Source organism: Gammaproteobacteria bacterium (genome assembly GCA_013696315.1).
Taxonomy (GTDB): Bacteria; Pseudomonadota; Gammaproteobacteria; order JACCYU01; family JACCYU01; genus JACCYU01.
Genome location: JACCYU010000160.1, coordinates 1 through 40,649 on the forward strand (window position 1 = coordinate 1; position 40,649 = coordinate 40,649).

At 62.9% G+C, this 40,649-nt stretch carries 34 protein-coding genes and 1 pseudogene; 15 read left to right on the forward strand and 20 right to left on the reverse strand.

Translation table 11 applies throughout. From position 1 onward, the window contains the following. Both H0V34_09620 and H0V34_09625 read left to right on the forward strand, forming a co-directional pair. Positions 1-978: folate-binding protein YgfZ (locus tag H0V34_09620; protein MBA2491939.1), on the forward strand; the 978-nt coding region annotated here is incomplete at its 5' end. A 57-nt stretch (positions 979-1,035) separates the two neighbouring features. After that, positions 1,036-1,191: a hypothetical protein gene (locus H0V34_09625; GenBank protein MBA2491940.1), complete on the forward strand. Its 156-nt coding sequence runs from the start codon at positions 1,036-1,038 to the stop codon at positions 1,189-1,191. Positions 1,192-1,225: 34 nt separating this feature from the next. Here H0V34_09625 and lysS read toward each other — a convergent pair whose 3' ends face one another. From lysS to H0V34_09645, 4 genes are all read right to left on the reverse strand, one after another. Beyond that, positions 1,226-2,728 (reverse strand): lysine--tRNA ligase, encoded by a 1,503-nt coding sequence (gene lysS, locus H0V34_09630; GenBank protein MBA2491941.1) that lies wholly within the window; start codon positions 2,726-2,728, stop codon positions 1,226-1,228. Positions 2,729-2,733: 5 nt separating this feature from the next. Then, a protein-coding gene (gene prfB, locus H0V34_09635; GenBank protein MBA2491942.1) for a peptide chain release factor 2 occupies positions 2,734-3,832 on the reverse strand; the annotation gives its coding sequence in 2 pieces (ribosomal slippage) (positions 2,734-3,756 and positions 3,758-3,832; 1,098 coding nt in all). Between the two features lie 68 nt (positions 3,833-3,900). Next, positions 3,901-5,634 carry a single-stranded-DNA-specific exonuclease RecJ gene (gene recJ, locus H0V34_09640; protein ID MBA2491943.1) on the reverse strand — a complete coding sequence of 578 codons (1,734 nt, stop codon included), beginning with the start codon at positions 5,632-5,634 and terminating at the stop codon, positions 3,901-3,903. Beyond that, entirely contained in the window at positions 5,635-6,678 is a 1,044-nt protein-coding gene (locus H0V34_09645) for a hypothetical protein (protein ID MBA2491944.1), read from the reverse strand. 235 nt (positions 6,679-6,913) lie between these two features. On the opposite strand from H0V34_09645, the gene H0V34_09650 reads away from it, so the two are divergent. The 4 genes from H0V34_09650 (at position 6,914) to H0V34_09665 (ending at position 11,741) form a co-directional block, all read left to right on the forward strand. Then, complete coding sequence (locus H0V34_09650) at positions 6,914-8,875, forward strand: sigma-54-dependent Fis family transcriptional regulator (protein MBA2491945.1); 1,962 nt, start codon at positions 6,914-6,916, stop codon at positions 8,873-8,875. Between the two features lie 99 nt (positions 8,876-8,974). Then, complete coding sequence (locus tag H0V34_09655; GenBank protein MBA2491946.1) at positions 8,975-10,417, forward strand: dihydropteroate synthase; 1,443 nt, start codon at positions 8,975-8,977, stop codon at positions 10,415-10,417. Beyond that, positions 10,414-11,004, forward strand: a complete 591-nt coding sequence (locus H0V34_09660; protein ID MBA2491947.1) for a DUF447 family protein — start codon at positions 10,414-10,416, stop codon at positions 11,002-11,004. Before H0V34_09655 ends, H0V34_09660 begins: the two co-directional genes overlap by 4 nt. Further along, the gene (locus tag H0V34_09665; GenBank protein MBA2491948.1) at positions 11,001-11,741 is read left to right on the forward strand and encodes a (5-formylfuran-3-yl)methyl phosphate synthase; all 741 of its coding nucleotides are present in this window, start codon (positions 11,001-11,003) and stop codon (positions 11,739-11,741) included. The genes H0V34_09660 and H0V34_09665 overlap by 4 nt, the downstream gene beginning before the upstream one ends. An 84-nt stretch (positions 11,742-11,825) precedes the next feature. Here the strand turns inward: H0V34_09665 and H0V34_09670 are convergent, their stop codons facing one another. The 12 genes from H0V34_09670 to H0V34_09725 all read right to left on the reverse strand — a co-directional run bounded on the left by H0V34_09670 (position 11,826) and on the right by H0V34_09725 (position 27,104). Next, positions 11,826-12,908: an aromatic ring-hydroxylating dioxygenase subunit alpha gene (locus H0V34_09670; protein ID MBA2491949.1), complete on the reverse strand. Its 1,083-nt coding sequence runs from the start codon at positions 12,906-12,908 to the stop codon at positions 11,826-11,828. A gap of 114 nt (positions 12,909-13,022) precedes the next feature. Further along, entirely contained in the window at positions 13,023-13,628 is a 606-nt protein-coding gene (locus H0V34_09675; GenBank protein MBA2491950.1) for a CDP-alcohol phosphatidyltransferase family protein, read from the reverse strand. 2 nt (positions 13,629-13,630) lie between these two features. Further along, positions 13,631-14,701, reverse strand: a complete 1,071-nt coding sequence (locus H0V34_09680) for a 2-aminoethylphosphonate--pyruvate transaminase (protein MBA2491951.1) — start codon at positions 14,699-14,701, stop codon at positions 13,631-13,633. After that, a complete protein-coding gene (aepY, locus tag H0V34_09685; GenBank protein ID MBA2491952.1) occupies positions 14,698-15,873 on the reverse strand; it encodes a phosphonopyruvate decarboxylase in 1,176 nt (391 codons plus the stop codon). Before aepY ends, H0V34_09680 begins: the two co-directional genes overlap by 4 nt. Then, positions 15,870-17,528, reverse strand: coding sequence for a phosphoenolpyruvate mutase (aepX, locus tag H0V34_09690; protein ID MBA2491953.1), 1,659 nt, complete (start codon positions 17,526-17,528; stop codon positions 15,870-15,872). The genes aepY and aepX overlap by 4 nt, the downstream gene beginning before the upstream one ends. Before the next feature lie 129 nt (positions 17,529-17,657). Next, the gene (locus H0V34_09695) at positions 17,658-18,389 is read right to left on the reverse strand and encodes a phosphocholine cytidylyltransferase family protein (GenBank protein MBA2491954.1); all 732 of its coding nucleotides are present in this window, start codon (positions 18,387-18,389) and stop codon (positions 17,658-17,660) included. A 43-nt stretch (positions 18,390-18,432) separates the two neighbouring features. Continuing rightward, complete coding sequence (locus H0V34_09700; protein ID MBA2491955.1) at positions 18,433-19,422, reverse strand: flippase-like domain-containing protein; 990 nt, start codon at positions 19,420-19,422, stop codon at positions 18,433-18,435. After that, positions 19,419-20,414, reverse strand: coding sequence for an NAD-dependent epimerase/dehydratase family protein (locus H0V34_09705; GenBank protein MBA2491956.1), 996 nt, complete (start codon positions 20,412-20,414; stop codon positions 19,419-19,421). Before H0V34_09705 ends, H0V34_09700 begins: the two co-directional genes overlap by 4 nt. 85 nt (positions 20,415-20,499) lie before the next feature. After that, the gene (locus H0V34_09710; GenBank protein MBA2491957.1) at positions 20,500-23,175 is read right to left on the reverse strand and encodes an MMPL family transporter; all 2,676 of its coding nucleotides are present in this window, start codon (positions 23,173-23,175) and stop codon (positions 20,500-20,502) included. 154 nt (positions 23,176-23,329) lie between these two features. Then, positions 23,330-24,046, reverse strand: coding sequence for a hypothetical protein (locus H0V34_09715; GenBank protein MBA2491958.1), 717 nt, complete (start codon positions 24,044-24,046; stop codon positions 23,330-23,332). Next, positions 24,043-26,001 carry a squalene--hopene cyclase gene (shc, locus tag H0V34_09720; protein MBA2491959.1) on the reverse strand — a complete coding sequence of 653 codons (1,959 nt, stop codon included), beginning with the start codon at positions 25,999-26,001 and terminating at the stop codon, positions 24,043-24,045. Before shc ends, H0V34_09715 begins: the two co-directional genes overlap by 4 nt. Beyond that, positions 26,001-27,104, reverse strand: a complete 1,104-nt coding sequence (locus H0V34_09725) for a squalene/phytoene synthase family protein (protein ID MBA2491960.1) — start codon at positions 27,102-27,104, stop codon at positions 26,001-26,003. The genes shc and H0V34_09725 overlap by 1 nt, the downstream gene beginning before the upstream one ends. Before the next feature lie 321 nt (positions 27,105-27,425). Here H0V34_09725 and hpnH point away from each other — a divergent pair, with 321 nt between their 5' ends. The 9 genes and pseudogenes from hpnH to H0V34_09770 all read left to right on the forward strand — a co-directional run bounded on the left by hpnH (position 27,426) and on the right by H0V34_09770 (position 36,058). Further along, the gene (gene hpnH, locus H0V34_09730; protein ID MBA2491961.1) at positions 27,426-28,544 is read left to right on the forward strand and encodes an adenosyl-hopene transferase HpnH; all 1,119 of its coding nucleotides are present in this window, start codon (positions 27,426-27,428) and stop codon (positions 28,542-28,544) included. Between the two features lie 153 nt (positions 28,545-28,697). Continuing rightward, positions 28,698-29,771, forward strand: a complete 1,074-nt coding sequence (locus tag H0V34_09735; protein ID MBA2491962.1) for a glycosyltransferase — start codon at positions 28,698-28,700, stop codon at positions 29,769-29,771. A gap of 14 nt (positions 29,772-29,785) precedes the next feature. Beyond that, on the forward strand, positions 29,786-30,421 hold the full coding sequence (locus tag H0V34_09740; protein ID MBA2491963.1) for an ABC transporter substrate-binding protein: 636 nt from the start codon (positions 29,786-29,788) through the stop codon (positions 30,419-30,421). A 560-nt stretch (positions 30,422-30,981) separates the two neighbouring features. Continuing rightward, positions 30,982-31,215: a hypothetical protein gene (locus H0V34_09745; protein ID MBA2491964.1), complete on the forward strand. Its 234-nt coding sequence runs from the start codon at positions 30,982-30,984 to the stop codon at positions 31,213-31,215. Between the two features lie 40 nt (positions 31,216-31,255). Then, positions 31,256-31,759, forward strand: a pseudogene (locus H0V34_09750) (hypothetical protein). Next, complete coding sequence (locus H0V34_09755) at positions 31,756-32,856, forward strand: nitrate- and nitrite sensing domain-containing protein (protein MBA2491965.1); 1,101 nt, start codon at positions 31,756-31,758, stop codon at positions 32,854-32,856. The pseudogene H0V34_09750 and the gene H0V34_09755 overlap by 4 nt, the downstream one beginning before the upstream one ends. A gap of 6 nt (positions 32,857-32,862) precedes the next feature. Continuing rightward, entirely contained in the window at positions 32,863-33,987 is a 1,125-nt protein-coding gene (locus H0V34_09760; protein ID MBA2491966.1) for a PAS domain S-box protein, read from the forward strand. 71 nt (positions 33,988-34,058) lie between these two features. Further along, on the forward strand, positions 34,059-34,949 hold the full coding sequence (locus H0V34_09765; protein ID MBA2491967.1) for a response regulator: 891 nt from the start codon (positions 34,059-34,061) through the stop codon (positions 34,947-34,949). A gap of 488 nt (positions 34,950-35,437) precedes the next feature. After that, entirely contained in the window at positions 35,438-36,058 is a 621-nt protein-coding gene (locus H0V34_09770; GenBank protein MBA2491968.1) for an EAL domain-containing protein, read from the forward strand. A gap of 215 nt (positions 36,059-36,273) precedes the next feature. Here H0V34_09770 and H0V34_09775 read toward each other — a convergent pair whose 3' ends face one another. From H0V34_09775 to H0V34_09790, 4 genes are all read right to left on the reverse strand, one after another. Continuing rightward, the gene (locus H0V34_09775) at positions 36,274-36,936 is read right to left on the reverse strand and encodes an amino acid kinase (GenBank protein MBA2491969.1); all 663 of its coding nucleotides are present in this window, start codon (positions 36,934-36,936) and stop codon (positions 36,274-36,276) included. Between the two features lie 4 nt (positions 36,937-36,940). Then, on the reverse strand, positions 36,941-38,332 hold the full coding sequence (gene pabB / locus H0V34_09780; GenBank protein ID MBA2491970.1) for an aminodeoxychorismate synthase component I: 1,392 nt from the start codon (positions 38,330-38,332) through the stop codon (positions 36,941-36,943). Positions 38,333-38,403: 71 nt separating this feature from the next. Then, on the reverse strand, positions 38,404-39,516 hold the full coding sequence (locus tag H0V34_09785; protein MBA2491971.1) for a hypothetical protein: 1,113 nt from the start codon (positions 39,514-39,516) through the stop codon (positions 38,404-38,406). After that, positions 39,506-40,567: an ATP-grasp domain-containing protein gene (locus tag H0V34_09790; protein ID MBA2491972.1), complete on the reverse strand. Its 1,062-nt coding sequence runs from the start codon at positions 40,565-40,567 to the stop codon at positions 39,506-39,508. The genes H0V34_09785 and H0V34_09790 overlap by 11 nt, the downstream gene beginning before the upstream one ends. Positions 40,568-40,649: the final 82 nt, after the last annotated feature.

Genomic DNA, 40,649 nt, shown 5'->3' on the forward strand with positions numbered 1-40,649 from the left:
GTGAGTTTCGGCAACCCCGAGCGAGAACGCTCGATAGTAATCACCGGCAGCATGTTCTGCGATCTCTCGCATCGTAGCCTGATCGCCGTCACCGGCGAAGATGCGCTCGAATTTCTCCAGAACCAGCTCAGCAGCGATGTGCGTGAAGTGTCCGGGACGCGCACCCAGCTCAGCAGCTATTGCAGCCCGCGCGGCCGTATGCTGGCCAGTTTGCGCGTGTTCTGGCGCGACGACACGTTCTATCTTAACCTGCCCACGGAGATTCTCGCACCGACCCTGGAGCGGTTGCGCATGTTCGTGCTCCGCGCCAGGGTATCGCTGGAAGACCACAGCCTTGAACTGGTTCGGTGCGGCTACGCGGGGCCCGATGCGGGACAGGAACTTAAGCAGGCGCTGGGCGACTGTCCCGCCGCCGTGGACGATGCGTTGCAGGTTGGAGAACTGACCGTACTGCGCATACCGGGACCGCGTCCGCGTTTCGAGATCCACGGACCGACGGGCGCGGTGATGAAGCTGTGGGAGCGGCTCAATGTTCGCGGCGCGCCCGTAGGCGCCGCGCCCTGGGCGTTGCTGGATATCCTCTCCGGCATACCGAACATCTACCCCGCCACGGCGGATCGCTTCGTTCCGCAGATGGCAAATCTGCAAATGATCGGCGGCGTCAGCTTTAAAAAAGGCTGTTATCCGGGCCAGGAAGTGGTCGCCCGCATGCACTATCTGGGCAACCTGAAACGCCGCATGTACCGGCTTAGCGCGGCGACCGACACCATCCCTAAGCCCGGTGACAGCATCGTCGCGGCTGGCAAGGATACGAACGAGCCCAGCGGCACGATCGTAGAGGCGCAACTGAACCCGGATAGTAGCGGCGTCGCTGCGCTGGCGGTGCTGCGGATCGCCGATGCCGAACAGCAGCAACTGCGTCTGTGGGATGCTGAAGGCGCGAAAGTCACGCTCGACACATTGCCTTATGACGGCTGACACCAGCCCCGCGACGCTCGCCAAGTGCCGAGTGCGCGAGCGCGGCACGGCTTCTCCATGCGCGGTATAACGCTGCTGGTCGTGATTGTGGTGCTGATCGCGCTGGCCGGTTACATCGTGCGTCCGAGCAGCAAGGTCGCGTCAAACAGCTTATATATCTTAAGCGGCATCTTCACCGCGCTGCTGGTGCTCGGCATGGCGCGCATGGGCTGATACGTAACGCGCCCGCAACCGGCGCGCAATACTTTCAGCGGGCTTCGGGCCGCATGTGCGGAAATAACAGCACGTCGCGGATCGACGGCGAGTCGGTCAACAGCATCACCAGCCGGTCGATGCCGATGCCCTCGCCGGCCGTCGGGGGCAGACCGTACTCCAGCGCGCGGATGTAGTCTAGGTCGAAGTGCATGGCTTCCGCGTCGCCGGCGTCCTTGGCCATGGCCTGCGCGCGAAAGCGCTCCACCTGGTCTTCCGCGTCGTTCAGCTCCGAGAAACCATTGGCCAGTTCACGGCCCGCGACAAAGAACTCAAAACGGTCCGCAATGGAGTCATCGGCGTCATTCCTGCGCGCCAGTGGCGAAACTGCGGTCGGGTAAGCCGTAATGAAAGTCGGCTCCTGTAACCGCGGCTCCACCGTTTTCTCGAAGATTTCGATCTGCATCCTGCCGGCGACGTCGTCCGGCTTGACTGGCACGCCCAGCCGCTCGGCGAGCGTCTTCAGTGACGCGGTATCGTCAAGCTCGGCCAGGCTTACGCCGTCGTTAAACTGGACGATCGCCTCTTTCACGGTCACGCGCGCGAAAGGTTTTTCCAGATCATATACCTGGCCCTGATAGTTCAGCCGGGTGCCGCCGGTAACCGCGATCGCCAGCCCGCGCAACAGGTCTTCGGTCAGGCTCATCAGGTCGCAGTAATCCGCATACGCCTGATAAAACTCCAGCATGGTGAACTCGGGATTGTGCTGCGCGGAGAGGCCTTCATTGCGGAAATTGCGATTGATCTCGTAAACCCGCTCAAAACCGCCGACCACCAGACGCTTCAGATATAGCTCCGGCGCGATGCGCAGGTAAAGCTTCATGTCCAGCGCGTTGTGATGAGTGACAAAAGGCCGCGCGGCAGCTCCCCCCGGGATGGGCTGCATCATCGGCGTCTCGACTTCGAGGTAGCCGCGCGCATCCAGATATTGGCGGATGAAGCGAATAACCTGGCTGCGCACCCGAAACGCCGCGCGCACCGGGTCATTCATAATCAGATCGACGTAGCGCTGCCGGTAGCGCTGCTCCGGGTTGGTGAGACCGTGGAATTTTTCCGGCAGCGGACGCAGCGATTTCGACAGCAGCCGAAAGTCTTCGACCTTGATGCTGAGCTCGCCGGTTTTCGTCTTGAACAACGCGCCGCGCGCACCGACGATGTCCCCCACGTCCCAGGTCTTGAAATCCGCGTACACGCCGTCGGCCAGCGCGTCGCGCTGTATGAAAAGCTGGATGCGGCCGGACATGTCCCGCACCTGCGCGAAACTGGCCTTGCCCATCACGCGCTTGGCCATCATCCGCCCCGCCACGCTTACGCGCACATTACGGTCCTTGAACTGCTCGTCATCCAGCGCGTCATATTGGCCGTGCAGATCACTCGCTAACGCATCGCGCCGAAAATCATTTGGAAACGCGTAGCCCTTCGCGCGCAGGCTGGCGAGCTTCTCGCGGCGTTGCGCGATCAGCTTGTTTTCGTCGTGCGCGCCGGTGTCGTCATTCATGGTCTTTACAATCCGCTTTTCAGGCTGGCCTCGATAAAACGGTCCAGATCGCCGTCCAGCACCGCTTGCGTGTTGCCAACCTCCACGCCGGTGCGCAGATCCTTGATGCGCGACTGGTCCAGCACGTACGAGCGTATCTGGCTGCCCCAGCCGATGTCCGACTTGCTGTCCTCCAGGGTCTGTTGCTCGCTGCGGCGCTTCTGCATCTCCAGTTCATAAAGCTTGGCCTTGAGCTGTTTTATGGCGACATCCTTGTTCTTGTGCTGGGACCGATCGTTCTGACACTGCGTCACCGCGCCGGTCGGCAGATGCGTGATACGCACGGCCGATTCGGTGCGGTTGACGTGCTGTCCGCCGGCGCCGCTGGCGCGATACACATCGATGCGCAGATCGGCTGGGTTAATCTCGATGTCGATTTCGTCATCGACTTCCGGCGACACGAACACGGACGCGAACGACGTGTGACGACGCGCGCCCGAATCGAACGGCGATTTGCGCACAAGCCGGTGCACGCCGGTCTCGGTACGCAGCCAGCCGTACGCGTAATCGCCCTCGAATTTCACGGTGGCGCTCTTGATGCCGGCGACTTCGCCAGGCGAAACTTCGATCAATTCCGTATCGAATCCGCGCGCCTCGCCCCAGCGCAGATACATGCGCAACAGCATGTTCGCCCAGTCCTGCGCCTCGGTGCCGCCGGAGCCGGCCTGAACATCCAGAAACGCGTTATTGGCGTCCAGTTCGCCGGCAAACATGCGGCGGAATTCGAGCTGTTCGATGGCCTGCTCGAAACGCGCCAGCTCACCGTCAAGCTCGGCGAGCATCGCTTCGTCGTCGTCTGCCGCCGCCAGTTCGACCAGGGCTGCGCTATCGCTTAAGCCCTTGCTCAAGTCGCGCAGGACGTGGACGATGTCCTCCAGTCGCGCACGTTCCTTGTTGAGGCCCTGCGCGCGCGGCTGGTCGTTCCAGATATCCGGCTGCTCCAGTTCGCGCGCGACCTCTTCCAGCCGCTCGGCCCTGGCATCGTAGTCAAAGATACCCCCTGAGCGCGGTGGCGCGCTGTTTGAGGTCATCCAGTCGTGCGTATATCGCGTTGAGTTCCTGCATGGCGTGTTAACGGCAAAAAGAGCGTAATACTACAACAAGCGCCGCAATGAATTCGCGCCGGCAGCGGATTACGGCTGTAACGGTCGCAGATGCGTCACGTTGAGTTGCGGAGACACGCGCCCCTGGTACTCGTTCTCGTCGAAGCGATACAAAAGGTACACCGCGCGAACGTCTTTGGTCCATTCGAGGGCGTCGATGTTGAATACGATCGCATCGAGCAGACACGCGCCGCCGCGCGGCCTTATCTTAAGCTTCAGGTGCCGTTCGCCGACCGGCCGCTGTGTCACGATTTCGAATTCGCCTTCGAACAACGGCTCCGGAAACCCCTGACCCCAGGGCCCACCCGCGCGCAGCAGCCGCGCCACTTCGAGCGTGAAATCCGCATCACTCAATTCGCCATCGGTATACTGCACGCCGTCGAGTTGCTCCGGCGTGATCGCGGCGCGCACCGCAAGCTCGAAGGCGGTGCGGAAAGCGTCGAAGTGCGCGGCCGGCATGGTCAGGCCCGCCGCCATCGCGTGGCCACCGTACCGCGTGATCAGTCCCGGGTTGTGCGTGGCCACGGCTTCCAGCACATCCCGGATGTGCAATCCCGCAACCGATCGCGCGGAACCCTTGAGCGTGTGTTCACCCGCATCGGCGAACACGATAGCCGGCCGCTGGAAACGCTCCTTGATACGCGACGCCAGAATGCCGATCACGCCCTGATGCCAGCCAGCATCGAACAAACAAAGGCCGTGCGGCAGTGCGTCGTCCCGCAGTGCATCGAGCGTCCGCAACGCGACCAGCGCCTGCGCATGCATGTCGCTTTCGATCACGCGCCGCTGGCGGTTCAGTTCATCGAGCTCGCCGGCCAGTGCCCCCGCACGTTCCTCGTCATCGCACAGCAGACACTCGATGCCGATGGACATGTCCTGCAAACGGCCGGCGGCGTTGAGCCGTGGACCGGCAGCGAAGCCTAGATCTGAGGCCACTGCGCGCTCATGCGAGCGACCGGCGCAACGCAGCAGCGCGGGAATGGCGGGGATGCAATGCCCGGCGCGGATGCGTCGCAAACCCTGCTCGACCAGAATGCGATTGTTGTGATCCAGCGGCACCACGTCGGCGACCGTCCCCAGCGCAACCAGGTCCAGGTACCGCGCCATGTTCGGCTCGGCAAGCCCGTGCCTGGCAAACCAGTCCACCGCCCGCAACCGCGTGCGCAACGCCAGCATCAGGTAAAACACCACACCGACGCCAGCCAGCGTCTTGCTGGGAAAAAAGTCGCCTGGCAGATTGGGGTTGACGATCGCATCGGCGGCGGGTAACTGCGCAGCGGGCAGATGATGATCGGTAATCAGTACGCGCATGCCGCGCGCTTTCGCCGCCGCCACGCCCTCGACGCTGGAGACACCGTTATCGACCGTAATCAGCAGCTCGGGCGAGAGCCCGGCGCCGACCGCGACGATTTCCGGGGTGAGTCCATAGCCGTATTCGAAACGATTGGGTACAAGGTAATGCACGTCTTGTGCGCCGAATGCCCGCAGCGCGCGCACGGCCAGCGCGGTGCTGGTGGCGCCGTCTGCGTCGAAGTCGCCAATGATCAGAATCCGGCTGCCGTGTTTCAGCGCGTGCATCAGCAAGTCGGTAGCGGCCGCCATGCCGGACAAGCCCTCGCAGGCATGCAGCCGGCTCAAGCCGCATTCCAGTTGCCACGCCTCGGTGATACCGCGGTGGGCATATAGGCGCTGAAGCAGCGGGTGCAGACCATCGATATGCAGGGGCATGGCGCTGCGGGCAAGGATTCTGGGCGCGCGGATCATTCAAACGCCGGCAAAGGTATCCAGACTGCGCGACCTTCGCCAGATGCGCCATTGCCGCGCACGGTCGATGCGATAGCGCCCGCCAAGGCAGTCGTAAAGATCGCATCCGGCCACATGCCCGTTTCTGATTGCCCGCGTCAGCGGCTGGAACCATGCCTGTTCCAGCGCGGTCATTTCGCTGCACCAGGCGGAGAAATCGTCATATCGTGCGGGCGGCAACAGGTTTTCCAGGCTCACCAGATGGGCGCCCCGGGCCGCGCCCGACAGCATGTCGTCAAGCGAAGCCGCCGCTGGCTTGGTATCGATATCCGCCAGCCGCGCCAGGCCGCGCGCAAGCGGATCGTCCGACCAGACCGCGTCCACGCTCACGCTCAAACGTTCGCGCTCCGGCAGCGGGCCGGGGCCGGCCAGCCACAGGCCATTGATGATCGGCTTACCACGATTCTCCCGCAAGCGATTGAGGTCACACCCGTAAAACAGCATTTGAGTCTCGTTGAGGAATGACCGCCAGCGCGCGGCATCCGGACCGGCAGGCAGACAAGCCTGCACTGCCCGCCCCATGACCTGTCGTTGCGCATGGGTGGTGATACGGGCTGTCGAGGGCAATCTTAAATGCCAGTACGCTCGTGACGTGATCTCCAGCGCCAGGCCGCTGCCCGCGAAATGTGTAGCGAAAATCTCGCCCAGCCCGCGCGCTTCCGACTCGGTGATACTGAGCGAGCCGCTATCGCGCAGGTAAACGCTCGCCACATCGGCTTTCAGGTTCACCGGATCGGCACACAGCCAGACTGCGCCGTCACTATCGCGACCAAAGCCGAATCGGCGCAGCGCGCCCAGCGGCAGATCGAGATCGTTAAGCGCAGCGAGACCGAACACCCAGCACAGGCACGCATCCACCCCATTGGCCGGCGCCATGAACTTTTCGGCCTTGGCAAGCAATGCCTCAACGCCTTCGAAGCGGGGCAACGGGCCGAAATCCATCACCCACCGCAGGGCTCTGTCAAGCAGACCCGGTGCCAACAAATGCAGTCTGAGGTCGCTCATGCGCGCGGCCCTCGGCACGGTTAGCATTTTAGGTTCCGGGCACCCGACTGGATATCCCGTGTTACGGGGATTTGATTGTCACAATCCGGAGCTTGCCATAAAATCGCAACGGCATAGCCGATGAACGTTATACTGGCATGGTAGTTGGCCACCTAGAGTCTCACCCGAAATCTACATTTGAAATCAATCATTATCGAGCGGCCGGTTGTGGGGAGGCACTGTCCGGAGGAGCGCGATGCAGCATTCAGAGGTCGATAGCGTCAATCACGTCAGATTCGTGCAGTCGGTTGTCAACGGCACTCACGGTGGCGGCGAGGAAGTCGAAAGCCAGATTGCCCGTTCATGGCAGCGTTGTTTTAAAGAACATCATCTGGACCCGGCTGGCCGGCACGAGCCGGTGCTGCTCGCCCGCACGGAACTCCTGGAACGGCAGGATCGCACCGCCCGCCTGCTCGAGGTCGCCAAACTGGAAATGGCGAATCTTTACCAGCAGGTCGCAGGCTCTGGCTACGCGATTCTGCTGGCGGACGCGGACGGCGTAATCGTCAACTACATCGGCGATCCGCAGTTTACCAGCGCGGCCGCACGGAGCGGACTGCAGAACGGCGCCGTGTGGAGCGAGCTGACGCAGGGGACGAATGGCATGGGCACCTGCCTGATCGAGAAGAAACCTTTGGTCGTGCATCATAAGGATCATTTTTTTGCGCGCAATACCATTTTGACCTGCTCCGCGGCGCCGATCTTCTCGCCCCAAGACGAATTGGTGGCCGTGCTGAACGCGGCTGGCGAGTCCAGCATGGCGCAGCAGCATACTAAAGTCCTGATCAACATGTCTGCCCAGATGATCGAGAACCGCCTCTTTCTCGGTGCCTACAAGGATCGTTTTCTGGTGCGTTTTCACAGCCGTCCAGAGTTCGTAAGCACCTTGGGCGAAGGCGTGATTGCGTTCAATGACCACGGCGTCGCCTGCGCGGTGAATCGCAGCGCGCTGTTCCAGTTGGGCGTGGCGTCGAAAGACTGTCTGATCGGCAAACGGATCGAGAACATCTTCGATCTGAGCATGAACAGCCTACTGGCGCTGGCCGCGCGGCGGCCGTTTCAACCCGCGCCGATCCACGACACCAACAGCGGACGGCGCTTCTTCGCGGCCATTCAGTCGCCCGAACAGAATGCGCCGTCGGCGCCGTTTAAGTCCGAGGAGGCATCAGGCCGCGAGCGCAAGGCGCTTGACGGCAATGCTTTTCAGGGGCTTGAGTTCGGCGATGCGCAGATGATGGAGAATATCCGGCGCGCGGAAAAAATACTGGGCAAGGACATCCCGGCCATCCTGTACGGCGAAACCGGCACCGGCAAAGGACGCTTCGCCAAGGCGCTACATCTCGCCGGCGGCCGTTCCGGAAAGGCATTCGTCGCAGTCAACTGCGCGGCAATTCCAGAAACGCTGATCGAAAGCGAATTGTTCGGCTACAAGCCCGGCGCGTTCACCGGCGCGCGCCGTGACGGCAGCCGCGGCAAGATCGTGCAGGCCAACGGCGGCACTCTGTTTCTGGACGAGATCGGCGACATGCCCCCGCAGCTGCAGGCGCGTCTGCTGCGCGTGCTGGAAGACAAGGAAGTGATGCCGCTGGGCGGCGAATCCCCAATTAAAGTCGACATTCACGTGATCAGCGCCACCCACTGCGACCTGGCGAAACTCATCGAGGAAGGCAGGTTCCGACGGGATCTGTTCTACCGGCTGCACGGCATCAGTCTGTGCATGCCGCCGCTGCGCGAACGCACCGACCGCCGCCGGCTGATCAAGCATCTGCTCAAGACCGAAACCGGCCCCGCCGCCGCGGTCAGGATTCAGCCCGAAGTCATGAAGACGCTGGAGAACCACGAGTGGCCGGGCAACATCCGGCAGTTGCGCAATTGCCTGCGCACCCTGCTGGCGCTGTGCGAAGACAACACCATCGACATGGACGACCTGGACGCCGAACTTCTTCTGGGGCGCAATCCGGCGCAACTACCGTCGTGTCACGCCGAGGACGAAGCCCCGCAACAGGACAATCCACTGGCGTGCGCCGAACGCGATGCCATAGTGCGCGAGCTCGAAGGAATGCGCTGGAATGTCACCAAGGTCGCCGGACGGCTCGAGTTGAGCCGCAATACGCTTTACCGCAAGATGCGGCGTTACGGTATCAAACCCCCGCGCTGACCTCGCCCGCGGCGAACCTGGCCGCGACATGCGGCGGTATTCGGCCACGACACCTGATCCGTTGCGCTATTCCATCGTCAACTCGTTGCGGAGATCGAATTGCCCGAGCACATTCTGTTCTTGACCGGCAAGCTCGCCGAGCGGAGCTTGCAGCAGGTGCTCGAGGGTATGCAGCCGACCGAATTCACTTACCACGTGCATCAGATTGGCATCAGCGTGGCTGCGCTGATGTCTACCGACCTTATCAGTCGCCGTCTCAAGGGAACCTTCGACGTCGATCGTATGGTCCTGCCCGGCCACTGCCGCGGCGACATCGACGCGCTGTCCCATCAATTCGGCGTGACGGTCGAACGGGGACCCAAGGAACTGAAAGACCTGCCGCAGTACTTCGGACGTGAGGCCGCGCAAGTCGATCTGAGCCGGTTCGACGTGCGCATCTTCGCCGAGATCGTGGATGCGCCGGATCTGTCGATCGAAAAAATCCTCGAGCGCGCGCAAGAATATCGTCGCGACGGCGCCGACGTGATCGATCTGGGCTGTCTGCCCGCCACGCCGTTCCCGCACATGGCGGACGCGGTGCAAGCCTTGAAGCAGGCGGGCTTTCAGGTCAGCGTCGATTCGCTGGACGCCGACGATCTGCGGCGCGGCGCAGAGGCGGGCGCGGATTACCTGTTGAGTCTGACCGAACAAAGTCTGGCGCTCGCCGATGAAGTCGACGCCACACCAGTGCTGATTGCCGCCGAAACAAGCGAACTCGATTCGCTGTTTCGCGCGATCGATACCTTGCTTGCGCGCGACCGGCGCTTCATTGCCGACGCGGTGCTGGACCCCATCCACGCGGGATTTACCGATTCGCTTCTGCGCTATCACGCCTTGCGGCAGCGTTATCCAGACATCGAAATCATGATGGGCACCGGCAACCTCACCGAGCTGACACACGCCGACACCGCCGGCAATACCGCGTTGCTAATGGGGATTATTTCAGAGCTGGCCATCGGTCATATTCTTACCACGGAGGTCAGCCCGCACTGTCGCACCGTGATACGCGAGTGCGATCGCGCGCGACGCATCATGTATGCTGCGCGCGCGCAGAGCACACCGCCGCGCCTCATCGACGAGGGGCTGCTGGCACTGCACGAACGCCGCCCATTCCCGTACAATCTCGACGAGGTCAAGGCCACCGCCGCGGCCGTCAAGGACCCCAATTACCGCATCCAGGTCACCGAGGAAGGCGTGCACATTTACAACCGGGACGGGTTTCATTCAGGCCACGATCGCCAGGATCCCCTCATTTTCTATCCGCATCTGGATGTCGCGGACGACGGCGGTCATGCGTTTTATCTCGGCATGGAACTGGCGCGCGCGCAGATCGCTTGGCAGCTTGGCAAGCAGTACAGTCAGGACGAGGAACTTAAATGGGGCTTCGCGGTAGAGCAGCCCGCGGAAGACCTGGAGCAATTCGCGGAAGAAGGGTCCACCCTCAAAGACCGGCGCCAGAAACGCGCCCAGACCAGCAAGAAACGCCGGCAACATAAGGCATGATCCGCGAGTGCATCGTCACCACCCGCTGCGAAGACGGTAACGCACATGTCGCGCCCATGGGCGTGCACGTAAGCGTCGCGCCCGCAGGCGCGCAAGTAAGCGATAATGCGCTGATGATCGCGCCGTTCAAGCCCTCCGCGACCTTGGAAAATCTGCTGCGCGAGGGCAATGCCTGTATCAACTACACAGACGATGTGCGCGTGTTCGCCGGCTGTTTGACCGGGCGACGCGACTGGCCGGTGCGCGCCGCGGATCATATCCAGGGCTTGCGGCTCGCTGATTCTCTCGCGCACGCCGAGGTCGAAATCGCGCGTATCGACGGAGACGAACTGCGGCCGCGGTTCCACTGCCGGGTGGTATTCGAGGCGACGCACGCGTCGTTTCGCGGCTACAACCGCGCGCAGGCCGCCGTACTCGAACTGGCGATTCTGGTGAGCCGTCTCGACCGTCTGCCGTTAGATAAAATTGAAAGCGAGATCGAATACTTGAAAATTGCAATCGAGAAAACCGCCGGGCCGCGCGAGCGCCAGGGGTGGGAGTGGCTGATGGCGAGCATTGACGCGCATGACAAGCGCGCTCCGTCATGACCCGCCTGCTCGCCAGCGTCACGAATATCGAAGAAGCCGAGCTGGTGATCAGCGCCGGCGCGGATATCGTGGACCTCAAGGATCCGGCGCGCGGCGCGCTCGGCGCGCTGCCGTTGTCGAGGATTCGAGCAATCGTAAACGCGGTCGCAGGACGGCGTCCCGTTAGCGCCACAATCGGCGATCTGCCGGCCGACCCCGATGCATTATCGTGGACCGTCAACGACACCGCGGCCACCGGCGTGGATTTCGTCAAGGTCGGCTTGTTCGGCCCGGAATACTTCGACCAATGCCTGCATGCGCTAGCGCACAATGCGGCCGCTGGTGTCCCCCTCGTGGCCGTGTTGTTCGCGGACAGGCAACCTTACTCTAATGTCGTGGCTCGCATAGCGGACACGGGTTTCAAAGGCGTCATGCTCGACACGGCCGATAAAGCCGGCGGCGGCCTGCGCCAGCATCTGTCCCTGGAGGAGTTATCGGCATTTGTGGCCGCGGCCAGGGCACAAGGTCTGCTGACAGGGCTGGCGGGCAGCCTGCGCATGGCGGACATCGGACCGTTGCTTGCCGCCGACGCCGATTACCTTGGCTTTCGCACCGCGTTATGCGGCGGTCATGCGCGCACCGCCGCTGTCGATCCCGCGGCGGTGGTCGCCATACGGGCCTGCCTGCGCCGGGCGGAAACCTACGAACCATCGACATCGACATGGATTCGCGCGACGATCGACGCATCGGATGCATAGATCTGGGTTAAGCACGTCCTGGTCCGAGTTTCGCGCACACAAAATGGTGTTCCGGTGGCGCCGGGACCGAAGGCGGCGAATCAATTAGATATTCAGCGGCACGCCCTGCTCGGTCAGCAATTTCTTGAGTCCGCGCATGACCGGAAAAACTTCTTGGTTCCAGTCGGCGCCCTGCATGTCGAACGCCTTCTGCTCCTCTTCCACGATCCAGCGGTCTTCCGCGAAAATGCTGTTGGTGAACCAGGTGATGAAGGGCCACAACAGAGTGATCAGGCCGGGAATGGCGGGCCGCCTGATCATCATCAGGCCGTAGGTGTGATTGATACGCTGCGCGCGATCCACCGGGATGTATGCATTCCATAGATCGAGCGCGGGTTCCTGGCTACCAGCAGTCCAGAACCTTAAGGTCTGATAGGGGTACTCGGTGCGGATGGTCATCAAATCCTTCGGACGCTGCTCGGTGGGCGCGGGTCGCCTGCCCAGCATGAACTTTTCGCCCAGCGGCTGTCGCCCGCTCGCGCGAGAGAATGTGTAATCGGCCTCTATCCAGTTCTCGCCGCTGCGCAGTTCCCTGAACATCGTCCTGATGCCGCCCATCAGCCTGCGATGCAGAAACTGATGGTTCATGTCCATCAGGTTCTCGTGCATGAACGAATAGTGGCAGTTGACCCGCCGATCGAGGTAGCGCGTTTTGTAACGGGGGTCGTCGGCTGACGGCACGTCCGGAAAAGGGACTTCATGCTGCGTGTTCACATCGCCGGGAAACACGAACACGAGCCCGTACGCCTCCCGGCAAGGGTAGCTGCGCACGCCGTTGGGAAGCGACTTGTCCTTGTTCAGATACGGCACATTGACGCATCTGCCGGTGCGATCGTAAGTCCAGCGATGATAGCCGCACTGCAGGCGCTCACCGACCACTACACCCGCGCGTAGCGGCACCTGCCGGTGCGCGCATCGATCCTCCAGCGCGAACAAATCGTCGCTCGCGGTTCTCACCAGCACGATGGGCTCGCCCGCGAATGAAACGCCCAGCGGCTTGCCCCGCCTTACGTCTTGTGAGCGGCTGACCGGGTACCAGTAGTCCGGATGAATCCCGGTCGCTCTCAGGTCCCGCGCGGTATTCGAATAATCCTGTGAGTCAGGCAAAACATCGGTGACGGCAGACATAGATTTCTCCCTTATATCGAGGCGTGCTCAGGACATGACGGCATGATAACGCGAGCCAAATGCGTCGCCAAACGTCGATGCCTAACGGTGCGACGGATAAGCCTGAAGCGGGAATTAAGGCAGATCAGTTTTCTCGTCCAGCAGTCCCCGCCAGTGCAATTGGTACGCTGCCCACGCGAACAGGGGCGCTCCGACCGTGGCCGCCGCCAGCAGCGGCGCCATCCAGTCGAGCAGCGCGGCCGCGGGAATCACGATCATCGCGTCATCGGGATCGAAGCGCGGTAATGCGCGCAGTTCACCGGCGCGGCGTCCATGCTGCTGCTCGACTCGCGTAACCCACCACAGTATGCAGATGATCGCCGCACCCGCGACGATACCCATGGGTATGGCCGACGCACAAAACAGACCATCGCGCAGGCCGATACCGATGCCGACGAAAGCCAGCGCGTTGCACGAGGTATCGGCAATCAGGTCGTACTGGTGACCCCAAGGGCTGGACTTGCCGCTGGCGCGCGCCAGTTCGCCATCGGCTCGATCCAGCAGCATGGACAGCAGAAACATCGCCGCCGCCCAGTACTGCCAATCCAGCGCGAACATCGCCGCCGCCGCGAGACCCGACACCAGGCGAGCCGTGGTGATGTGATTGGGCGTCACCGGTGTATCGATCAGCGGTCGTACGCTGGCGCGCACGCTGCGGTGTAACCAGGTGTCGTGACTCATGACTATACTTGCAGGACTGTGTGGAATGCGGCTAGCAGGCGATCGATATCGGCCGTCGTGATCGCGCCCATCACGGCCACGCGAAAAATAGTGCTCGCGAACTTGGCCTGTCCCGCGTAAATGATGAAGCCGCGCGTCTTTAAGCCGTCGTGCAAGGTCTCGTAGGTTATGTCCACGGGCAGCCGGTACGCGCTCAGCACCACCGAGGCCTGACTCTTCGCCACCAGCGGTTCGATACCCAGAGCCGCGAGCCCATGCCTGAGCTTGTCCGCGAGCGCGCGATAGTGATCATGCCGCGCGGTCCTGCCGCCCTGCGCTTCGAACTCGACGAGCGCCTGCTTCAGCGCGTAGAAAACATGCACCGGCTGGGTGAACGGCGTGTCACGCCGGTCCTGTTCGCGGCAGTAGTTCGCCAGATCCAGATAAACCGATCGCGCCGTCCCCGCTGACAACTGCTCCCGCCGTGCGATGACAAACGATACGCCGGGCGCGCCGTGCAGACATTTATTCGCGGTAGCAGCGCAGGCGGCGATGCCGGGTTGCTCGAAATCGATTGGTTCCGCGCCGAAGCTGCTCACCGCGTCGACCAGCAGGTGCACACCGCGCGCGCGGCACAACTCACCCAGCGCCGCCAGCTCGTTGAGGCGACCCGTCGTGGTCTCGTGATGCGCTACCCCGATGTGACTAAGTTCCGGCTGCGCGTTCAGTAACTCCTCTATGCCTTTGATCTCAAGTTGACTTTCCCAGGGATGCGCAAGCGCGCGGTGTTCGATGCCATGCGCGTGGGCGATGGCGGTCATGCGCTCTCCGTAGACGCCGTTTTCAATGACCAGCAGCCTGCCGTCGCGTGGCACCAGGCTGGTCAGCATCGCTTCCACCGCGGCGGTGCCGGAACCCGCAAGCAGCACGGCCGCCCACGCATCGTCCGAGAGCCCGTAGACGCGCAACAAGCTGTCGCGGATCGATGCCTGCAAATCGGCGAATTCCGATTCGCGATGGCAGAGATCGGGACCGGACAGCGCCTGACGCACTTCCGGCGAGAGCGTGACGGGTCCGGGATTCAGCAGAATCATGCCGGCCCGGTTGAGGGCGTCGACGGCGCGCCGATGTGCGCCATAAAGCGTGCGCGCACCTCGGCCGGCGACAAGGTCGGGCGCGGCAGAACTTCAAGTGTGCCGGTGCGAATCTTGAGGCAACCGAAGCGCGGTCCAATCCTGCCCGTGCCGCCGAGCAGATGATCCAGAATCGAGAGGTTGTCATCCTCAAGCGCGATTGGATAACCACACGCACGGGCAATGCCGGCAAACGAAACATTGTTGGATACCGTCGCCTGCGCGCCGGTCGAATCGTGCGCCTCGTTGTCGAGCAGAATGTGCACCAGATTGCCGCCGCCGTAGGCGCCCAGGGTCGCGAAATTGCCCATGCGCATCAATGCCGCACCGTCGCCATCGATGACGACCACCCGCAGGTCCGGGCGCGTCATCGCTAGTCCCAGCCCCAGCGATGACGCGCACCCCATGGAACCGACCATATATAAGTGATTCGGCCGATCGGAGAGCGCGTACAACTCGCGGCCCGTGTAACCGGTAGTCGCGATAACAACCGTGTTGGGCTGCGCGGTCATCTCGACCACACGTTGCAGAACCTTCGCGCGCGAGAGGCGCGCCGTGAGCGTATGTGCGCCGCCGATCCTCGCCTTCTGGTCGCGGTCGTAACGCAGCTTGTGCCGCTGCGTCGAGTCGGAGCGCGCCACCGAATCCTTGCGCATGACCAGCGCGTAGGGGCGCATCATGTCGCTCATGTGCGACTCGGCACGCCGCAAGGTCTCTTCGATGCGGCCAGCGTCGGTCGGGAAGTATTCCCAGGGAATACGCATCGCGTCCAGCACACCACCGGTCATCTCGCCCATGAGCTGATGTTGCGGCTCATCGTTAAGCTCCGGATCGCCGCGCAAGGTCACGATCAGCAGCATCGGAATGCGAAACGCATGCGCCAGCGACACCAGCGGGTTGACCGCGTTGCCCAGCCCGGAATTCTGCATCATGGCGATCGGGCGCTGCCCACCCAGAAACGCGCCCGCGCAAATCGCGACCGCGTCGCCTTCGTTGGCGGATGACACGTAAACCAGATTGTCGTCGGCGATCGCGTAATCGATGAACGGCGTCAGAAACGAGCACGGCACTCCGGCATAGCGGTGGTAACCGAAGTCGCGTGCGCGCTCGACGAAGTCCCGCGCCTCGATCATGACTCGCGCTCAGGCCCCGCATGCCGCTGCTGACCATGCGCGAAATCACTGGCGCGGCTCAAATCCTCCATGCGATTCACGTCCAGCCAGTGGCCATGAATGTAGAGCACCTTCACACGTCTACCCGTCTCGATCAGGCGGTTGAGCAAGTCGGTGACACCGAGGCTGTCGAAGTCCGCACGCTCTCGCAGATCGTCCATTTCTTCGAGCAGCCATTCCCGGCCCGGTCCCACCACTCTCAGCATGCCGATCCAGCGTCCGGAAGGCTGATCGTCGTCATGGTTCGCGTGGTACGCGACACGCAAGAGATCGACGTCCTCGTGGAACAGGGCATGGTCGTCGGGGCGCGAGCACCACGCGAGATCACGATAGTCGCGGCTCGCTTCGCGCGGCAGTACGGAGTCGATCACCACCATGATCTCGCCGCGCATGTCCAGCAGGTCGGACAGAATGTAACGGCGAAACAGCAGATCGCCATAGGTGATGACGGTGTCCTCCCTGATGGCCTCGCGCGCGCAGGCCAGCGAAGCAAGCTCGCCGCTGATCATGTAGTCAGGATTGCGTAGCACCTGGACGCCGCTCAGATCGATGGCCTCGGCCTTGTAGCCGGCCACGACCGCCGTGTGATGTACCTGCTGGCTCTTGAATTCGTCCACCAGACGCTGCAGGAGCGGCTTGTCGCCGATGGACAGCATGACCTTGGGACAATTCTCGGTGAGCGCCTCCAGCCCCCGGCCGCGCGTGGCCGCGAGCACCACCGAATGCCGGATCGTGCCGGCGGCGAAATAGCGCTTTTCCGCGCCGGCCAGTTCGTCCGCGCCCTGCAGGCGGAAAATCTCCCTGACCGGCGCGATGTGATCTTCCACGCTGGCGATCGTCTGTGTGGTCTGAATTTCCTCGGCGACTCTCCGCATGGCCGCCACCGCGCCACGGAGCATGTGATTTGCCCATATCACCGTGCTGATGCCCGCCATGAGAAACACTTCGGTGGGCGTGCTGTAATATTTGGTCGGGACGATCACGAGCGGCAGGCGATTTTCCCAGCGCTGCGCGAACGCCAGCACCTCGGTGGCCTGCGACTGCGCGCTGTGTATCAGTATCGCGTCCGCGCCCGCGTCCTGATAGGCGCGCGCGCGGTGCAGCGCCTCATCCAGCCCCCAGCCGGCGACCAGTGCCTCGATCCGCGCCACCACGCAAAAATCCGGATCGAGCTGGCTGTCCTTGCCGGCCTTGATCTTGCCGCTGAATTCATCGACATCGCACAGGGGCTGGCGCACGCCCTCGATGAAGCTGTTGGTCTTGGGAAATAATTTGTCTTCAATGCATACGCCGGCCACGCCGCGCTGCTCGAGCTTTTTCACCAGCCGCCGCGTGTTGTTGAAATTGCCGTAACCCGTATCACCGTCCAGCAGAATGGGAATCGAGGTCGCGTCACACATGAATTCCAGCATGTCCACAACCTGCGTCCAGCTCGCCTCGTTGTTGTCACGCACGCCGAACTGCGCGGAGATCGCCAGACCGCTGGCCCAGATGCCCTTGAATCCCGCTTCCTCGACAATGCGGGCGCTGATACCGTTGTGCGCCTCCATGATGAATTCGAGCTGCGGCGAATTTAACAGCGCGCGGAGCTGAGCGCTTTTCGAGGGAGTCTGCATTAAGAAGCTAAGTGACTAATCGGAAAAAGGGTCGAACCGTAATGTGCGCAAAAGCGCGGCCAAAGGCAAGTCTGCCGGCGAACCGTGGTCTTGTGGCCGAATTGGCAACCAAATAAGCGGTCGCGTTCACTACCGGTGCGCGACCAGCCGCGGCACTATTTCGCTGCGCGCACGCTCGATATCTTCCGGAAAATCGATCTCCAGCCACGGCAGGCCGGTGATATCCTCGAAGCCGAACTGGTCCGGTTTGGCCAGCAGCACGTCTCGCAGGGCCTCCTCAAAAGGCGTATCCAAGGCGCCGGCTTCGACATACCGTGCGGTCACGGCTAGCAGCTTTTGCGTTACGGGATTCGACAGGCGGAAAAAACCAACCGATTCACCAAGGTAATCGCAAACGACATCGACCTGCTTTCTGAATTCGACCAGACGCCCGTCGCGCACGCAGAGCTTGACCGGTTCGTCGCCGGGCTCCATGTCGCGATCCAGTAGAAAGCAGTTGGGATGCGGAGACGACATCAGACGCTCGATCATGCGGTGGTCGTAAAGCACGTCCGCGTCCATCAGCAACACGTTGTCACCAGCGAAGCACTCGCGCAGGCGCCACAGGGTCACGATGCTGCCTTGGCGGTAGTCCGGATTTTCGATCAATCGCACGGCGTGGCCGCCGTCAAGTTCCGCGAGCGCTTGCGCAATGTCGGCAGCCTGATGCCCTACCCCGATAGTCAGGTTATCGATACCGCAGTCCCGCAGGATCTCGAGATGCCGCTGCAACAGCGTTTTCCCGTCGAATTCGAGCAGGCATTTAGGTGTGTCTAACTCTAGGCGCCGCCCCACGCCGGCAGCCAGCATCACAGCTTTCATCGGTAGCGGATCCGTGCGATTTGATCCATCACGCGTCCGCCGATCAGGATTCCATAATCCGGCGTCGCCAGGAGTGCCGGCCTTCGACGAACTGCCAGGCGAGGATGCCCGGCAGCCCCAGCGCCAGTTCGCGCACGCGCTTGGCGAGCGAGAGCGCCAGTGCGACTGTCGGCGGTACGCCCAGCAGGCCGCCGAGCAGGATAAATCCACTTTCCTGCACGCCCAGCGCGCCGGGCACCGCGAACGCCGCCGAACGTATGGCCTGTCCCAGGCTTTCCAGGATCAGCGCCTCGACGAGACCGACCGGATGCCCCAGAAACCATAGCGCGAGCCACACCTCGCCGGCGCCCAGCACCCACCCCGCCAGACGCCAGCCGCAGGCACTCCAGATCGCGTATCGATCGCGGTAAAGCGCTACCACTTCGCGATCCAGCGCCACCACACCGCCGGTTATAGACTGCCACCCGCCGCCCTGAGCCAGGCGTTCCAGCCCGCGCGCGAGTACCAGGAACACGCCGGCGCGTTGCGCGATGACAAACGAACCCGCGATAACGCCGAAGACGGCGATCCCGATCAACAGTTCCGCCGCCGCGTCACTGGACCCGGCGTGCCACAGCAGCAGAACCACACCCATCAATGCGAACGCGATCAACGTCACCATACCGGCGGTGAGATCGACGATTACCGAGGCGCCGGCCGGCACGCCCGACATGCCGCCACGACGCAGTAATCGCACGCGCAGCAGGTCACCGCCCACTTGCGCGACCGGGAACAGGGAGTTGACCGATTCGCCCAGCCAGCGGATCCACACGAGTTCGCTCAATGATTGACCGTGGCCCCGCGGCAACAGCGCGCGCCAGCCGAGCACATCCAGCAGCAGCGGCGCCAGATGAAACACGGTGATCCACGCAAGCCCCCAGCCGGCCTCGCCCAGCACGCGCAGGACATCACCCAGACCCTGATAAACGGTGACGCCGATAAACAGGCTCAGGCCCGCAAGCCAGGCGCCGTACAGTGCGAAGCGCAGTTTCATGGCGCCACCGCCGCTCCGCGCAAAAACCACGCGACAGCGTCGCGCAAGGCCTCAAACGCCGGCCGCGGCGCATACGCCAACTCGCGTTGGGCCTTGTCGCTGCTGTAGTACATGCGTTTTTTCGCCATGCGTACGCTATCCACTGTCAGCGGCAGGTTCTCGGCGCGCAGCAGCCGACCGCAGCCTTCCGCAACATACGCGATCGGCAGCAACACGTTGTGCGGCACTCTGATCCGCGGCGGACGTCGGTCGGACAGCTCCGCGATGGTCGTCAGGATCTGTTTTAGCGATAGATTCTCGCCGCCCAGCACATAGCGTTCGCCGATGACGCCGCGCTCCAGTGCGCGCAGGTGCCCGTCGGCCACGTCGTCCACATGCACGATATTCAGGCCGGTATCTACGTACGCTGGCATGCGGCCTTTGGCCGCGTCCGCCACCATGCGCCCGGTGGGTGTGGGCTTGATGTCGCCAGGGCCGACCGGCGTAGAGGGGTTGACGATCACCGCCGGCAGGTGCGCCTCGGCAATCAGGGCATGCACTTCGGCCTCGGCCAGAAACTTGGAACGTTTGTAATCGCCTATCATGTCGTCAAGCGTGACTGGCGTGTCCTCGTCGGCGGGCGCGCCATCCCGCGTTGTCCCCAGGGTCGCCACACTGCTGGTGTAAACCACGCGCCTGACTTTCGCCGCGAGCGCCGCCCGCATGATGTTACGCGTGCCCTCGACATTGGCCGCGTAAATGGTGTCGGGATCTAGCGCCCACAGCCGGTAATCGGCGGCCACGTGAAACAGCGTATCGCACCCTGTTAACGCCCGCTCCAGCGACACTCGATCGGTGAGATCGCCCACCACGCGCTCGACGCTAAGCCCCTGGAGGTTACGCGGATCGCTGTGCGCCCGCGTGAGCACGCGCACCGCCTGACCCGCGTGTAACAGACGCCGCGCGACCGCCGCGCCCACAAATCCCGTCGCGCCGGTTACCAGGGTCGTCATGACGGTCGATGGCAGGCGCCAGCGCGGCGCCGCAATCGGAAAATTAACCGCGGCGTATTCCGCGGCAGGCAATCAAAATTGTGGGTCATGGGGGATCCTGACGCCAGCTCAGCAGCGCCGGCAAGACTATAAGCGTCACGCCCAGAGTCAAGAGAACGCCGACGGTGAGCAGAAACCCGAGACTTGCAGTGCCCGGATGGGCGGAAAACGCAAGGCTGCCAAAACTGACGATGGTAGTCAACGCACTGTAGAACACCGCCCGCGCCGTGCTGGTGCGCAGCAAGGTGGCGTACGAACCCGGCTGGCTGCGCAGCCGGTGCATCATGTGAATGCCGTTGTCCACGCCGATACCAAGCAGCAGCGGCAAGGCGATGATGTTGGCGAAATTGAACGCGTGACCGCTCAGCGTCACCACCGCGCCGGTCAGCGCGCCGCCCAGCAACAGCGGCGCCAGCACCAGCAGTGCGTCGCGCGGCCCACGCATCAGCAATAACAATAACACCGCGATCACCAGCAACGACGTGACAAACGCCTGCTGAAACGCGGCGACAACCGCCTCGCCTGCTTTCAGACTGATCACCGGCAGGCCGGTCGCGTGCGGTGCAAGTGCACTTACCTGCGCCACGAACTGGCGCAACGCCTCGCTGTCGCCCAAGTCGTCTTTGGGGAAGGCTTCCACGCGGTAGGCGCCACCCGGCGCGCGCCACTGCGCCGCCAGCGGCGGGGGCAGGACTTTAAATCCTACGGGGCCGGCCTTGAGCGCCGTGTCCAGCACATTCAATGTATCCGGCAAGGTAGCCAGCAGACTGCGATCCAGCGCCGCCAGGCTGTGCGCCGCCGCGACCTGCGTGCCATCGCTCAGATCATCGAGCAGCCGTCTTATATCGGCGCGCAAGCGTGCGGTGAGCGCGGGCCAGCGCGGCTCGGCGCCGCTGTGCAGATGCCGCGCGAGCGCCGCCTGAAAATCCTCAAGCGCCGCGCGCTGTTCCGCATAAGACGGCGGGTCTACTTTAGCGCCAGTCATCAGGGTCAGCCCCATGACCAGCCGCATGTCGTCGATGATCGCGAGCTTGCGTACCTGCCGCGCGGGCACGTGGTCGGGCAGGCTGACCGCGCGGCTGACCGAGGGCAGCTCGCGCAGGCGCTCCGCCACCGTTGCGGCCGCGGTCGCGTCGGGCTCAAGGACGGAAATACTCCATGGCGGCGTGTCGTCACTGTCCACGAGGTCCTGAAAAGTCGCGACCGATTCGCTGTCGGGATCGCGCAGGTTGAGCGGATTGTAATCGAAGCTCGCAAACGGAAGGCTCAGCGCCGCTACTGCCGCCAGCGCCAGCGCGGTGCGCCTTATCGCGCGCGCATGCCGGCGCGGAAACGCAGCCACCGCATCGGTGTAACGCCCGAACGACGCGGGCCCGGATGATTCAGGCCCAGACCATGTAGACAATATGTCGCCACTCGCGCGCGATGGGAACAGGGTCAGCAACGCGGGCAGCAGGCTCAAGCTGGTAATGAGGCTGATGAACACGCCGGCGCCGGCGATCAGTCCCAGCTCCGAAACGCCTGCGTATGCAGTCGGCACGAACGCGAAGAAGCCCACCGCCGTGGTCGCCGCCGCGAGCGCCAGCGAGGTGCCGACATGGCTCACGGCCGTGCGCAGAACGGCTGACTGTTCGGCGCCGCGCGTATTCAGTTCACGGCACCGCAGACACAGATGGATCGCGTAGTCGGCGCCAAGACCGATGTTCATGACCGCGAAAGCGACCGAGATCAGGTTCAGATGCCCTATTGCCACCGCCGCGAAGCCCGCGGTGATTATCAGGCTGGCCAGGAGTGTCGCCACCGACGCGGCGACCATGCGCGGCGAACGCATGCCGGCGAGCAGCACCAGTATTACCAGCGCTAAAGAAACCACCGCGCCGGTGCCGGCGCCGCGCGCGACGCTTTGCATCTCGTCGTACTCCAGCGCCGCGGCGCCGGTTATGCGCAAGGTCACGCCCTGGGAACCGTCCAGCGCCATGGCGTGTTTCAGTCCTTCCAGCGCGTTCATGGCGGGGGCGGCCGGCAGCCAGTTGCCGTAATCCAGCCGCGGCTGAGCGAGAATGAACTGCCGTGCGCCCGAGTCCGATGCGGCATTGCCCAGCATCAGGCCCTGCCAGGAAAGACGATGGAAGCGCCCTGCCCCTTGCGCCTCGATGGCGGTCTCCAGCGCTTTCAGCAGTGGCGACAAGTCCAGCTTCTCGCCGTCATCCACTGCGTTCAGCGCCTGTGTCAGCATTTGCTGCAGTCCGCGCAAGGATTGATCCTGCGCGAGCGTGCCCAGAAAGGGCTGCACCTGCGCGAGGTCGTCCGCGAGCTGCCGCAATTCCGGTACATCGAGGTACAGAAACGCATGCCGGTCGAAGAACGCGCCGGCACCGGGGCGCGATACCGTCCTGAACAGCGTGTTGGTGCGCTTTAGTTTATTTGCGACCCGGTCGGCGGCGGCGCGCGCGAGTTCTGGCGTATCACTTTCGATCACCAGCAGCAGGGTGTCCACATACTGCGGAAACGCGCGTTTATAGGTTTCGTAGTCCTGGCGAAACGGCAACTCGGCCGATAGCATGTCCGCGCGATCGGTATCCATGCCGAGATGCTGGGACGCGTAATATACGGAGCCGACGGCTATAACGACGAATGACAGCACCACTGCCCGCGGCGCGCGGGCCACGCGACTGATCCACCATCCTATGGCGACGCTCAAGGCAGTTTCCAGTCGGGACATCGGCAGCGAGTACTCAGGCCGGCGGAGGTGTTACGAACGTGCGGTAATCAGGCGGCGGCCTTGGCTGGCGTGAGGGAATTCAGCAAACGGACAGCGCTCCGGGTGCTATTTTGTGTTAAGCGCCAAGATTGTGCTAAGCGCCAAGGCTCGTACGCTACGTCGCGAAAAAGCGACCGTCAGCCAGCGACGCGACATCGGTCAGGGTGGCGCGCGCGGCGCGAAAGCCCAGCGCCAGACGCGAGACCGCCGCCCAGTCCAGCGGTCGCGCCAGCACCTGCCGGATGACCGCGCCGATGCATACGTGCCCGCCGTTGTCGATCACGCCGCCGAGCCACGTCGGCACGCGGGCGACGGAGGTATCGGAAACCGCGCGGATCGCCACAAACGGCACTTGCGCCTCGCTGGCCAGCGCCGCCAGCGCGGCGCTTTCCATGTCGGCCGCCATTGCGCCTGAACGCAGCATGAGCGCGCGCTTCTGCGCGCGCGTGGCGAGTACCGTCGTGCTTTCGATCAGCGGATCGACGTGGATGACGAAGCGATTTTTAAGCTGCTCGCACAGCCAGCCGTGCCAGGCCGTATCCACCGAGTAGGATCTGAGGTCCGTGTCGAGAATCACGCCGGGCACCAGCAGATTACCCGGCGCCAGCGCGCGGTCTAGTGCTGCCGCCACCCCCCAGCTCATCAACGCGGTGGCGCCTTGAGCCAGCAATTGTTCACCGGCGGCGCGCGCGCGGCTGGCGCCCATGCCGGCCAGCGCCACTCTTACGTCGCAGGCTTGTGCAACGTTCACTTCCATCGGTGGCTTCAGCGGCCTGCGGATCAAGGTGCGCGCCTCACCATCCAGCGCGGCGACGATCCCTATGCGCGTCATCCTAGCGCTGCCACCCGCAGTTTCCGGTAACGCGCCAGCGCCCACAGCGGGAAATACTTCTGATAACCGTGATATTTCAGATAGAACACGCGTGGGAAGCCCGGCGCCGTAAACGTATCGTCGCGCCACAACCCGTCGGCGCATTGCGCATCCAGCAGATAGCGGGCCGCCCGATCCAGTGCCGGCGAGTCTGCCTCGCCCGCGGCCATCAGCGCCAGCATCGCCCACGCCGTCTGAAATGAGGTGCTCTCCACTGCATCGCGAACCGCCGGCCGGTCACCGAGATAGCTGTCGTTGCCCTCTCCCCAGCCGCCGTCGGACTGCTGTGTCTCTTGCAGCCAGATCACGGCCCGCCGTACCGCGGGATCGTCCCGCGCTACGCCCACCTGCTCCAGCGCTGCCAGCACCGACCAGGTGCCGTAAATGTAATTGGTGCCCCAGCGCCCGTACCAGCTCCCGTCGGCTTCCTGTTGCGCGCGCAGGTACGCGATGCAGCGATCCAGGGCCTGCTGACAATGCGGATCGCTGGCGGCGAAACGGTCCAACGCGATCGCGCAGCGTGCGCTCACGTCCGCGGTCGGCGGGTCCAGCAGCGCGCCGTGATCCGCGAACGGTATCGCGTTCAGGTATTCGCGCGTGTTATCGACATCGAAGGCCGCGAATCCGCCATTGCGCGACTGCATGATACGGATCCACTCGGCCGCGCGGCGTGCCGACTCGTGGTTGCGGAGATCGTCTGACTGCATCATCGCCCAGGCCACCGCGCTCGTATCGTCGGTGTCGGGATAATGGCTGTTGCTGAACTGAAACGGCCAGCCACCGCCCGCGGCAAAGGGGCGATCGCGCCGCCAGTCGCCGGGTTCGTCGCGCAACTGGCGGTGGCGCAGCCACGACAGACCACGCTCCGCCGCTTGCGTCTCGCCGGCTTCCTGCATGGCCAGACAGGCGAGCGCCGTATCCCACACGGGCGACATGCAGGGCTGACAGTACGCGCTGTCGCCGTCCACCACCAACAGATCATCAAGCGCCCGACGCGCATCCTGGCGGTAAGGGTGCGTCGCGGAATAGCCGCGCAGGGCCAGCGCTTCGTAAGAGTTGACCATGGCCGGAAAGATTGCGCCCAGGCCCCCGCGACCGTTGCGGCGCTCGATAATCCAGTCTTCGGCGCGCTGTAGCGCACGGTTGCGTATCCAACGGGGCACGAACGGCTCCAGCCAGCGCCCGGTCCGATCCAGCAACAGAAACAGCCGCTTGAGCACTGACGGCGCCGGGAAATAATCGGTGACGTTTTCCGGCGGCACGTCGAACAGCTCGCTCAAACCCACAGCTTGGGGATTCCGGGCCTGCGCGCGCAGGCTGCACAGGATCAGCAACGGCACCATGACGGTGCGCGACCAGTACGATACCTTGTCGATATGAAACGGAAACCAGCGCGGCAGCAGGATGATTTCCACCGGCATGAACGGCACCGCGCGCCACGGCACCTGGCCGAACAGCGCCAGCGCGATGCGCGTGAAAACGTTCGCGCGGGCAGCACCCCCACGCGCCAGAATAGCTCGCCGCGCCGCCGCCATATGTGGCGCTTCGCAGTCGTCGCCGGCAAGCTTCAGCGCGTAATACGCCTTGACCGAACAGCTCAGATCGAAATCCCCACCCTCGTAAAGCGGCCAGCCGTGATGCAACGCCTGATCAAGTCCCGCCTGGTCTTCCATAGACTGGTGCGCACGGATGAATACCGCGAGCTTCGCCTGCAGCGCGGTATCGACTTCGCCCATGAAGTGCATCATGAGAATATATTCGGCGGGAATCGTGCAGTCGGCTTCCAGCTCGTACGACCAGTGCCCCGCGCGCTGTTGCGACACCACCAGCGCGCTGACCGCGCGCTCAACCGCCGAGTTCAGCAGGTCGCTTTCACTCAGCCGCCACCTTGCGCGCGCCACCCGATCCAGCATCATCAACCCCCCGCACTCCGCAGATCGCGCCCCGCGACATTGACCATACCCCGGATCAGCCGGTCGCGCTTAAGACTCATGCGCGCGATGAGGATGGTCGCCTTGACACTGCGCCGCGAGATCTTGACTTCACGCCCGGTACTGAAATCCGGGTGGCGCGCGAGCTTGCGCAAGGTCAGTACGGCAAAACCGATCGCCCACAGACAGAACGAGCGAATGCCTCGTTCGTGCCGGGGAATCAGCAAGGTATAGGTTACCGCGTCGTCCAGATGCGACTGCGCGATGGCGATCAGCCGCTCAAGGCCGGCGCCGAACTCGGCCCGATAAGCGCCGGGAGCGAGCTTGTGCAGGTCGAATCCAGCCTCCTCGAACACACTGCGCGGCAGCCAGCAGGCGCCGCGCTGCTGATCGTCCCAGATGTCTTTGAGGATATTCGTCATTTGCAATCCCTGCCCGAACGATACCGCCAGCGGCATCAGGGTGTGCCGATGGCGCGCGATGTCCGGCGAATATTCGCAGAACAGCTCGGTCAGGCTTTCGCCCACAATGCCGGCGACGTGGTAGCAGTAGCGCGCGAGCTGGTCGAGGTCCTCGAGTCCGCGCGGATTCTTGACGTGCTGGAATTCCACCATCCCGCTCGCCATCACACGCACACACCGGGCCAGGGATCTTAGCTGTGACGGGCTGAAGCTGAACGTAATCGCTATCACCGAAGGCGTGCGCCCTATCAACTCCTGCTCCGCGGGAAGCGTGTGTGCGGAAAGCCGGGCGGCGAGCGTTGCGGAAAACGCCCGCGCGCCGTTGCCGGTTTCCACGACGTCTACGAATTGCGCGCACAAAGCCGCCTGCTCATCCACGCCAAGCGCGGGTTCATCTTCGATGGTGTCGACGATGCGACACAGCAGATAAAGGTTGGATATGACGTCCCGGAGCTGGATAGGCAACTGCGGGATGGTCAGTGCGAACGTGCGCGACACGCCCAGCAGCAAATGGCTCTGCAGGGTTCGTTCGGCATCCGACAGACACCGGACTTCGGCTGCGCGCGGATTCCGCCTGGCGCTAGTGGCCCGCGGACCGGACTCGGCGGCATGCGCGGATTCAGTCATTGTCCGGCCGCCGAGTGTCGCATAAATGCCGCATAAGCGCCGTCATCGCTAGCGTCGGGCACTGGCTTCGGACCGGAAAAGTACACTTGTACATGCCTCGAAATTCAATCTAAGTAATATCCGCAACTTGGGTTTTTTCCAGGGTGCGGGTATCGTAACAACAAGTTTGCGCCGGTTAAACTTCTATGTTACATGTTTACGACAAATGGAATTCCCGTTTTATCGTGTTGCGTCGCCGACGTGGGGCAATACGAGAAATTGACCAGATGTTAACCACGCAATTTTAACTACCAGATTTTTAACCACAATCATCGAATCGTTATGGGTGTGCCCTTAAGACAACAGTATCGAGTCGCCCGCTACCTGCTCGCGCAGCGTTTGCAACGAAAAGAGCGCTACCCGCTGGTGCTCATGCTGGAACCCCTGTTCCGCTGCAATCTGGCCTGTGCGGGCTGTGGCAAGATCGACTATCCCGAAGACATTCTCAACCGGCGTTTGAGTGTAGCCGAATCCTTGAGCGCAGTGGATGAATGCGGCGCGCCCATGGTCTCGATCGCGGGTGGCGAGCCGCTGGTGCACAAGGAAATGCCCGAAATCGTGGCGGGAATCGTCGCGCGCAAGAAATTCGTTTATCTGTGCACCAACGCGCTCCTGCTGGAAAAGCGACTCGACGATTACCGGCCGTCGCCATATCTCACGATGTCGATTCACCTGGACGGCAACCGCGAACGGCACGATGCCTCCGTGTGCCGCGACGGCGTGTTCGACAAGGCCACGCAGGCCATCCGCCTCGCGCTGGAAAAGGGTTTCCGGGTGACGGTGAACTGCACTTTGTTCCAGGGCGAATCCGCACACGAAGTGGCGGAATTTTTCGATTACGCAACCGCGCTTGGCGTGGAAGGCATCACCGTGTCGCCCGGTTTCAGCTACGAGCACGCACCGCAGCAGCAGGTGTTCCTGCAGCGCACCGGCGCCAAGCAACTGTTCCGCGACATTTTCAAGCTCGGCAAAAAACGCCGCTGGGCATTCAACCATTCCAGCCTGTTTCTCGACTTTCTGGCCGGCAATCAGACGTATCACTGCACGCCGTGGGGCAACCCCACGCGCAACGTGTTTGGCTGGCAACGACCGTGCTATCTGCTGGTGGACGAGGGCTACGCGCCGACTTTCAATGCGCTCATGGAAGAGACGGACTGGGATCGTTACGGCACCGGGCGCAATCCCAAATGCGCGAATTGCATGGCGCACTGCGGGTACGAGCCGACCGCGGTGAGCGATACCTTCACGCACCCGTTGCGCGCACTGCAAACATTCATGTTCGGACCCCGCACCGAAGGCGCGATGGCGCCGGAATTGCCGGTGGGCTACGCCGAGAGCAACGTCGCGGACGGCATACGCATTCCGATCGAGGAGATCGGCAGCCGGCACAGCGCCCGCTAGCGGGCTGGCGGATACAGCGCCTCTGTACGGGCGCGGCGTGCGCTCAGCCGCGACCGGCGCCATCGTCGTAAACCGTCGTGAGTTGTGGATAGCCTGATCAATAGCGCCGGATTTTGCCTGACGGTCGGTGCGCTGCTGTTGTGGCTCGCGGTAATGCTCGCGCCCTGGCGTCCGTGGAGCACGCGCGAGCAGCTGACGGCGACTCCCTCGCCACCGGACTCCGACCTGCACGATGTCACGGTCATCATCCACGCCCGCAACGAGGCCTCACATATCGCTGAGACCCTGCGCGCCCTGGCGCGGCAGGGACACGGATTGCAGGTGATAGTCATCGACGATCAATCCACGGACGCCACGGAGTTTGAGGCACGCGCCGTGACTGCGCTGACACCGATGTGTCTGCGCGGCGAGCCATTGCCCACGGGCTGGACCGGCAAGCTGTGGGCACTTGAACAGGGCCGGCGACTTGCCCGCACTCCGCTGACCCTGGCCTTGGACGCCGACATCGTACTGGCGCCGGATATTATCGCTACGGCGCGCGACAAGCTCAGCCGCGAACGTCTCGATATGCTCTCGCTGGTGGCAGCGCCGCGCATGCAAAGTGCGCTGGAAAAACTGGCTATGCCGGCGTTCGTTTACTTTTTCAAACTGCTTTATCCGTTCGGTCTCAGCAATTCCCGACATTCGAGGATCGCCGCCGCGGCCGGCGGATTCGTACTGGTACGGACTTCGATGCTCGATGAGATTGACGCTTTTGCCTCCCTTAAAGGCGAGCTTATCGATGACTGCGCACTGGCGATGAAGGTCAAGCGCGCGGGCGGCAACATCTGGCTGGGACTCAGCCATGCGGTGATAAGTCAGCGGCGCAATCAGCAACTCGCCGACCTGTGGCGCATGGTGTCGCGCACCGCGTTTACCCAGTTGCGGTATTCGGGTGTCGCGCTCTGTGTCTGCACTGTAACGATGTTCATCGCCTTCGTGAGCCCGTTGCTGGCGATGAGCAGCGCGCACGCAGCGACTCGTGTTGTCTCAATCGCGGCGCTGGCCATGATGATGCTCAGTTATCTTCCCACTCTGTTGTACTATCGGCGCTCACCCGCCTGGGTGCTGAGCCTGCCGCTCGCCGCCCTGCTCTATCTTGCCATGACCTGGGGCTCCGCCATCGGCTACTGGCGCGGTCGGCGCGCCAGCTGGAAGGGGCGCGTATACCGCGCAGAAACCTTATGAATGAAAGAAACCCTATGATTAGCGATCGCAACACAGGCGTGTTATGGAATTCGCTGATCGTGACGCTTATTTTTGCGCTGACCGCGCCCTGCGTCACGGCCGAGACCACGGCAGAGAGCGAGTCTACGCCGACGGCAGTCGTGGAGGCCTTTCAGAACGAACTGATAGCGGTAATGAAAGCAGCCCCAGAACTCGGCTACCACGGTCGTTACGCGCGCCTGGCGCCGGCGGTGCGCCGCAGCCACGACATCGCCACGATCTCGCGCATCTCGGTAGGCAGCTACTGGGACGGACTCGATCGCGCACAACAGGCGAGGCTTGTCGAAACCTTCGGCGATCTCAGCATTTCGACGTATGCGGAACGCTTCGATGGATATTCGGGCGAGCGCTTCGATACCCAGTCCAGCGGCGACCTGAGCGCCGAGGTAGCAGGCGTGCGCAGCCTGCTTATGAAGGCGGATGGCGGCGAAATCCAATTTGACTATGTATTGCACAAAGACGATCGCGGCTGGCGTATCGTTAATATCGTGGTCGACGGGGTGAGCGATCTCGCACTCAAACGCGCGGAATACGCGGAAATCCTGAGCCGCGACGGCTTCCACGCACTGATCGCGGCGCTTAAAGAAAAGATTGCCGCCAACGCGCAGTAAAAAAGGGCGCAATGGCTTGAGACCCTCGCATGTTGGGCATTCCTTATAGTTCGCTGACCACCAGCAGCGTCGGTTCGACGATGCTCTTTTCGGCTGGCCGGTCACCCCGCGCTCTATGCGGCTCGGGATAAGAGTCCACGCCTGATTCGTGCCGCGGACGTGCCGGGGAGGCTACTACACTTTTCTCAACATTCCAGCTCGAATTCGTACTCCGGTTTAAGCGCGGCGCAACCGTCATGTGCGCGTTTCAACCGCACACGCCTCCGTCGCGGCCTCCCTTACCGCACCCTCGCCCGCCGCGTTTATCGCCCACCCCCGGTTGTCATTCACCAATGGGCACGCCACGCGGAACGTGCACGCAACAAGCCGCCCGTCGCGCGGTGCGTGCCGCTCGTCTTGGCGCGCTCGCCCGGCCGTGGCTGTTCGTCTACCTTGATTGACCGTTCAGCCCGATTTTGCGCGTTCACATCAGAGATTGGATCGCTCGCCTATGTCGGCTTGTGGATACGCGGGAACGGCGGCACGAACAGAAGTTTGTGAAATCCCGGAGGACACCGACAATGACCGGCTCTTACGACATTTGGCTCGTCATTTTGTCTGTCGTGGTGGCGAGCCTTGCCTCCTACGTCGCGGTCGACCTGGTTTCGCGTGTCGTTGCGTCAACCGCGCGCAAGAGCAAATGGTTCTGGCTGGTCGGCGGCTCGCTCTCAATGGGAATGGGCATTTGGTGCATGCGCTTCATCGGCACGCTGACTTATCGACTGCCGATCCAATGTCGTACGACATCCCCATAACCCTGATTTCGCTGTCAATCGCGGTGGGTTCGCGCTGTTTATGGTCAGGTGGCGCCATGACGTCCCGCAACTCAGTTGGCGCCGGATGTCTGATGGCTCCGGCATCGTAGCGATGCACTACACCGGCATGGCGTGAATGCACATGTTCCCACCGATTCGCTACGCTCCGTTGCTGTTTGCGCTCTCCCTCGTCATCGCGATCGCCGTGGCGGTCGCTGCGTTATGGATCGCGCTGCAACTGCTCGCGGAGTCGCTCTTCACCGCGATCTGGAAGCGTTTTGGCGCGGCGCTGGTGATGGGCGGCGCGATCTGCGGCATGCATTACACAGGCATGGCCGAGACCTGGGCCGATCGTCTCGCACAGTACTTGGAACTAGGCCAGTTGGCCTCGGAGGTCAACGCGCCGGGCAACGATGTCTTCGACTCGCACGACGTGGAGCCGAATCCGCACGCATGCGGGCCGCGATGCGCGCCTTCAACCTGCATCTTGACCAGGTGCGCGCCGAGCATGTCGGATTCCCCATCAAAAGAAGGCAGTAGATGAAACACCTAAAAATTTGGCAGAAGCTGGCCTTGATGGCGATCGTCTTTTTAGTCTGGTTTGCGGCGGTGACCTACAAGATGGTTTCCTCCATCAACACATTGGGAGTTGAATTCGCACGTCAGGAGATGCGCGGTGTGGACTATTACATTCCGCTGCTGGCACTGCTGAAAGACCTGCAGCAGCACCGTAGCATGGCCAATGCCTGGTTGAGCGGCGACGCGGCTTTCAGGGACAACCTCGCCACCAAAGACGCCGACATCGAGAACGACATCGCGAAAGTGGACGCAGTGGACCAGCAGCTGGATAGCGCCCTGCACACGAGTAAGGAATGGACTGCCTTGCGCGCTGCCTGCAGCGAACTTGTGAGCAAGACGCCCGGCCTCTCTGCGGACGACAGTTTCCAGCAGCATACCAGCGTGATTGGCAAAACCATCGCCTTGATCACCCACGTCGGTGACGCCTCTAATCTGACGCTCGATCCCGACATTGACAGCTACTACCTGATGAATGTGCTCATTTTTCAAGGGCCGGAGGTAAGCGAATTATTGGCCCAGGCCAGCGGTCTTGGCATTGGCATGACGGCGGCCAAGGGCGGGACCGCTGAGGAGTTCGAAAGACTGGACCGCCTGTCCGTCCTGGTGGACTTTCTGCAGAACAACGTTAAGGACTCGCTAAGCAGGGCACTGGCGTTTAATGCAGCGCTCAAGCCGCAGTTGGAAGCGCACATAAATGCCACCGAGAGCGCGGTGCGGCAAGCCGCGGGCGATATCAGACGGCTGGCTGCTAGCAAGAAGGTAGATGACTACGCTGTGGACTATTACGGGCCCATTACCCGCAGCGTCCATTCGATCTATGAAATCGAGAATCATGTCACGGGCACCTTGATTGAATTGCTAAACAAACGCATCGAGAAATTCCAGCATGAGGTGCGCTATATCCTGGCGTGGGCGGCTCTTGGCCTGCTGATGGTTTCACTTATTAGTCTTTTCATCATGCGCGATATCACGGTTCCTCTCGGCAAGCTGCTTGCTTTCCGCCAACCAGATCGCGACCGGCGACCTGAACGTGCAAGCCAAGTCCGAGGCGCGCAAGGATGAGACGGAATGCTGAGCCGGGCATTCGCCAATATGGCCGGGAGCTTGTCAACGCTTGCCCAGGACAAGTTGCGCGAGTCGGAAGTTCGCTTCCGCTCCGTCGTGCAGACCGCGTCGGATGCCATCGTGCTGGCCGGCAAAGGCGGCAACATCATCTCGTGGAACCGGGGCGCGCACGAGATTTTCGGCTACGGGGAAGACGAAGTGCTGGGTCAATCCGTCAGTCTAATCATTCCCGAACGTCTCCAGGGGGCGCATACGGCTGGTATGGCCCGCGTCAGCGCCGGCGGCAACGCGCATCTGATCGGCAAGGACTTGGAGCTGGTCGGGCGCCGTCGGGACGGAAGTGAGTTCCCTGTCCAGCTTACGCTCAACATGTGGCGCGTCGGGAGCGAAACGTATTACTCGGGAACCATGCGCGACATCACCATGCGCAAACACGCCGAAGAGCAGATGCGCGCATCGCTGGCGGAGAAAGAGATACTCCTGAAGGAGATTCACCACCGGGTCAAGAACAACATGCAGGTAATCTCATCGATGCTGAACCTGCAGATGGGGCGTATCCAGGAGCCGCGCACGCGCGAGATGTTCCGTGACGCGCAGAACCGCATCAAGAGCATGGCCCTGATTCACGAACGGCTTTATCAGCAGCACACCCTGGCGCGGGTGGAATTCGCCGCTTACCTGCGCCAGTTGGTGGGTCATTTGCTGCGATCCTACCGCACCAGCGCGGTGACGCTGAAGTTCGAGGCTGACGAGGTCTCGCTCGACATCGACACCGCCGTGCCCTGCGGCCTGATCGTCAACGAGCTGGTCGCCAACGCCCTCAAGCACGCGTTCGCCGACGGCCGTACCGGCGTATTAACCGTTATCTTACGCGCGAGTGAGGCAGGCAGCGAAGTCGGTCGCGCGCGGCTGATCGTCGCCGACGACGGTCCCGGCATTGCGGCGGGATTTGATCTGCGCAAGGCCACGTCGCTGGGCCTGCAACTGGTGGCCGATCTCACTGAGCAGATCGGCGGCGTAATTGAATCGAGCAACGATCATGGCGCGCGCTGGACACTCAGCTTTCCCGCCTCACGTCCCCAGCGGGCGCCAGCGGCCAATACGAGCACCCTTCCGGACGCGGCGTAAGGATCAGACACGGAGGGAGACAGCATGACTCAATCAGCGCAAGTCACCAGGCGGCGCAGCCTACGCGCATCTTGGTGGTCGAGGACGAACGCATCGTGGCGCGCGATATTCAGGCCGCGCTGCGGCAACTGGGCTATGAAGTGCCCGCCACCGCGGCCTCCGGCGACGACGCCCTGCGCCTGGTGGAGGAGATTCGTCCGCACCTGATCATGATGGATATCAACATCCAGGGCGATAAGGACGGCGTGCAGACGGCAATGCTGGTGCGCGAGCGGTTCGACGTGCCGGTGGTTTTCTTAACCGCCAATTCCGATGACGCTACCTTGCACCGCGCCAAGCAGGCGCAGCCTTATGGCTTTCTGCTCAAGCCGTTCGAAGAGCGTGAACTGCGCGCAGTGATTGAGACCGCGCTCTACAAACCCCGTGTGGAGGCACGCCTGCGCGAGAGTGAAGCGCGCCTGCACGCGATCTTGCGCTCCATCGGTGACGGCGTGATCGCCGCCGACCGCCAGGGAAAGGTCGTGTTTCTCAACCCCGTGGCCGAGGCCTTGACCGGGTGGACTCAATCCGAGGCGCTGGGCGTGGCGCTCAACGAGGTTTTCTTTTCGTTCAGCGCGACGCAGGGAGCCGCGGAAAATACGCTTGCGCGACTTATGCGCGAGGAAACGTCAGGAGGCTTGCTCAGTCACGCCTGGCTGATGTCGCGCGCGGGTGGCCGCACGCCCATCGAACACACGATCTCTTCCATTACGGGGCGCGCCGGCGGGTGTCGTGGTGGCTTTTCGCAACGTAACCGAACGCAAGGCTTTCGAGGAGCGCCTCACACACCAGGCCTTCCACGATCCACTCACGCGCCTGCCGAATCGCGCCCTGATGCACAACCGGCTGCGGCACGCCCTGGCCAAAGCGCCGCGCAGCCACTCGCAGATCAGCGTGCTGTTTCTGTACATGGACAACTTTAAGCTCGTGAACGACTCGCTGGGTCACGCGGCCGGTGATCAATTACTGCAGCAGGTCGCCGAACGCCTGCGCCGAGCGTTGCGCGAAGGCGATACGGTGGCGCGCTTCGGTGGCGACGAATTCACGATCCTGCTCGACGCGCTTGACAATCCCGCGTACGCACTCAACGTCGCGGCACGGATCATCGCGGCATTGCAGGAGCCCTTTCTAATTGAAGGACAGACGATTTACACCTCGCCCAGCATTGGCATCGCCTTCAGCCGTGAGGGCGAGCAGTTGGCGGACGAGCTGCTGCGCCAAGCGGACGCCGCGATGTTCGAAGCGAAGAAGAAGGGTCGGGCGTGCTTTGAGGTGTTCCGCGAGGGCTTAAGCGATCAGATGCTGCGTTGTCTGCAGCTCGGCAACGATCTGCGCGTGGGGATCGCGCGTGGCGAACTGGTGCTGCATTACCAGCCCAAGATCGAGTTGGACCACCGGACGCATCTACGGTGTGGAGGCGCTGGTGCGGTCGAATCATCCCACCCGCGGGATGATTCAGCCGAACGAGTTCATTCCAATTGCCGAGCAGATGGGGCTGATAAGCCAACTGGGTCGCTGGGTGCTGCGCGTGGCCTGCCAGCAGGGACGACGCTGGCAGGATGCCGGCATTGATAAGGGGCCGCTGTTCGCGGACAGGAATGTTTCATCACGGTCGCCTCTCTCCAGCGACGAAACAGGCACATCGGCGGAGCGCGCGCACGCTTACGCACTGCGCATGAACGTGAACGTGGCCGCGGGGCAGCTTAAAAAGCAGGGCGATTTTGTGCGGGAAGTCGCCCAGATCTTGCGGGAAACCGGCCTGCAGCCGCATCGGCTGGTGCTGGAAATCACCGAGAGCGTGGCGATGGACGAAGCCGAACAAACAATCGAGACCTTGCGTGAACTCAAAACGCTGGGCGTGCAGCTGGCGATCGACGACTTTGGCACCGGCTATTCGAGTCTTTCCTATCTCCGATCGTTTCCCCTGGACATCCTCAAGATCGACCGCCGGTTCGTGACCGGACTCAAGGAAACACCCGGCGACAAGGTCATCGTCGAATCAATGATCGACCTGGCGCACGCCTTAATCTGACCGTGGTGGCCGAGGGCACGGAAACGGCGCTCGAAGTCGAGTCGCTACGCGCCATGGGCTGCGACCTGGCGCAGGGTTTTTATTTCGCGAAGCCCATGCAGCGCACTGGCCGCCTATCTCGGCATCACAAACGAATGCGCGGATCAGCGACAGACAACGGGCTGAAAAAAAATGGGTGGGTACGCTGCGCTTTATCCACCCTACGATCTTCGAACTCAAAGGTGCTTCAACGGGTCATTCAATCGCGCCGGCCCTTGCCCAGGATGGTGTGTCACCGCCGTGCCGACCGGTGTCCCGTTAAGCGCCGCAGCGAACAAATCGTAATCGTGCGCCGCGAGGATGCGGCACATACAGCGCTTATCGTTCAACAACTCCGCCAGGCGCGAGTCCACCACGCCGCGGCGCGCAAGCTCTTGCGAATTGACCTTGATTGCATCGATTCGTATCGACTTGACCAGCAGCAAATGGCTCGCTCGCAGCCGCGCTGCCAGCCAGGCGGCCAGCGAGTCCGACGTCAGCGACCAGTCGCAGCGCATTCCGCGCATGGTCGTACCCGGCGGTATCCATACCGGCACCTGTCGCGCCCGCCACGCGCGCCTTATCGCATCCTCATCGGCCGCGACTACGAGGCCGGGTTGCAGGTCGCTTAGCATCATCCCGTACTGCGCCATCCCCAGCATCGCCATGCGATGCGCGGCGGCGTCGCCAAACCGCCAGCGTCCCTGCGCTGCGCGCACCTGATCCGCAAACGGACCGCCGCCCGGCACCACCGCGATGCGCCCGGCGCCATGCTCCGCGAGCGCCGCCAGCCAGTGGGGCAAGAACTCGCCCGCGAACAAACTGCCGCCGAGCTTCACCACCCATTTGTTCAGGTTCATGTGTTTAGAGATGAGTCACCGCTTGCTGCCTGGGCTGAAACAGCGCGCGCATCGCCGCCGCCTTGTCGAAAGTCTCCTGATATTCGGCTGCGAGCTCCGAATCTGCCACGATGCCCCCACCGGCCCAGAAGCGGGTCACGCCATGGCTGTTTACCAGGGTGCGGATGGCGATGTTGCTGTCCATAGCCCCGTCGAAGCCAACATAGCCGATCGCGCCGCAATATACACCGCGACGATGCGGCTCCAGCTCCTCGATGATCTCCATCGCGCGCAGCTTGGGTGCGCCGGTGATGGAGCCGCCGGGGAAACAGCCGCGCAGCAGATGCAGCGCATCGCGCGCCGGCGCCAGTTTGCCCGTCACGGTGCTGACCAGATGATGCACGGTCGCGAAGCTTTCCAGGCTGAACAGCGCCGGCACCGCCACGCTGCCCCACGCGCAGTTCTTGCCGATGTCGTTGCGCAGCAAATCCACGATCATGAGATTTTCGGCGCGGTCCTTGGCGCTGTTCAGGAGTTCCTCGGCGGCGGCGCGATCACGCGCCTTATCCGGGCTGCGCGCGCGGGTGCCCTTGATGGGACGCGTCTGCACGCATCCTTCGCGCACTTCCAGGAATCGCTCCGGCGAGGCGCTCAGGATTTGCGCGAAGGGCGTGTTCAGGTACGCGCTGTAAGGCGCGGGATTGATGCGTCGCAGGCGCCGGTATGCGAGCCAGGGATCGCCGTGCGTGGGCGCGGCAAAACGCTGCGCGAGATTGACCTGATAACAGTCGCCGGCGCGGATATATTGTTTGATGCGCTTGAACGCCGCCGTGTAGAACACCTCGTCCATATTCGACTTCAGGACACCAGCGGCTTGAAACGGCTCGCGCTGAAGCGCCGGCCGCGGCGCGCGAAACTGAGTCACGAGCCGGTCCCAATGACGGAATGTGTCGTCATCGCGGCCGTGCCCCACCAACCAGCTGCGTGCGACCTGATGATCGACCACCAGGGCCCAGTCGTAGATACCGATCGCCATTTCGGGCAATTGCTCGGCGTCCGCGGCGAGACTGGGCAGGCGTTCGAGCCTGCGGCCGAGATCGTAGCCGAAGTAACCGATGGCGCCGCCGCAAAACGGCAGGCCGACGGAGGCCGCCGCGCGCGGACCCAGACACTCGCGGAGAATCTCGAACGGGTCATCGGGCAGGAGCTTTGATCCGTGCGCGCCACGTAACTCGCTCATCGCGCCGCGAGTATACACGGTGATCATCGGATTGGCGCTGATGATGTCGTAGCGGCCCTGGCGGGTGTGGGGATGACCGCTGTCCAGAAACACGGCCCACGGCAAATCGGCGACGCATTCGAACAACCGGTCGCTGTGCGGAAAATACGGTAACTCGGTGACGCGCGCTTCACTCATGACCGCTTAGACACGCAAACGCCCCATTGTCACAACGCGGGGTCACAGCGCCCTGCAAACGGTAACGGCGGCTATTCGGCGCCCGCCCCGACGCGATGGTATGACTTCCCCTGCCCTCCGGCGAACTCGTTACTCGCCAGCAGCGCGATCGCCACGGCAGGCGCGCAGTCGGCGATCGCCGCACCCCCCGCCAGTGGCTCGGGGGGAAAGAACGTGCCGAAATCGACGAACGGACGCTGCAGTCGTATGGCGAGCGCGCGCACCAGAAAGCGTCCGATGCCGGCGCCGACCAGTGGCGCGCTAACCCCGAACACGCCGCGCGAGAGATGTGTCTCGCAAGCGGTGCGCAGACGCATGAGCTGGCATTCGGCGATGTATTCGGCCACCCTGACCCAGTCATCGTTATCGGCGGCATCCTGCTCTGTCGCCAAACCCATATCGACGCCCAGCATGCGCGCCAGGCGTCGCGCGCTGGCGGCTTCGGTCTTGTCGCCGCCGTCCGCACTGGGCAGCATGTCCGCATAGGCCGGCAGGTCACCGGTCAGGCGATAGACATCCGCCGTCGTGGCGAACTGCTCGGCCATCAGGCCGGTCCATCTGCCTGCGCTCGCCGCGCGGTCGGTAATTGCCATCACCGGCGTCCTGATTACGCCGGTATAAATCAGTTCGTCCTGCGTCAGGCGCGCGTGATCGGTAAACCCGCACGCATTTACCTCGCCGTGGCTGAAGCTCAGCATGTCGGTGGTGGTGCTGCCGACATCGATATATAGGCCTTCCGACATCCGGTTCGCGACCAGCGTGGCGGCCGCCAGCCAGTTCGCTGACGCCACTTGCTCGGCCTGCGCGGCCACGGCCTCAGCCGACACGAAGCCGTTGCGGCCGGCATACACCAGCAGCGGCGTCTCGCCGAACTGCTGCACCATCACACCAAGCAACTCTCTCACACCGTGTGTGCGATCGGGAAAGATGTCCACCAGCTCGCCGGTCATGGTTACCGCGTGCGACGCGCGGTCGATCTGCATATCCTCCAGCATGCTGCGCAAGGTAATGCGCAGCTGCGGCAGGCCGCGCCATAACGGACATGGCCGCTGGATGACTTGCTGCACCGCGCCGTTGACGTTGACGCTGGCCGCCTTGACGTGGGCGCCACCGAGATCCCAGCCCACTACCGGGTCAAGCAACATGACCCGCCTCCAGCGAAACGTCGATGGCGGCCGGGGCGCGCGTGCGCACCGACGCCAGTTCGCCGCCGCCGATCAGGTCCAGCACCAGCGCGGCTGGATTCTCGCCCAGCGAATCCTTGAGGCCCAGATAGGACGTGGTGACCCGCGGGTTGATTTCGAGCAACAGCGGGCCGTGCTCGCTGACGATGAAGTCAACGCCGACCAGCCCCCACAAGCCAGGCATCGCGGCGGCGACACCACGCGCCAGCCGCGCGTAACCCGCGCGCCCATCCGTCAGACCGTTGACGACGCAACCCAGCAGATGAAATTCGTCGTTGGAGACCACCACGCGCTGACGATTGCAGCTCAGCAGCCGCGCTTCGCCATCGCGGCACAACAGACACAGGCTGCCCGACACACCCTCGATGAAAGGTTGCGCCACGTACACCTCACCGTTGGACTCTTTGGCGGCCATGCGTGCGAGTTCCTGTTCGTCGCGGCAGATGCGCGCGCCCAGACAACCCACGCCGTCGTCGGGCTTGACGACCCAGCAGCTCGCGTGATCACGGGGGCACTCGGACAGGGCGTAAGTCGGCACCATCGGCAGGCCGTGCTGCGTAAGCCGTACCGCGGTGCGCAGCTTGCTCGCGGCCACACGTACCGCGTCCGGACGGCTGTTGAGCAACAGCTTGCCCGCGTTGATCACCTTGCGGCTGGAGCGTTCCAGCCTATCACCGGTTTCGGGCGCGACCGGCCACACCGCATCGGCCTCCCCCAGCAGTTCCTGCCAGCCGCGTCGGAAATCGTCTTCGTTATGCACGTAATGCACATCGGCGCCCCAGTCCGGCTCGTCGAGACGCGCATCGCGCAATGTGGTTAAATGCAGATCGGGAATTTCAGCCAGGTCATTGATCAACGCACGCAACATCATGTCGCCCTCGTACGTCAGCGAGGCGGGCACGGTTTCAGCCAGCATGCCGCCGCCTGTTACATACTCGAACACAAAAATTCGCACGTTTACCTCTTGCAAATCATACCGGTTATCGACCTGATGGATGGCCGTGTCGTGCATGCGCGCGGCGGCGAACGCTCGCGCTATCGCCCGGTGCGCTCTGTACTATGCGGCTCCAGCGGACCATCAAACAGTAAACCAT

Excerpts from the sequence above, each read along its gene's own strand:
- H0V34_09625 (MBA2491940.1), top strand. The coding sequence starts at position 1,036 with ATGCGCGGTATAACGCTGCTGGTCGTGATTGTGGTGCTGATCGCGCTG.
- H0V34_09665 (MBA2491948.1), top strand. The coding sequence starts at position 11,001 with ATGACCCGCCTGCTCGCCAGCGTCACGAATATCGAAGAAGCCGAGCTG.
- H0V34_09755 (MBA2491965.1), top strand. The coding sequence starts at position 31,756 with ATGAAACACCTAAAAATTTGGCAGAAGCTGGCCTTGATGGCGATCGTC.
- hpnH (MBA2491961.1), top strand. The coding sequence starts at position 27,426 with ATGGGTGTGCCCTTAAGACAACAGTATCGAGTCGCCCGCTACCTGCTC.
- H0V34_09725 (MBA2491960.1), bottom strand. The coding sequence starts at position 27,104 with ATGACTGAATCCGCGCATGCCGCCGAGTCCGGTCCGCGGGCCACTAGC.
- aepX (MBA2491953.1), bottom strand. The coding sequence starts at position 17,528 with ATGCAGACTCCCTCGAAAAGCGCTCAGCTCCGCGCGCTGTTAAATTCG.
- H0V34_09775 (MBA2491969.1), bottom strand. The coding sequence starts at position 36,936 with ATGAACCTGAACAAATGGGTGGTGAAGCTCGGCGGCAGTTTGTTCGCG.
- aepY (MBA2491952.1), bottom strand. The coding sequence starts at position 15,873 with ATGATCGAGGCGCGGGACTTCGTCGAGCGCGCACGCGACTTCGGTTAC.
- pabB (MBA2491970.1), bottom strand. The coding sequence starts at position 38,332 with ATGAGTGAAGCGCGCGTCACCGAGTTACCGTATTTTCCGCACAGCGAC.
- H0V34_09705 (MBA2491956.1), bottom strand. The coding sequence starts at position 20,414 with ATGACGACCCTGGTAACCGGCGCGACGGGATTTGTGGGCGCGGCGGTC.
- lysS (MBA2491941.1), bottom strand. The coding sequence starts at position 2,728 with ATGAATGACGACACCGGCGCGCACGACGAAAACAAGCTGATCGCGCAA.
- H0V34_09790 (MBA2491972.1), bottom strand. The coding sequence starts at position 40,567 with ATGCACGACACGGCCATCCATCAGGTCGATAACCGGTATGATTTGCAA.
- H0V34_09715 (MBA2491958.1), bottom strand. The coding sequence starts at position 24,046 with ATGACGCGCATAGGGATCGTCGCCGCGCTGGATGGTGAGGCGCGCACC.
- H0V34_09675 (MBA2491950.1), bottom strand. The coding sequence starts at position 13,628 with ATGAGTCACGACACCTGGTTACACCGCAGCGTGCGCGCCAGCGTACGA.
- shc (MBA2491959.1), bottom strand. The coding sequence starts at position 26,001 with ATGATGCTGGATCGGGTGGCGCGCGCAAGGTGGCGGCTGAGTGAAAGC.
- H0V34_09710 (MBA2491957.1), bottom strand. The coding sequence starts at position 23,175 with ATGTCCCGACTGGAAACTGCCTTGAGCGTCGCCATAGGATGGTGGATC.
- H0V34_09740 (MBA2491963.1), top strand. The coding sequence starts at position 29,786 with ATGATTAGCGATCGCAACACAGGCGTGTTATGGAATTCGCTGATCGTG.
- H0V34_09700 (MBA2491955.1), bottom strand. The coding sequence starts at position 19,422 with ATGAAACTGCGCTTCGCACTGTACGGCGCCTGGCTTGCGGGCCTGAGC.
- recJ (MBA2491943.1), bottom strand. The coding sequence starts at position 5,634 with ATGATCCGCGCGCCCAGAATCCTTGCCCGCAGCGCCATGCCCCTGCAT.
- H0V34_09735 (MBA2491962.1), top strand. The coding sequence starts at position 28,698 with ATGCTCGCGCCCTGGCGTCCGTGGAGCACGCGCGAGCAGCTGACGGCG.
- H0V34_09650 (MBA2491945.1), top strand. The coding sequence starts at position 6,914 with ATGCAGCATTCAGAGGTCGATAGCGTCAATCACGTCAGATTCGTGCAG.
- H0V34_09745 (MBA2491964.1), top strand. The coding sequence starts at position 30,982 with ATGACCGGCTCTTACGACATTTGGCTCGTCATTTTGTCTGTCGTGGTG.
- H0V34_09680 (MBA2491951.1), bottom strand. The coding sequence starts at position 14,701 with ATGATTCTGCTGAATCCCGGACCCGTCACGCTCTCGCCGGAAGTGCGT.
- H0V34_09760 (MBA2491966.1), top strand. The coding sequence starts at position 32,863 with ATGCTGAGCCGGGCATTCGCCAATATGGCCGGGAGCTTGTCAACGCTT.
- H0V34_09670 (MBA2491949.1), bottom strand. The coding sequence starts at position 12,908 with ATGTCTGCCGTCACCGATGTTTTGCCTGACTCACAGGATTATTCGAAT.
- H0V34_09785 (MBA2491971.1), bottom strand. The coding sequence starts at position 39,516 with ATGTTGCTTGACCCGGTAGTGGGCTGGGATCTCGGTGGCGCCCACGTC.
- H0V34_09695 (MBA2491954.1), bottom strand. The coding sequence starts at position 18,389 with ATGAAAGCTGTGATGCTGGCTGCCGGCGTGGGGCGGCGCCTAGAGTTA.
- H0V34_09660 (MBA2491947.1), top strand. The coding sequence starts at position 10,414 with ATGATCCGCGAGTGCATCGTCACCACCCGCTGCGAAGACGGTAACGCA.
- H0V34_09645 (MBA2491944.1), bottom strand. The coding sequence starts at position 6,678 with ATGAGCGACCTCAGACTGCATTTGTTGGCACCGGGTCTGCTTGACAGA.